This window comes from Bradyrhizobium sp. CCBAU 051011, from assembly GCF_009930815.1.
GTDB lineage: Bacteria > Pseudomonadota > Alphaproteobacteria > Rhizobiales > Xanthobacteraceae > Bradyrhizobium.
Genome location: NZ_CP022222.1, coordinates 905,355 through 963,025 on the forward strand (window position 1 = coordinate 905,355; position 57,671 = coordinate 963,025).

Annotated in this window: 51 protein-coding genes, 1 tRNA gene and 3 pseudogenes (2 of these 55 cut by a window edge); 35 read left to right on the forward strand and 20 right to left on the reverse strand. The window is 62.6% G+C overall.

Translation table 11 applies throughout. The features are described from left to right. A protein-coding gene (locus ACH79_RS04385) for a 2Fe-2S iron-sulfur cluster-binding protein (protein ID WP_161849931.1) crosses the window boundary here: on the forward strand, nt 1–920 show its 3' portion. Its footprint begins 169 nt before the window's first position; the window shows 920 of its 1,089 coding nt (coding positions 170–1,089); its start codon lies off the left edge, out of view; it ends in the stop codon at nt 918–920. A 15-nt stretch (nt 921–935) separates the two neighbouring features. On the opposite strand, the gene ACH79_RS04390 is transcribed toward ACH79_RS04385, so the two are convergent. Both ACH79_RS04390 and ACH79_RS04395 read right to left on the reverse strand, forming a co-directional pair. Further along, nucleotides 936–1,970 carry a glutathione S-transferase family protein gene (locus ACH79_RS04390; protein WP_161849932.1) on the reverse strand — a complete coding sequence of 345 codons (1,035 nt, stop codon included), beginning with the start codon at nt 1,968–1,970 and terminating at the stop codon, nt 936–938. 89 nt (nt 1,971–2,059) lie between these two features. After that, nucleotides 2,060–2,866, reverse strand: coding sequence for an MBL fold metallo-hydrolase (locus tag ACH79_RS04395; protein WP_161849933.1), 807 nt, complete (start codon nt 2,864–2,866; stop codon nt 2,060–2,062). 266 nt (nt 2,867–3,132) lie between these two features. Between ACH79_RS04395 and ACH79_RS04400 the strand changes: the two are divergent. Then, a pseudogene (locus ACH79_RS04400) lies at nt 3,133–3,634 on the forward strand (adenylate/guanylate cyclase domain-containing protein); the annotation flags it as partial. Between the two features lie 516 nt (nt 3,635–4,150). Here ACH79_RS04400 and ggt read toward each other — a convergent pair. Both ggt and ACH79_RS04410 read right to left on the reverse strand, forming a co-directional pair. Beyond that, nucleotides 4,151–5,773, reverse strand: a complete 1,623-nt coding sequence (ggt, locus tag ACH79_RS04405; RefSeq protein WP_161849934.1) for a gamma-glutamyltransferase — start codon at nt 5,771–5,773, stop codon at nt 4,151–4,153. 43 nt (nt 5,774–5,816) lie between these two features. Beyond that, a pseudogene (locus ACH79_RS04410) lies at nt 5,817–7,791 on the reverse strand (primary-amine oxidase). Between the two features lie 101 nt (nt 7,792–7,892). Here ACH79_RS04410 and ACH79_RS04415 point away from each other — a divergent pair. Then, nucleotides 7,893–8,873 carry a helix-turn-helix domain-containing protein gene (locus tag ACH79_RS04415; protein WP_161849935.1) on the forward strand — a complete coding sequence of 327 codons (981 nt, stop codon included), beginning with the start codon at nt 7,893–7,895 and terminating at the stop codon, nt 8,871–8,873. On the opposite strand, the gene ACH79_RS04420 is transcribed toward ACH79_RS04415, so the two are convergent. The 5 genes from ACH79_RS04420 to ACH79_RS04440 all read right to left on the reverse strand — a co-directional run bounded on the left by ACH79_RS04420 (nt 8,870) and on the right by ACH79_RS04440 (nt 14,440). Beyond that, nucleotides 8,870–9,886, reverse strand: a complete 1,017-nt coding sequence (locus tag ACH79_RS04420; protein ID WP_161856204.1) for an NAD-dependent epimerase — start codon at nt 9,884–9,886, stop codon at nt 8,870–8,872. The two genes, ACH79_RS04415 and ACH79_RS04420, sit on opposite strands and share 4 nt — an antisense overlap. Nucleotides 9,887–9,937: 51 nt before the next feature. Continuing rightward, nucleotides 9,938–11,257 (reverse strand): UDP-glucose/GDP-mannose dehydrogenase family protein, encoded by a 1,320-nt coding sequence (locus ACH79_RS04425; RefSeq protein WP_161849936.1) that lies wholly within the window; start codon nt 11,255–11,257, stop codon nt 9,938–9,940. 67 nt (nt 11,258–11,324) lie between these two features. Further along, a complete protein-coding gene (locus ACH79_RS04430) occupies nt 11,325–12,113 on the reverse strand; it encodes an FkbM family methyltransferase (protein ID WP_161849937.1) in 789 nt (262 codons plus the stop codon). 87 nt (nt 12,114–12,200) lie between these two features. Next, the gene (locus tag ACH79_RS04435) at nt 12,201–13,634 is read right to left on the reverse strand and encodes a mannose-1-phosphate guanylyltransferase/mannose-6-phosphate isomerase (protein ID WP_161856205.1); all 1,434 of its coding nucleotides are present in this window, start codon (nt 13,632–13,634) and stop codon (nt 12,201–12,203) included. 41 nt (nt 13,635–13,675) lie between these two features. Continuing rightward, on the reverse strand, nt 13,676–14,440 hold the full coding sequence (locus tag ACH79_RS04440) for a sugar transferase (RefSeq protein ID WP_161849938.1): 765 nt from the start codon (nt 14,438–14,440) through the stop codon (nt 13,676–13,678). A 536-nt stretch (nt 14,441–14,976) separates the two neighbouring features. Here ACH79_RS04440 and ACH79_RS04445 point away from each other — a divergent pair. The 10 genes from ACH79_RS04445 to ACH79_RS04490 all read left to right on the forward strand — a co-directional run bounded on the left by ACH79_RS04445 (nt 14,977) and on the right by ACH79_RS04490 (nt 26,700). Then, nucleotides 14,977–15,120 (forward strand): hypothetical protein, encoded by a 144-nt coding sequence (locus ACH79_RS04445; protein ID WP_161849939.1) that lies wholly within the window; start codon nt 14,977–14,979, stop codon nt 15,118–15,120. 165 nt (nt 15,121–15,285) lie between these two features. Further along, nucleotides 15,286–15,918, forward strand: a complete 633-nt coding sequence (locus tag ACH79_RS04450) for a metallophosphoesterase (RefSeq protein ID WP_246738417.1) — start codon at nt 15,286–15,288, stop codon at nt 15,916–15,918. A 129-nt stretch (nt 15,919–16,047) separates the two neighbouring features. Then, nucleotides 16,048–16,623, forward strand: coding sequence for a polysaccharide biosynthesis/export family protein (locus ACH79_RS04455; protein ID WP_161849941.1), 576 nt, complete (start codon nt 16,048–16,050; stop codon nt 16,621–16,623). A 396-nt stretch (nt 16,624–17,019) separates the two neighbouring features. After that, nucleotides 17,020–18,342, forward strand: coding sequence for an outer membrane beta-barrel protein (locus tag ACH79_RS04460; protein ID WP_161849942.1), 1,323 nt, complete (start codon nt 17,020–17,022; stop codon nt 18,340–18,342). Continuing rightward, nucleotides 18,323–20,635: an AAA family ATPase gene (locus ACH79_RS04465; RefSeq protein ID WP_161849943.1), complete on the forward strand. Its 2,313-nt coding sequence runs from the start codon at nt 18,323–18,325 to the stop codon at nt 20,633–20,635. Before ACH79_RS04460 ends, ACH79_RS04465 begins: the two co-directional genes overlap by 20 nt. A gap of 41 nt (nt 20,636–20,676) precedes the next feature. Continuing rightward, complete coding sequence (locus ACH79_RS04470) at nt 20,677–22,029, forward strand: VpsF family polysaccharide biosynthesis protein (RefSeq protein ID WP_202639172.1); 1,353 nt, start codon at nt 20,677–20,679, stop codon at nt 22,027–22,029. Nucleotides 22,030–22,047: 18 nt separating this feature from the next. Further along, on the forward strand, nt 22,048–23,121 hold the full coding sequence (locus tag ACH79_RS04475; protein WP_161849944.1) for a glycosyltransferase: 1,074 nt from the start codon (nt 22,048–22,050) through the stop codon (nt 23,119–23,121). Continuing rightward, nucleotides 23,114–24,211 (forward strand): acyltransferase, encoded by a 1,098-nt coding sequence (locus tag ACH79_RS04480; RefSeq protein ID WP_161849945.1) that lies wholly within the window; start codon nt 23,114–23,116, stop codon nt 24,209–24,211. The genes ACH79_RS04475 and ACH79_RS04480 overlap by 8 nt, the downstream gene beginning before the upstream one ends. Further along, nucleotides 24,208–25,257, forward strand: coding sequence for an acyltransferase (locus tag ACH79_RS04485; protein ID WP_246738418.1), 1,050 nt, complete (start codon nt 24,208–24,210; stop codon nt 25,255–25,257). The genes ACH79_RS04480 and ACH79_RS04485 overlap by 4 nt, the downstream gene beginning before the upstream one ends. 3 nt (nt 25,258–25,260) lie before the next feature. Then, complete coding sequence (locus ACH79_RS04490; protein WP_161849946.1) at nt 25,261–26,700, forward strand: lipopolysaccharide biosynthesis protein; 1,440 nt, start codon at nt 25,261–25,263, stop codon at nt 26,698–26,700. Between the two features lie 22 nt (nt 26,701–26,722). Here the strand turns inward: ACH79_RS04490 and ACH79_RS04495 are convergent, their stop codons facing one another. After that, nucleotides 26,723–27,823, reverse strand: coding sequence for an endo-1,4-beta-xylanase (locus ACH79_RS04495; RefSeq protein WP_161849947.1), 1,101 nt, complete (start codon nt 27,821–27,823; stop codon nt 26,723–26,725). A 205-nt stretch (nt 27,824–28,028) separates the two neighbouring features. Between ACH79_RS04495 and ACH79_RS04500 the strand changes: the two genes are divergently transcribed. The 4 genes from ACH79_RS04500 to ACH79_RS04515 are packed head-to-tail and all read left to right on the forward strand — an operon-like array spanning nt 28,029 to nt 31,693. Beyond that, on the forward strand, nt 28,029–28,823 hold the full coding sequence (locus ACH79_RS04500) for a WecB/TagA/CpsF family glycosyltransferase (protein WP_161849948.1): 795 nt from the start codon (nt 28,029–28,031) through the stop codon (nt 28,821–28,823). After that, nucleotides 28,820–30,097: a glycosyltransferase gene (locus tag ACH79_RS04505; protein WP_161849949.1), complete on the forward strand. Its 1,278-nt coding sequence runs from the start codon at nt 28,820–28,822 to the stop codon at nt 30,095–30,097. Before ACH79_RS04500 ends, ACH79_RS04505 begins: the two co-directional genes overlap by 4 nt. A gap of 10 nt (nt 30,098–30,107) precedes the next feature. Then, entirely contained in the window at nt 30,108–31,283 is a 1,176-nt protein-coding gene (locus tag ACH79_RS04510) for a glycosyltransferase family 4 protein (protein WP_161849950.1), read from the forward strand. Then, nucleotides 31,280–31,693, forward strand: coding sequence for a hypothetical protein (locus tag ACH79_RS04515; RefSeq protein WP_246738419.1), 414 nt, complete (start codon nt 31,280–31,282; stop codon nt 31,691–31,693). Before ACH79_RS04510 ends, ACH79_RS04515 begins: the two co-directional genes overlap by 4 nt. 23 nt (nt 31,694–31,716) lie before the next feature. Here ACH79_RS04515 and ACH79_RS04520 read toward each other — a convergent pair whose 3' ends face one another. Further along, complete coding sequence (locus ACH79_RS04520; RefSeq protein WP_246738420.1) at nt 31,717–32,538, reverse strand: class I SAM-dependent methyltransferase; 822 nt, start codon at nt 32,536–32,538, stop codon at nt 31,717–31,719. Nucleotides 32,539–33,089: 551 nt separating this feature from the next. On the opposite strand from ACH79_RS04520, the gene ACH79_RS04525 reads away from it, so the two are divergent. After that, nucleotides 33,090–33,440: a hypothetical protein gene (locus ACH79_RS04525; protein ID WP_161849951.1), complete on the forward strand. Its 351-nt coding sequence runs from the start codon at nt 33,090–33,092 to the stop codon at nt 33,438–33,440. 18 nt (nt 33,441–33,458) lie between these two features. On the opposite strand, the gene ACH79_RS04530 is transcribed toward ACH79_RS04525, so the two are convergent. After that, nucleotides 33,459–35,756, reverse strand: coding sequence for a calcium-binding protein (locus tag ACH79_RS04530; protein WP_161849952.1), 2,298 nt, complete (start codon nt 35,754–35,756; stop codon nt 33,459–33,461). Between the two features lie 288 nt (nt 35,757–36,044). On the opposite strand from ACH79_RS04530, the pseudogene ACH79_RS04535 reads away from it, so the two are divergent. Together ACH79_RS04535 and ACH79_RS04540 are read left to right on the forward strand one after the other, a co-directional pair. Continuing rightward, nucleotides 36,045–36,269, forward strand: a pseudogene (locus tag ACH79_RS04535) (DsbA family protein); the annotation flags it as partial. A gap of 202 nt (nt 36,270–36,471) precedes the next feature. Continuing rightward, nucleotides 36,472–37,377 (forward strand): amino acid ABC transporter substrate-binding protein, encoded by a 906-nt coding sequence (locus ACH79_RS04540; protein WP_161849954.1) that lies wholly within the window; start codon nt 36,472–36,474, stop codon nt 37,375–37,377. Between the two features lie 39 nt (nt 37,378–37,416). Here the strand turns inward: ACH79_RS04540 and ACH79_RS04545 are convergent, their stop codons facing one another. Together ACH79_RS04545 and ACH79_RS04550 are read right to left on the reverse strand one after the other, a co-directional pair. Further along, on the reverse strand, nt 37,417–38,481 hold the full coding sequence (locus tag ACH79_RS04545; protein WP_161849955.1) for a Gfo/Idh/MocA family protein: 1,065 nt from the start codon (nt 38,479–38,481) through the stop codon (nt 37,417–37,419). Next, a complete protein-coding gene (locus ACH79_RS04550) occupies nt 38,478–39,350 on the reverse strand; it encodes a sugar phosphate isomerase/epimerase (protein ID WP_246738421.1) in 873 nt (290 codons plus the stop codon). Before ACH79_RS04550 ends, ACH79_RS04545 begins: the two co-directional genes overlap by 4 nt. Before the next feature lie 121 nt (nt 39,351–39,471). Here ACH79_RS04550 and ACH79_RS04555 point away from each other — a divergent pair, with 121 nt between their 5' ends. Beyond that, nucleotides 39,472–40,134, forward strand: a complete 663-nt coding sequence (locus ACH79_RS04555) for a TetR/AcrR family transcriptional regulator (RefSeq protein WP_246738422.1) — start codon at nt 39,472–39,474, stop codon at nt 40,132–40,134. A gap of 70 nt (nt 40,135–40,204) precedes the next feature. Here ACH79_RS04555 and ACH79_RS04560 read toward each other — a convergent pair. After that, nucleotides 40,205–40,281 (reverse strand) — tRNA-Met (locus tag ACH79_RS04560). Nucleotides 40,282–40,608: 327 nt separating this feature from the next. On the opposite strand from ACH79_RS04560, the gene ACH79_RS04565 reads away from it, so the two are divergent. From ACH79_RS04565 to ACH79_RS04580, 4 genes are all read left to right on the forward strand, one after another. Further along, nucleotides 40,609–42,216 (forward strand): GMC family oxidoreductase, encoded by a 1,608-nt coding sequence (locus ACH79_RS04565; protein WP_161849957.1) that lies wholly within the window; start codon nt 40,609–40,611, stop codon nt 42,214–42,216. 217 nt (nt 42,217–42,433) lie between these two features. Further along, nucleotides 42,434–42,949 (forward strand): CvpA family protein, encoded by a 516-nt coding sequence (locus ACH79_RS04570; protein ID WP_161849958.1) that lies wholly within the window; start codon nt 42,434–42,436, stop codon nt 42,947–42,949. A 137-nt stretch (nt 42,950–43,086) separates the two neighbouring features. Further along, nucleotides 43,087–43,869, forward strand: a complete 783-nt coding sequence (locus ACH79_RS04575; RefSeq protein WP_161849959.1) for an SDR family oxidoreductase — start codon at nt 43,087–43,089, stop codon at nt 43,867–43,869. Between the two features lie 10 nt (nt 43,870–43,879). Beyond that, nucleotides 43,880–44,869, forward strand: a complete 990-nt coding sequence (locus ACH79_RS04580) for an NADPH:quinone reductase (protein WP_161849960.1) — start codon at nt 43,880–43,882, stop codon at nt 44,867–44,869. Nucleotide 44,870: 1 nt separating this feature from the next. Here ACH79_RS04580 and ACH79_RS04585 read toward each other — a convergent pair whose 3' ends face one another. Next, entirely contained in the window at nt 44,871–45,284 is a 414-nt protein-coding gene (locus ACH79_RS04585) for a DUF3775 domain-containing protein (protein WP_161849961.1), read from the reverse strand. Nucleotides 45,285–45,401: 117 nt separating this feature from the next. On the opposite strand from ACH79_RS04585, the gene ACH79_RS04590 reads away from it, so the two are divergent. The 6 genes from ACH79_RS04590 to ACH79_RS04615 all read left to right on the forward strand — a co-directional run bounded on the left by ACH79_RS04590 (nt 45,402) and on the right by ACH79_RS04615 (nt 50,893). Continuing rightward, complete coding sequence (locus ACH79_RS04590) at nt 45,402–46,250, forward strand: MBL fold metallo-hydrolase (protein ID WP_161849962.1); 849 nt, start codon at nt 45,402–45,404, stop codon at nt 46,248–46,250. Nucleotides 46,251–46,387: 137 nt separating this feature from the next. After that, a complete protein-coding gene (locus tag ACH79_RS04595; RefSeq protein WP_161849963.1) occupies nt 46,388–47,230 on the forward strand; it encodes a fumarylacetoacetate hydrolase family protein in 843 nt (280 codons plus the stop codon). Between the two features lie 147 nt (nt 47,231–47,377). Continuing rightward, the gene (locus ACH79_RS04600) at nt 47,378–47,992 is read left to right on the forward strand and encodes a glutathione S-transferase family protein (protein WP_161849964.1); all 615 of its coding nucleotides are present in this window, start codon (nt 47,378–47,380) and stop codon (nt 47,990–47,992) included. A 263-nt stretch (nt 47,993–48,255) separates the two neighbouring features. Further along, nucleotides 48,256–49,206: a serine hydrolase gene (locus tag ACH79_RS04605; RefSeq protein WP_246738423.1), complete on the forward strand. Its 951-nt coding sequence runs from the start codon at nt 48,256–48,258 to the stop codon at nt 49,204–49,206. A 17-nt stretch (nt 49,207–49,223) separates the two neighbouring features. Then, on the forward strand, nt 49,224–50,093 hold the full coding sequence (locus tag ACH79_RS04610) for an MBL fold metallo-hydrolase (protein ID WP_161849965.1): 870 nt from the start codon (nt 49,224–49,226) through the stop codon (nt 50,091–50,093). Further along, nucleotides 50,090–50,893: an enoyl-CoA hydratase-related protein gene (locus ACH79_RS04615; protein ID WP_161849966.1), complete on the forward strand. Its 804-nt coding sequence runs from the start codon at nt 50,090–50,092 to the stop codon at nt 50,891–50,893. Before ACH79_RS04610 ends, ACH79_RS04615 begins: the two co-directional genes overlap by 4 nt. A 103-nt stretch (nt 50,894–50,996) precedes the next feature. Here the strand turns inward: ACH79_RS04615 and ACH79_RS04620 are convergent, their stop codons facing one another. After that, on the reverse strand, nt 50,997–51,539 hold the full coding sequence (locus ACH79_RS04620; protein WP_161849967.1) for a methylated-DNA--[protein]-cysteine S-methyltransferase: 543 nt from the start codon (nt 51,537–51,539) through the stop codon (nt 50,997–50,999). Nucleotides 51,540–51,722: 183 nt separating this feature from the next. On the opposite strand from ACH79_RS04620, the gene ACH79_RS04625 reads away from it, so the two are divergent. Together ACH79_RS04625 and ACH79_RS04630 are read left to right on the forward strand one after the other, a co-directional pair. Next, nucleotides 51,723–52,547: an alpha/beta fold hydrolase gene (locus ACH79_RS04625; protein WP_161849968.1), complete on the forward strand. Its 825-nt coding sequence runs from the start codon at nt 51,723–51,725 to the stop codon at nt 52,545–52,547. A 5-nt stretch (nt 52,548–52,552) separates the two neighbouring features. Next, entirely contained in the window at nt 52,553–53,377 is an 825-nt protein-coding gene (locus ACH79_RS04630) for an alpha/beta fold hydrolase (RefSeq protein ID WP_161849969.1), read from the forward strand. Nucleotides 53,378–53,390: 13 nt separating this feature from the next. On the opposite strand, the gene ACH79_RS04635 is transcribed toward ACH79_RS04630, so the two are convergent. Both ACH79_RS04635 and ACH79_RS04640 read right to left on the reverse strand, forming a co-directional pair. Further along, nucleotides 53,391–55,124 (reverse strand): adenylate/guanylate cyclase domain-containing protein, encoded by a 1,734-nt coding sequence (locus ACH79_RS04635; protein ID WP_161849970.1) that lies wholly within the window; start codon nt 55,122–55,124, stop codon nt 53,391–53,393. Nucleotides 55,125–55,277: 153 nt separating this feature from the next. After that, a complete protein-coding gene (locus ACH79_RS04640) occupies nt 55,278–55,733 on the reverse strand; it encodes a carboxymuconolactone decarboxylase family protein (RefSeq protein ID WP_161856210.1) in 456 nt (151 codons plus the stop codon). Between the two features lie 116 nt (nt 55,734–55,849). Here ACH79_RS04640 and ACH79_RS04645 point away from each other — a divergent pair, with 116 nt between their 5' ends. Further along, nucleotides 55,850–56,707, forward strand: coding sequence for a sigma-70 family RNA polymerase sigma factor (locus ACH79_RS04645; protein ID WP_161849971.1), 858 nt, complete (start codon nt 55,850–55,852; stop codon nt 56,705–56,707). Between the two features lie 7 nt (nt 56,708–56,714). Here the strand turns inward: ACH79_RS04645 and ACH79_RS04650 are convergent, their stop codons facing one another. Beyond that, nucleotides 56,715–57,527, reverse strand: a complete 813-nt coding sequence (locus ACH79_RS04650; protein ID WP_161849972.1) for a class I SAM-dependent methyltransferase — start codon at nt 57,525–57,527, stop codon at nt 56,715–56,717. A gap of 140 nt (nt 57,528–57,667) precedes the next feature. Here ACH79_RS04650 and ACH79_RS04655 point away from each other — a divergent pair, with 140 nt between their 5' ends. After that, a protein-coding gene (locus tag ACH79_RS04655) for a GntR family transcriptional regulator (RefSeq protein WP_161849973.1) crosses the window boundary here: on the forward strand, nt 57,668–57,671 show its 5' portion. The gene runs 671 nt beyond the window's last position; 4 of the gene's 675 nt are visible here — the first part of the coding sequence; the start codon lies at nt 57,668–57,670; its stop codon lies off the right edge, out of view.

The following is a 57,671-nucleotide window of genomic DNA, read 5'->3' on the forward strand; positions in this document are numbered from 1 at the left end:
GCCATAGCCCGGGCGACGACATGATTCATGCCTGCCAGGCCCGGATCGTTTCCGATCTCGAGATTGCGATCGAGGCCGCGCCCGAACCGGTGGCGCTGTCGGCGGAAGTGGCGCAGACCGTTCAGCTCGCCCCCGACGTGGTGGGCGTCGACATCGAGCTGCCGAAGCCGCTCGACTATCTTCCCGGTCAGTATTGCAAGCTGCAGTTTCAGGGATTCCCGGTAAGGTCCTATAGCCCGACCTTTCCGTTGGAAGGCGCTCCCCACAATCACCTGCTGCACTTTCACATCCGGAAGGTCACGGACGGGCTGGTGTCTTCGGCACTCGGGCACGACATACGCCCCGGGCACCGCGTCAAGCTGACCGGACCGTACGGCCGCGCCTTCTTCAGGAAAGACCACACTGGGCGCATCGTTCTCGTCGCCAGCGGCACCGGCTTTGCTCCGATGTGGTCGGTCGCGGTCGCCGCGATCATGGAGCAGCCGCAGCGTGAAATGGTCTTCATTGTACAGGCCCGCAGCATCCGCTCGCTCTACATGCACGCGGCGCTGTGCCGGCTGGCGCTGTTTCCCAATGTCACGCTGATTCCGATGGTGTCGGAGCCGCAGAAAATCTCGCACGCCATTCAAAGCGGCCGGCCGACCGATCATTTGCCGAAGCTCACGCCTGATGACGTGGTCTATACCGCGGGCGCGCCGGCGATGACCGATGCCGTGGCGCGGATCGCAAAGGCCGCGGGCGCCCGATGCTACACCGACCCGTTCGTGCAGGAGGCGCGGACTGTGGAACAGGCAGGCCTGATGTCGCGCCTCACCGGCTGGCTCAGCGAGCCCAAGAGCGGATCTGCCCCGCTGCAACCGGCGCAGCGGGCAGCGCCGATGCCGCGAGGCGTGGCCGCGGTCGGAGCCGGCAACCGCTAGCCAGCCGCGCCAAAATCACGCCGCGGGAGACAGCAACCGCTCGCATCCCGTTCCCGCGATGATCGACGACACCGCCTGCCGCGCGGCGCCGTCGAGCTTGGCGTATTCCTCGCCGATCCACTTGATACATTTGGCCTGATACGGGAACGGCTCCTGTACCCATGGCAGGCCGTCCACTTCGGTCTCGACCGTTTTCGCGCCCTGCATCACCGCCTTGGCATTTGCCAGCATCACCGGGACATAGACCCGGCCCATTTCGACAAACAGGTCCTTCAGCGTCGCTGGAATGGCGTCGCGCGATATCCAGTCGGCCTCAGTGGGTTCGACGCCGGAGAGATCTTCCAGCACTTCGGTCCAGGCAAACAGGCGCGGCGCTTCGTTGAGCGTGATCGCGGTCGGCGTCGGATCGAAACGCGCCAGTTGGGTCAACTGGCCATAGGCCGCGAAGTCCGACGTGCCCGGCCGCGCGCCCATGAGGAACGGCTGATATTCCAAATGGCGTTTCATGGCGCCGAGATAGCGGCGAAAGCTCGCCTCGATGACGGGCGCGGTGATGTCGTTCGAGCCGACCACGTAGAGACGCGAGATCTGCCGGTCCTTGATGAAGGCCTTCATCGGCGCAAGCACAGCTTCGGTCATCGGCTTCACTGACCAGCGCGGCAATATTTCCCCGGCCTGATCCGCATCTTGAGGAAAATGCCAGCGATAGTGAAACATCGCCTTGGTGAGCCATTCGTCGGCAAAATCCTCGAGCAGATAGTCGAGGAAGGCGATCGCCGGGTCTGACGGGACGAGCTTGCGATCCGGATAGTCGCGCTCGAAGCGGCGCAGCAGCGGCGTCGAATCGACGACGGCTTCGACCGAACCATCGGCCTTGGTGAAATAGAACGTCGGAAGCAGTTGCGGTTTTGGCTTGGGCAGATCGGTCGGCGTGCGGTGCGAACCGACCAGAAGACGATAGGGAATACGGCGATAGCGCAGCGCCGCCAACATCTTGCGCGTATAGGGCGAACCGGGCGCTCCCAGCAGAAGCAAAGGCTGCGATGACATCGTGCTTCCCCCCGTTTCTTGTTTGGCATCGATACTGCCAACAACAGGACCGGAGGAGAAGCCATAAGGATGGGATTGACCGGCCGTTTTCAGCCGGAGATCGCTGCGACATACCGCTGGACGGACATTTCGAACACAGCCTTGGCGTTGCCTTCGATGTTGCGGCCCCACCACGCACCATAGATGCGATCGAACGCCAGCGGCTCGACCGCTCGCGCGATCCGGCGTACCGCTGTGGCGTTGAGCGGAATGTAGTTCGGATAGCTGTACATGAAGCTGAGAGAGCGGCGGTCCATCGCCACCATCGCGACATCGCCGGTTAGCAGCGCGCCCTTCCCTTGCGCGCCCGCGCGCCAGTGCAGGATCGTGCCGCCTGCAAAATGTCCACCGGTCCGCACCAGCAGGATGTCGTCCGAAATCCGATGGCTGTCGCCGGTCCATGGCACGATGGCGGAATGCGGCCGCGTGACGAAGGCGCGATCGTCGCCATGCAGATAAATCGGCACGCCGCCGAACGCCTCGCTCCAGTCGGCGACCGCGCCATAGTAATGCGGATGCGAAACGGCAATCGCCTTCAGGCCACCGAGCGAACGGACGTATTCGATGGCTTCCCCTGTAGCCAGCGGCACGCAATCCCACATCAGGCAGCCATCGGCCTCACGCACCAGCAGCGCGCGCTGCCCGATCGCGAAACCCGGCTGCATGCTGATGCCGGGAATGCCGAGATCGTCACGCCAGACGAGCTTGTAACGTTTCGCCAATTTCTCGCGGGTGATCCACGTCTGGCCCTTCCAGTTTACATACTGCCGATCGTCCTCACAGACTGGGCACGCGGCCGGCGGCTCAGCGGTTTCGGGAAACTGGGCGCCACATTGTTCGCAGGTCCATAGCGGCATCGGCGTCACTCCTGTCCGGAGGAGTGGTAGCGCAGAATGGGAGGGCCGGCCAACGACCAGCCATGGATGGCTGCTAATACTGATCGCCGCCCCATCGCTGCCAGGCCCGAACCGCCGGGCGGATCTTAACGTTGTGGGAAGTTTGGGTATTGCGGCTTGGATAGACGGCGGATAGGCTTCCCTTGACGCCGACCGGATTGTGATCGTCCCGGTTGTCCTAGCCTGGGAGCAATCGGTTGCGACCGTTTTGAGCGGGATACCACCTCATGAGGCGCAAGATCGCCGCAATTCTGGTAGCCCACATCGCCGACTACGGCAGGTTGGTCGCCGATGACGAAGAAGAGACGCTGCGGCGAATGGCGTCCTATCGATCCACCACCGACGATCTCATTGCGATAGCTGGCGGCCGCATCTTCAATGCCGCGGGCGATGCATTTCTTGCCGAATTCCCCAGTGCCGTCGAAGCGGTACGCTGCGCCATCGATATCCAGGAAAGCTTGCGCACGCGGAACCTCGCTTATCCGGACAGCCGGCAGATGAGCTACCGCGTCGGCATTGGCATCGGAGACGTGGTTGAGCGCGAGGGCGATCTGCTCGGCGATGGCGTCAATATCGCCGCACGCCTGGAAGGACTGGCCGAAGCTGGCGGCATCTGTATTTCACGCGCGGTGTACGAACAGGTGACCAACAAGCTGTCCGCGCGATTTGTCGACATCGGCGCACGGAAAGTGAAGAATATTCCGGAGCCGGTTCACGCCTACCTTGTGGTGACGTGGGACGATGGCCATACTTTTGGGAAGCCGCAGGTGACCGCCACGCCGGCAAGCGCAAGATCGGCCAAGAAATGGCTTTCGGTCGCACTCATCGGCGCCATCGCGCTATGCACTGCGGCTCTTGCCGTCTTTCATGCAACCCAGAGGCCCGACGGCAAGGCTTCATCGAATTCAACTGCTGCCGTAACACCGCCGCCGGCGCCGACGACCCCACCACCGGCGGCGACTCCGCCTCCGGCATCGTCAACGCCCATCCCAACCATCCGTCGCGCCAGTTCAGCTACAAACGAGTCGGATGCCACGAAGCGTTCCCTTCAATCCTGCCAGAGTCTTGCGGCTCAACGCGGTTGGGGAAACAATGAAACGCCCGGAAAGACAGCCTTTATCACCGCATGCATGAAGGGCGATCTTAATTGAGATCGAAGCCTGCATTCGCGTTCCGTCCAATGGCTGTGCCCGATCTCGCTAGGTAGCCGGGCGCTTTCTGACGGAGCGGGCGTTCATCTCTGATCTAATACCCGATCGCCGCGCCATCGCTGCGCGGATCAGAGCCGCCGCTCAGCATGCCGTTTCGCTGATCGATCGTGATGCCGTGCGCATGACCGGCCATTTCGTTCCAGGCATGCCATCGATTGATCGCGTGGCCGCGTCGCGCGAGCGCGTCGATTGTCCCTTCGGGAAAGCGGCCCTCGATATGCAGGGTGTCGCGCGCCTCGCCGAGCGCGAAGCGGCCGGAAAGGAACCGCGGCGCCTCGATCGCTTCCTGGATGTCGAGACCGAAATCGATCATGGCCGCATAGAGCTGCAGCTGGATTTGCGGCTGGCCGTCCGCGCCCATGCAGCCGAGCACGCTCCAGAGCTTGCCGTCGCGCTTGGCCATCGAGGCAATCAGCGTGTGCAGCGGGATCTTGCCGGGTTCGAGGCGATTGGGGTGGTTGCGATCCAGCGAGAAATACGCGCCGCGATTTTGCAGGATGACGCCGGACTTTCCCGCAACCACGCAGGCGCCGAATGCGCCATACAGGCTTTGAATCAGCGACGCCGCATTGCCGTGGCGATCGACGGCGGCGATATAGACGGTATCGCCGGACAGGCTGCCGAAGGACGGCACCATGTCCCATCTCAATGCCGACCTCCCGTCGATTAGCCGGCCACGCAGGTGCGCGTATTCCTTCGATATCAGCCGCTCGACAGGCACCTCGGCAAAGGAGGGATCGGCAAGCACCTGATCGCGGTCGTGATAGGCGATCTGCTTGGCCTGCACCAGGAGATGCACGTGATCGGGCCCGAGGAAATCCTTTCGGTGCAGTTCGTACGGCTCGACGAGGTTGAGCATTTCGAGCACGGTAAAACCCTGCGTCGGCGGCGGCGTGTTGAAGATGGTGACGTCGCGGTAGCGGCCAACCAGCGGCGCACCCCAAACGGCCTTTTGCCGGCCGAAATCGGCGAGCCGGAACAAACCACCCTTCTCCTCCGAAAAGCGCGACATCTCGGCGGCAACCGGCCCCTCGTAAAAGCCCTGCCAGCCATCTTCCGCGATCGATTGAAGCGTGCGGGCAAGGTTTGCATTGGTGAGCTTCGTCCCCGGCGGCGCGGCCGCGTCTTGCGGAAAGAACAGCGCGGCGGCTTCGCAATCACCCAGCAGATCATCGCGCATCATCTCGATGAAGCTGGCGAGGCGGCCGGTGACCGGAAAACCATCGCCAGCATAGCCGATGGCGCTCTCGAGCACGCGCCGGAGCGGCAATCGCCCATAGCCCTCATGCGCCTCGGTCCAGCTCGCCACCGCGCCCGGCACCGTCAGCGTCGCGGGTACGATTCCCCGCAGCGGGATTTCCTGCAATCCCCGTCGCTCGATTGACGAAAGCGCAGCCTCCGCTGCCGCCTTGCCACCCCCGTTGAGATAACGAATCTCGCCGCTGGCGCCATCGTGGATGAGCCAGAACGCGTCGCCACCAAGACCGGTCATGTGCGGATAGACCACCGCGAGCACCGCGCTGGCCGCAATCGCGGCATCGATCGCAGAACCACCGGCGCGAAGCACGTCAAGGCCGGCCGCAGAGGCGAGCGAATGCGGCGACGTCACCATGCCGTTTGACGCCAGTGTGACGGGCCGGCCGGTCCGAATATCCAAATTCAAGCTCCTGCTTGGTGAAATGAAGCGAACTCGCGGACTGTCAGCCGCAGCACGAATCCTTGTCTCTGTTGTCGCGGCTGGCGCTATTGCGATCCGGCGGCAGGTCCATCGCCGGATTCTCGGCAAAGAAGCCGTTCGGCTTCAAGGTGAAGCCGACATATTCGACCGGCATCACCGGGAAATCCTCCGGCCTGCAGACATGCGTCGCGCCAAAGGAGTGCCAGACCACGATGTCCTCGTTTTCGATGGCGCGGTTCTGGGCAATATATTTCGGCAGACCGTCGCCGCCGGCATGCTGGTTCGGGAATTCACCGCTCGCGTAGCGCTCGTCGGGCGCGTAACGGGTCACCCAGACATGCTTGGTGGCAAAACCGCCGCGCGAGGTCATGTAGCAGCCCTCCTGCGCCAGCATCGCGGGCGCGCTGTGCGCTACGAGCTTATACGCGGTCGGGCCACCGACGCTGTTCGTTTTGTTGGGATTGGCGATCTTCCAGTAGCGGCCGGTCCGGCCGTCGGCCTCGCGGGCCGCGTCGCGCTCGCGCGAGAGCGTCCGGGCGGTGACGTCAAACACGTTGCCGTAGGGATTATCCGTGCCCCATGGCCGCGGGCGAAATTCGTGTTCGGTGACGGTGTTGCCGTCACCGTCGAGCATCATGTGCAGGCGGGCATTGAAGAAGTGCTGGTGGGTCGGGCCGCCGAGATTCTCGGCGACCATGCCGCCCCACGGGTAGTCCTTGCCCGAGGCGATCGCCGCGGTCTGGATGATGCCCGTCAGCTTGACTTCGAGCTGGATGGTGCCGTCCTGATAAAAATACCAGAAGAAGCCGTAGTCGTAATTTCCCACGGTCGTGAAGAAGGAGATGACGAGGCGGCGATCGGCGGACCTCAAACGTCTCGTTGCGGAATTCGTAATGCTTCCAGAGGATCCCATAATCCTCTTCGTGCAGGCAGATCGCATTCTTCATAACGCTGGGCTTGCCGTAGTCGTCGGCAACCGGCACATCGAAATAGTGGATGTGGCCGAGGCAATCGCAGCCGAGTTCGAGCGCATTGGCGAGCTTGCCCAGCCCATACTCGCCGGCATCGAAGGCGCATTTCCAGAAATGGTTCGCGGTCGGATCGGCATAAGGCACGATCATGTCGGTAACGCTCGCGCGATAGATGATCGGCCGCTCCCGCCCGCCATCGCGGAAGGCGATCTGATGCAGTACGAGGCCTTCGCGCGCGGTCCACCCGACGCGGAACGACCAGTTCTGCCAACTGACCTTCCAGCCATCGATCGTAAAGCTCGGGCCCTCCTTCTGCACGACGTCCAGCGGCTTGAGGTCCTTTCGCGTTTGCGGGATCGACGCCCGGTCGTAGTTGCGCGACTTCTTCGGGATCGGAATGATGTCGGGTTCGTCGACCAGATGGACGATCCTGTTCTCGATCAGGTCGACCAGTGCCACCACGCCTTCGATCGGATGGGCGTAGCCATTGTCCTTGAGATCCCTGCGCCAATAAGAGACGGCGCTGACGAGACGTCGGCCTTTCTCCACCTCGCGGTCAAAATAGCCAGCCGAGAACGGATCGACCTGAACCAGCTCGATGTCCTCATCCTTCAGGCCGCGCCGCTTCATCGCCCGGCGCCAGTCCGCGTCGGCCTTGACTATGTCGCCGACCTTGAACACTTCCTCGATGGTGATCGGCGGCTGGCCATAAGGATGGGCCCTGGTCGAATATTCGCGCCACGCCGTTACGGACTTTGATTCAAGGTCCACCGTGGCGACATGCGTCGCGCCGGTCTTGCAGTCGAACAGGGTGGCGGCGGCCCGCCGTGGCAGCCCGGCCGCCGGTTTCCATCCGAGAACGTCTGATTTGGCCGGCTCCTCGAGTTGCACATGGGTAAATCGCGCATCCGGGCCGAGCTTCTTGACCCGTTGCAATATGTCTGACGCCAGCGCGACCTCGGCCTCGCTGAGGGGATCGAGCGGATGAACGGCGTCTGCCAGGGCGGAAGGTTTTGTACGTGCCATATCGGACCGAATGTATGGGGGTTCGGATGCAGGCTAGGCCACTCCGGGCCGGGCGTCTTGAATGAGCCTGCCACCTCTGGCCCTTGCCAGACCCACCGCTCATGGGCGACGCTGCGGCGCCACACAGGGAAACCACCCGCGCGATGCCGATCAGCGTCTCCACCGACCCGATCCGTCCGACCGAACGGACGGCTTATTGGACCGAAGCGATCTGCCGGTCGTTCGCCCATGTCGAGACCAGGCCGCTCGGCTCCGCCGTGGTCAGCGGCCATTTCGAATTCGTCGAGATCGGCGGAGCGAAGCTCGTCCGTTTCGACAGCAGCCCGCAATGCTACACCCGCGATGCCAGGCTGGTGAGCCGGGCCGGCTCGGACGAATTCATGTTCGACTTTCAGCGGCGCGGCCGAAGCTCGATGGTGCAGGCCGGAAACGAAGGCACCATCGATCCCGGATACGGCGTGCTCTACGATGCGCGGCGCCCGTTCGAGGATCGGCTGTTCGGCTCCGAACAGCGCGTGGAGCTGCTGATCGCGACCGTCCCCGCCGCCTCGCTGTTGCGGTCTGTCCCCAGGGCGGAGCGGTTCTGCGCCAGGCCGGTGCCGCTATCCGGGACGGTGGCACGTTCGATTGCCGCGCTGTTTCGCGACGCGATCTCCTTATCCGATGCGCCGGCGCGACAGAGCGAGCCCGATATCGTTGCCTATCTGTCGGCCCTGCTCCGTCTCGCCGCCGGCGCCAGCCATGAACTGTCCCGGCCCGACCTGTTCGGCCTGATCGATATCTATCTGAGAGCCAATATCGCCGCCATCCGGCCAGTGCCGGCGCTCGCTGCCGAATTCGGCATTTCCGAGCGGACGTTTCATCGGATCTTCGCCGACCGCGAGACCACGTTCGAACGGCACGTGCTTCATCTGCGCGCCGAACTGTTTCGGGACCTGCTGCGGCAGCCTTCGCTGGCCAGCGTTTCTATCGCGCGGCTTGCGCATCAGTGCGGCTTCGCCGACGCCGCCCATGCCACCCGCACGTTCAAGGACAGATTTGCCACCACGCCACGGGACTTCCGCACAAGCGAGACCGGCTAAGCCGCACAATAGCCGCGATACCAAGCTGCGAACTTCTGTATGCCATCCTCGATCGGGGTCGAGGGGCGAAAGCCGACGTCACGCACGAGATCATCGACATCGGCATAGGTCGTCGGCACGTCGCCCGGTTGCATCGGCAGCAATTCCTTTTTGGCCTTGCGCCCAAGCTCCTGCTCGAGGACATCGAGCACATGCAGCAACTGCTGCGGCTTGTTGTTGCCGACATTGTAGATGCGCCAGGGAGCGGCGCTCGATCCCGGGTCCAGGGCGCCGCCGAGGCTTAGCTGCCCGCCTTGCGGCGCGCGATCGATCAGGCGAACGAGCGCTTCCGTCACGTCATCGATGTAGGTGAAGTCGCGAAGCATCCGACCGCCATTGAACAACTTGACGGGGTCGCCGCGGACGATCGCGTCCGCGAACACGAACAGCGCCATGTCGGGCCGATACCACGGGCCGTATACCGTGAAGAATCGCAAGCCGGTGCACGGGATGCGGTAGAGATGGCTGTATGAATGGGCCATCAACTCGTTGGCCTTCTTGCTCGCGGCATAGAGGCTGATCGGGTGATCCACGTTGTCATGCACCGAGAACGGCAGCTTCCTGTTGGCGCCGTAGACGGATGACGAGGACGCGAACAGCAGATGACGGCAGCCATTGTGCCGGCATCCCTCCAGAACGTTCGCGAAGCCGACCAGATTGGCGTCGACATAGGCGTGCGGATCTCTCAGCGAGTATCGCACGCCTGCCTGCGCAGCCAGATGGATGACGACGGGAAACCGATGGCGCGCGAACAGCGCCGGTATCGCGACGCGATCCGCCACATCAAGCTCTTCGAACTGAAAGCGCGGATCGTTGCGGAGGATAGCGAGCCGGGCCGCCTTCAGTTGCGGATCGTAATATGAATTGAGGTTGTCGATCCCGACCACGCGGTGGCCGGACTGCAATAGCCGTTGCGCCACGTGGAATCCGATGAATCCCGCGCTCCCCGTTACCAGAATTGCCTGATCCGCAATCATCATATGCGTGTATCCTTAGTCAGCCGATGTCATGACGGCTCGTGTCCTTCAGTAGGCCACCGATTTCGGCCGCCCCACGCCGCAATACAGAAAGCCGTTCCGCTCCACTTCCTCCGGAGAGTAGATGTTGCGCAGATCGACGATGACGGGACAGGCCATGATGGCAGCCAACTCCCTGAAGTCCAGCGCCCGGAACTGCTCCCATTCCGTGACAATGACGAGCGCGTGACACCCCTTTGCGCAGCGATAGGCGCTATCGCAGAAAGTGACGTTCTCGAACACCTTCTTCGCCTGCTCCATGCCGACCGGATCGAACACCCGCACCTCGGCGCCCATGTCCTGCAGCGCGGTAATCAGCGGAATCGACGGCGCGTCGCGCATGTCGTCGGTCTCGGGCTTGAAGGTGACGCCGAGCACCGCAATGGATTTGCCGCGGATGTTGCCGCCGAACGCGTTCGCGACCTTGCGGGCCATCGCCCGCTTGCGCTGGTCGTTGACAGCGACCACCGTTTCCACGATCCGCAGCGGCGATTCGTTGTCCTGGCCGGTCTTGATCAGCGCCATCGCGTCCTTTGGAAAGCAGGAGCCGCCGAAGCCTGGCCCGGCGTGCAGGAATTTCTGGCCGATCCGGTTGTCGAGACCGATCCCGCGAGCGACTTCCTGCACATTGGCGCCGACCTTCTCGGCAAGGTCCGCGATCTCGTTGATGAAGGCGATCTTGGTGGCGAGGAAGGAGTTGGCGGCGTATTTAGTCAGCTCCGCGGTGCGGCGATCGGTATAGAGAATCGGGGAAGCGTTAAGGTGGAGCGGCCGGTACACCTCGGTCATCACGCTGCGGGCGCGCGCATCGTCCGTTCCGATGACAATCCGGTCGGGGTGCTTGAAGTCGCGGATCGCCGCCCCCTCACGCAGGAATTCGGGATTGGAAACGACGGCAACGGAGGCGGCCGGATTCTCTTCGCGGATGATACGCTCGACCTCGTCGCCCGTTCCAACCGGAACCGTCGATTTGGTGACCACCACCGCCCGATCGGGAAGCGCGCCCGCAATCTCGCGCGCTGCCGTGTAGACATAGGACAAATCGGCATGGCCGTCGCCGCGGCGCGACGGCGTGCCGACCGCGATGAACACCACTTCCGCTTGGTTGACCGCAGACTTCAGATCGCTCGCAAACGACAGGCGGCCCTGGGCGACATTTCGCGCCACCAGTTCGGCAAGTCCCGGCTCGTGAATTGGCATCTCTCCGTTGTTGAGGCTTGCTACTTTTTCCGCGTTGCTATCGATGCAGACGACTTGATGCCCAAAATCGGAAAAACAGGCGCCTGACACCAGCCCGACATAGCCGGCGCCAATCATTGCTATATGCATTATGGATCCTGTGTTACGCCGCGCGCGGCCCAACCGCGCGGACGGGAATGAGCGATGAAACGACGAGCTAGCTGCTCAATATCGATTCACCGTCGAGATGGCGGGGAAAGAAAAAGAAGTTGTTGACGTAGAACTGACCGTCCTTGCGACCGCCATCCGGTCGTAAGGCATCGGCATCCTGGAGCGTTCCCGGATCGAACGCCTCGACGTCAATCACCTCGTTGTCCTTCAGGAAGAACCCCCGATAGGATTTGCTGCGGAAGAATTCGAACACCGAGCGCGTCGCCGCGGCACGGTGGCGGTCTTCCGCCTCTACCAAAAATACCGGCTGGCAACGCTCCAGAAGTTCGACAGCGCCATTGAGGACGTTCAACTCATGGCCTTCGACGTCGATTTTCACGAACGCCACATCCCGACTAATCACCGCGTCGAGCCGCGCGATCGGCACGTGCGCGGAGACCATTCTGGCCGATGGCTCGGCCCGCGCTTCCAGAGAGGCAAGGCCATAGACCAGGCCGTCCTCGCCTTGCGGGATGAACAATTCAGCGTCGCCGTCATGATCAGACAGTGCGATCTCGTGGACGCTGACGTTCCGCGCCGAGGTCCGGCGCAGCAACCTCGCCATCTGCTGCGAAGGCTCGAAGGCATGGACCTGCCGGGAAAGGCGCGCCAGCCGCCGCGTGTAGAGGCCGCAGTTCGCGCCCACGTCGACCGTCACCGCGCCATCGGGAATGACCTTGTCGAGATAGGACAGTTCGCGCTCCGCCGATTTGGGACGCTTCATGAAATGCCACTGCAGCCATATCGACGGAAACGCGTCCTTCACCAGCTCTTTCACTTGCTGTTTTGCACTCATGGCCGCCTCCTTTGGTGTCGCGCGCATAGCCCTTGCTGCGGCGTGCGCCGTCCCCGATGCGGATGCTGCCACTCATCCGGCCGCGCCTCAGACGCGATCATAGATATCCTGCACGCGAACGATGTCGTCCTCGCCGAGATAGGTGCCCGACTGGACCTCGATCAGGTTGAGCGGAACCTTTCCGGGATTTTCCAGGCGATGCATGCACCCCAGGGGAACGAAGATCGACTCGTTCTCGCGCAGCAAGATTTCTTCGTCGTCGCGCGTGACGATCGCGGTACCGTTCACCACGACCCAGTGTTCGGCGCGGTGATAATGTTTTTGCAGCGACAGCTTGGCGCCAGGATTGACGGTGATGCGCTTGACCTGAAACCGCTCGCCGGCGTGGATCGACTGATAGTAGCCCCAAGGACGATGGACGCTGTGGGTCTGGGTTGCCGAACGATGACCGTTTGCCTTCAGGCGCTCGACCAATTTTCCGACATCCTGATCGCGCTTGCGGCTGGTCACCAGCACCACATCCGGTGAGGTGGCAATGACAAGGTCTTCGACCCCGAGCGCTGCGACCAGTTGTCCGTCGCCCCGGACGTAGCAACCCGACGCATCCTCCACGACCGCGTCACCGATGACGACGTTGCCTGATTGATCCTTGTCGGCCATCGACCACAGAGCTGACCAGCTCCCGACATCGCTCCAGTCGAACGTGGCGGGAACGACCACCGCGTTGTCGGTCTTTTCCATGATCGCATAGTCGATCGAGATCGCGGGGCAGGCCTCGAAGGCACGCTCGTCGAGGCGGAGAAAATCGAGGTCGCGGGTGGCGCCTGTCAAGGCCTTGCGGCAGGCGGCGAGGACTTCCGGCGCGCGATGCGCCAGTTCGTCGATGAACTGGCGCGCCGGCAGCAGAAATATCCCGCTGTTCCAGACATGCTCGTCGCACGCCAATAGGCGCTCGACCGTCACCAGATCCGGCTTCTCGACGAAGCCGGCGACGCTACGAATGGGAGACGCGGCATCCAGCTCATCGCCCATCCGGATATAGCCGAACCCGGTCGCCGCCGATGAAGGCCGAACGCCGAACAGGACGAAGCGGCCATAGCGCGCGGCGGTAATACCCGTCGAGATGGCAGCGCGGAACGCGGCGTGGTCGCGCACCCAGTGGTCGACCGGCATCGCCAGTATCACGGCGTCGGGGTCGGATTCGCTGGCAAGCAATGCCGCAATCGCCACGGCGGGCGCGGTGTTTCTGCCGAACGGTTCGAGCACGATGGATGGACGATCGACCCCGACCGCGCGCAACTGCTCGCCGATCGCAAAGCGGTGCTCGGCGTTTGCGATCACCATCGGATCGGCAAACAGCGAGCGATCCTCGATCCGCAACGCCGTTTGCTGCAGCAGGGTGTTTTCGCCGAGCAGCGAGAGCAATTGCTTGGGGTAGGTTTCGCGGGAGAGCGGCCATAGCCGCGAGCCGGCGCCACCTGACAGGAGAACGGGTACGATACGGCCGCGCGGCTCGATCATCGCCATTGCATGGTCCTTCGATGTTCTTGAGTGACGGGTGGTCAGAATCCGCTTCCCGACAGGAATTCCTTGCGGATCGTACGGATGATGATCATGACGTCCATGCGCAGCGACCACCTCTCGATGTAATCGAGATCGTAATCGATCCGCGAAACCGCGGGACCGAACTCGGCCGTGCTTCCCCTGCAGCCGCTGACCTGCGCGAGCCCGGTAATGCCCGGCCGCGCGGTGTGCCGCTGAAAATAATAGGGCACGAGGTCTTCATAAGGCAGATCCGCCGCCAGCATTCCCGGCACGTGCGGCCGCGGCCCGACCAGCGACATGTCGCCCTTGAGAACGTTGATCAATTGCGGAATTTCGTCGAGGCTGGTCTTTCGCAGAACTCTTCCCACTGCCGTCACGCGCGCGTCGCCCTGCACCGTCTGCTTTACGCCGCGGGCGTCGCCGGCATCGTTGCGCATCGTGCGGAACTTGTAGATCTTGAAGCGGCGGTTGCGATAGCCGTAGCGGTACTGAAAGAACAGCACCGGGCCACGCGACGTCGCCTTGATCGCCACCGCGATCGCGATCAGGAGCGGCGCGAAAAACAGCAATGCGACGCTTGCGGCGGTAACATCGAAGATGCGCTTTGCGATCGAGGATGACGGTTCGATCCGCGCGCGCTTGCGCGAACGCCGGCGCGCTCGATAGGCGCCAGACGTACCGCCGCCGGCAAATTCGACAGGACGGACCGATATCTGAGTTCGCTCTCTTCGAATCGGCGTGACGTTGTTCCGATCGAAGCTGGCTGTCACAATGGAGGCCATGAGTCTCCCTTCTGCTGGAACCGGACTGTGATCGAGCACCTCGGGGTGCTCGACAACGAGCGTGACGATTTCGCAGCAGCGAATGTCCGCACTTTGCAGTCGCTAACACTTTCCAGAATCTTGAACGAAATTTGGCGAGAACGCGAAAGCGATCCGCAGACGCACGGAACTGAATCGTTAATGAAGTTTGTGCGACGCGATATTCCGATTTGTTCGGAGACGCTTAGTGTCGAATTGCCTGGTTAATGACCTGCGCGTCGTTTGACGCTGCCATGCATAATCAAAAATCTCGGAACAAATTCCATTCTCCGATTCTCGACATTCAATCGAACAAACTCGCGATACTGCGCGGGCAACAAATCGCGGTCACGTCGTTGTTTTGCACGAGATTGTTCATCGAAAGCTGAAGCGATCGGCCACAGCCTGTCGAAAGACAGTGATTGAGGCGCAGGATGGTCGCCAGGCTTCGGGAGGAAACAGAGACGGCAGCGATTCGCGAGCCGTCCACTTCACGGAACCGTTCCGGGGAGGCGCCCATGATGGCCGAACGTCTGCATAGCCGCACGCTGGTGCAACACGACAGACTGTTGCCTGACCGCAAGCTCAGAAACCGTATCATTATCGGGAACACAATTGCGTGGGTGACGATCGCCATTCTTATTCGTCTGATCTTCTTCTAGACGCATCGACACACCGAGTCGTGGATTGACCGTCGCCCGGTTCCATGATCGACATCTTGCATCATGCACCGACCATTCGCGGCACCTTCGCGCTCTGTAACCGCTTCAGCGCCAGCCGGCACGCGCATCTATGCGGTCGGCGACGTCCACGGCCGAGCCGATCTATTGAGCGAGATCACGTCACGAATCGACGACGACATTAGGCGCAGGCCGATCGCACATACGATTGAGGTCTATCTCGGCGACTACATCGATCGCGGACCGGACTCCAGCACGGTGCTCGATTTGCTTGCGGTGCGCCTCGTTGCCAATCGTGCGGTGTGTCTGCGAGGCAACCACGAAGCTGTGATGGAAGGATTCCTTCAGGACCCGGCGATCCTGCCGTACTGGCTGCAATTGGGCGGCATGCAAACGCTTGCATCTTACGGCATCGAGTTGCGCGACGAGAACGAGACAGCCTTCAACTTACATCGCCACTTTGTTGACGCGTTTCCTCGTGAACACGAATTGGTGATGCGATGTTTACGCAATCAGTTCAGTTGCGGCGATTTCTTGTTCGTGCACGCCGGCATTCGCCCTGATGTCCCGATCGAGCATCAGGATCCCAATGACCTAATTTGGATTCGTGACGAGTTCCTCGACTCGACGCAGCGTCACGAAAGATTTGTCGTGCATGGTCATACACCGGTGCCGCATCCGGATATCAGGCCCAACCGAATCAACATCGACACTGCTGCATGGCGCACGGGAACTCTGACCTGTATTGCAATCGAAGGATCGACGATCCTGTTCTTGTGATCGCCGAACACTCTAATGATGTGAAGCACGCGTTCACCAAATCGAGCGGAACTCTCGCCTTCACATTCTTTCGCCGTTTTTGCTTCCATATGATCCGCAGCTGTTACGTGCATTCATGGAGATGCAGCCATGCAGCAACGGTCGTTCAGCGCCGGCCTGACGCTTCCCTTTCTCTTCGTCCTTGCGATCGCCGGCTTCAGTGCCGGTCAAGCTTCAGCACAAACGTCGTCATCGTCATCGTCTGCGGACGGTTACGTTCTCGGTCCGAACGACCGAATCAGACTCAAGGTGTACGGGGAACCCGACATCACCGGCGAGTATGAAATCAGCAACAGCGGTCAGGTTTCGATTCCGCTCGCCGGCCATATCAAGGCTGCGGGCGCGACGACGCGGCAGCTCGAAAAGTCGATCGCGTCCGCACTGGCAAAGGGAATCGTGCGTGATCCCCGCGTCAACGTCGAGATCGCGCAATACCGCCCGTATTACATTCTCGGCGAGGTGAAGAAGAGCGGCGAATACCCGTACCGCAACGGATTGACGGTCATGGATGCCGTCGCGAGCGCCGGCGGATTCACGTATCGCGCCAACGAAAACAAGGTCTTTCTACGCCGCGCAGGCGCTGGTGCAGAAGAGACTTATCCTCTTGACGCTCCCGTTCCGGTCTATCCGGGCGACAACATCCGAATTCCGGAGCGCTACTTCTAGCCATCCACGGAACTGCAGATGAGGTGAATGCCGCTCGCGAGCGGATGACAGCGTTCGTGTTGCGCTGTCATCACAAAATTTTTTGCGATTGCGAAAAATTTTGCAGCGCGGGGAAATTTTTCCGGCAAGGCGCGTTGCAGGCGTGCGCATCACTTCAATCTCACAATCCAAAATCCTTGCGCCCGCGTACCGAGTATGAGGCCTGCCGTTTCTATGCGCAGTCGACGATCATTATTTGAGCGATGGGCCTCGCCCAATATGTGTTCGCCGCCTTCGCGCTCCCGCAAGGGATGGGTGATGGGATTCGAATCTGCATCGTTGAATGCGTCTAAAGAAAGCGGAGAGCGAGTCTGTTCGATACGCGTTCTCGATCTAAGCCGCTTCAGCCTCTTGCCCATGCCGGCGGCTGCCATCCTGCTGGGTCTTGGCTCGTCGGCGAATGCACAGGCCATTCCGTGGACCAGCGGGGAATTCGCTTCCCCGTGGAACTCGCAGAAAATCTTTGAGCCGTCGTCGCTGCCGGACAGGACCGACCCGGAAACCCGCGAAGAGATACCGCCCGAGGACATGCCGGTGAAGAAGCGACAACAGCCTGGCTATGAACCCGTCGGCATTCGCTCCGGCTCGTGGATGTTCAACCCGTCGCTGACCGCCGGCACTTTTTACGACAGCAACGTCTTTGCGTCGAACACCGCGCCGCGTTCCGATATTGCGGCCGTGATCGAGCCGACGCTGCGCGCGCACTCTTTATGGGGACGGCATGGCGTCGATCTGAAGCTGGATGCGCAGTCGACGGTCTATAACCAGTTTTCGAGCCTGAACCAGACCAACGCCAGCCTGAAGGGCAATGGCTGGCTGGACATCGCGAAAGACACGATGCTGCTGGGCAGCTTTCAGGTGGCGCATCTGAACGAAGGCGTCGGCACGCTCACTTCGCCCGCCAACGCGATATCGCCGACGCCGTACAATCTGATGTCGGGCGACGTCACCCTGCGCAAGGAGTTCAACCGGCTGACGACATCGGTCGGCTTCCGCACCGATTCCTACGACTACGGATCGACACGCGCGCAGGACGGCACCGTCATCAACCAGGACGCCCGCGACGGGCAGATCTATTCCCTGCACAGCCGGATCGACTATGCCATCTCCTCCACGCTCGGCTGGTTCGGCGGCGTGGAAGGCAATCAGCGCGATATCAGGGGAACGCCCGGTCACACCCTGGACTCGCAGGGCTATCGCGCGCTGTCCGGCATCACCGTCGGCTTAAGCAATCTGGTCACCGGCGAGTTCGGCGCAGGTTACGTCCAGCAGCGCTTCGACGATCCGTCGATTGGAAACATCGAAGGTCCCTCCTACCGCGCGCGGTTGACGTGGCGGCCGACGCGCCTGCTCGATGTTCACTTCAATGCCGAACAACTCGTCACGCAGACCACCGACACCAGCGCCACCGGCGTGCTCGCGAATGCGGTTCAACTCGGCCTCGATTACGAACTGCGGCGTAACATCATTGTGTCGCTCGCCGGCGGCTACGAGAACGACAAGTTCTTCGGCCAGATCCGCAAGGACAACGTGATCACATCGGACACGCGCGTCAAATATCTCGTCAACCGCTTCGCCGCCGTTTCCGCCTACTACCGCTACACCAAGCGCGACAGCGACGTCCCCGTCTTCAGCTTCGACAAGCATCTGGTAGGTATGAATGTTACAGCGCAATTCTGACCTGCCCTATGTGATTCCCGACGAGCCTCCGGTCCGGCCGGCCGAAAGCTGGCAGTATCCGACCGTCGATTTGCGCGAGATGGGCCGGATCCTGCGCCGCCGCTACAAGATGGTGGCGCTGCCGGCCGCCGTCCTGCTCAGCCTGGCAGTGGTCTATCTGTTGTTCGCCCCCACTCTATATACGGCTACCTCAACCGTGCTGGTCGATCCGCGCCGCGCCAATGTCGTCGAGACCAACCAGTCCGTGCTGTCGAACTTCGGCACCGACGACGCAACGATCGAAAGCCAGACGCTGCTGATCCAGTCGGTCGCCATCCTGACGCGCGTCGTCGGCAAGCTGAAGCTGACGGAAGACGAGGAATTCACGCCAAAGCCCGGCCTGCTCGATCCTATCAAGAGCCTGTTCCGCAGCAGCGGGCCGAGCGACGGCGCCAGCCCGGAGGACGCCGCCAAGTCGCGGTCGGTCGATATCCTTCAGAAGCGGATGAAAGTGACGCGGCAAGGCACCACCTTCCTCGTCGACATCGCCGTCAGTTCGCAATCGCCGCAAAAGGCCGCCACCATCGCCAACGCGATTGCTGATGCTTACTTCGACGAGCAGGTTCGCGCCAAATACGACGCCACGCGCATTGCGGCGACTTGGCTCAATGGACAGATCGATGATCTGAAGTCCAGAGTTGTCGCGTCCGAAAAGGCAGTCGAGGATTTTCGTTCTGCCAACAATCTGATGGTGTCGCAGGGCGTAACGCTCAACGACCAGCAGATCACCGACCTTAACGGAAAGCTGATCGCCGCCCGGGCGCAAACGGCAGAGGCGCGGGCAAAGCACGAGCAGGTCCAGGATATCGCGAAATCGGGCGGCGATCCTGGCGGCATCAACGCGGCGATTTCCTCGGAAATGATCACGAAGCTGCGGACCCAGTACGCCGATATCGCCAAGAACGAAGCCGATCTCTCAAGCAAGTACGGCGCGCGTCATCCTTCCGTCGCCAACGTCCGGGCGCAGCGGCGCGATACGCAGCGGCTCATCAACGAGGAAATCAAGCGAATACTGGAGAGCACGAAGCACGACTATGACGTGGCGCGTTCGCGCGAAGCGTCGCTGCAGCAGAGTCTCGACCAGCTCCAGGGCGTCTCCACCTCTTCAGGTCAGGCCCAGGTGCGCTTGCGCGAACTGCAGCGCGAAGCCGAGGCCAATCGCACCCAGTATGAGTCCTATCTCGCACGCTCCAAGGAAACGACCGCGCAGGAGAGTCTGGAAATGCCGGATTCGCGGATCGTGACCAAGGCCAGCATTCCGATCAGGCCGTCATCGCCCAAGACGATGCTGATCCTCGGCCTCGCAATGATGCTCGGCCTTGGCGCCGGCAGCGTGCTGGCATTCCTCGCCGACTATCTCGACGACCGCGTGAAGACGCTCGAACGGGCCGAAGCCATTGCGGGCGTGCCGGCGCTTGCCGCCGTTCCGTTGATCGGCTCGCGCGAGCTCGCCGGTCTCGCCCGGCGCGGACGAAAAGAACTCGGTCGCTATGATCCGAAGACCACCAAGCTCCTGCCGGCGCCGCTGCAGCCGCCCTTGACGCGCTACGCGATCGACGAGCCCGGCACGTTCTTCGCGGAAGCGATCCGGGCCGTTCGCCTTGCGCTGCAGCGGACGATGCGATCGCAGCCGGTGAAGGTCGTGCAGGTCACTTCCGCGCTCGATAGCGAGGGCAAAACCACGCTGGCCATCAACCTGGCGCAGTCGCTGGCCACGCTCGGCATCCGGACGCTTCTCATCGATGGCGACCTGCGCAATCCGCAAGTGACGCACGCGCTCTGTCCGCGCGCCGACGCCGGGCTTCTGGAGGTCGCGATCGGTCGCGTCGCGCCGGAGCATGCCGTGCTCGTCGACCAGAGCACGGGCCTTTCGATTCTGCCGTCGACCAAGATCCAGCAGGTCGAATACATCACGGAGCTGATGTTCTCGGACCGGATCGTCGATGTCCTCGATTACTTCCGCCACCGCTACGAATTGATCGTGATCGACTCGCCGCCGCTGGTGCCCCTGGTCGATGGCCGCGCGCTCGCCGAACTGGCCGATCGCATCATTGTGGCGCTGGCCTGGGATCAGACCCCCGGCGAAGTGCTGTCCCACGCCATGGACCTGCTGTCCCCGGTCAGCGACCGGATCATGGGAACAGTGTTGACCCGCGTCGATCTCAGCCGCCTGCAGTTCTACGACTATTACCGCAGCTCGGCCTATCTTAAGCCGTACGGCACCGCGGGCCTCCATGCCGGAGCGGCGCGGTGAGAACGCGAGGACCGTTAAACGGATCTGCAGGCGTCGCACAAATGCGCCGCCGCCCCCTTGTATTGGACGCGGTGCGGCCGGCTCATACACCTGGGCGCATCGCGAGTGCCGATGCGTTCATCGAACGGATCGCGACCGGCTTGATGCTGCTCGCCGTCGTGGCAACCTTCACGCTCTCGTCCTCCGTGCTGACCAACTGGAAGATTCATTATCTCACGGCGGGCGGAAACTTTTACGAAAAGCTGCATCCGGCGACCTATTTCACGGTGCTCGCCTTCTCGCTGCTGTTGATGCGCAGCCGCGGCCCGATCGGCGAGATCAACCGGATGTTTTCCGAATCGAAGCTGCTGCTGGCGTACTTGCTGTGCTGGCTGCTTCTGCTGGTCCAGGTGATCGTGCTCGAACGCCCCTTCACGGTCATTATCGACACGTTCCTGCTGCCGATCCTGATCGCGATGGTGATGTGGCAATTGTCACCCGCGCAACGGCGCCCGCTGGTTTGGGCCATTCACTTCACGATCCTGCTGAACGTCGTGCTTGGATATTATGAGTATTTCTCCGGCCATCGGCTGATCCCACTGACGCTCGGCGATGTCGTGGTGATGGGAGAATGGCGCTCCGCGGCGCTACTCGGCCATCCGCTCACCGCTTCCGGCATCGTCGGCGCCTACGTTCTGGCGCTGGTGCTTCGCCCGGCGATTTGTCCGCCGATTCTGCTGCGGCTGCCCTTGATCGCATTCTGCCTGGCATCGCTGATGGCGTTTGGCGGCCGAACTTCGCTGGTTACGGTGCTCGCGGTCATCGGACTGATCGGCGGCTTCGAGGCGCTGCACCTGATACGGGGAAAGCGAATGCCGCTTCCCGCGGCCATTCTCGCCATCTGCGTGCTGTTTGCCGCCGGCGCCATTATCTTCGCGGCGCTCGACCTCGGCATTTTCGACAAGATGCTGCTGCGCTTCTCTTCCGACAAGGGCAGCACGCTGGCGCGCTACGCCACCTTCAGCCTGCTCTCGCATTTCGACTGGAATGAACTGATCCTCGGTCCCAACCCGGTCCGGGTGAACGCGCTGCAGTCGCAGCTCGGCCTCAACTATGGCATCGAGAATTTCTGGATTTCATCGGTCGTGCAGTTCGGCCTCATCCATACCACCCTGCTGACGATCGGACTGGTCTGTTTCTTCGTCGAAATGCTGCGCCGTTCGAGCGCCGCGGCATGGGCGATCATGCTGCTGATCGTCATCATCGCGGCGAGTTCAGTGAGCTTCTCGTCGAAGAACATTCAGCTCGCGCAGTTCGTGATCCTCGTTTCAGTCCTGCTGCCGCGCGAGCAGCGGCGCGTCGCCGCGCCCTCGCAAATTCGCCCGCACGTCACCTACCGGTCCGTTGCGGCATAACTTCGGGATTCTCTTCGCATGGCTATCTATATCGACAACACCCATCTCGGACGCCACGTCACCGGCCTCGAACGCATCACGCTGGAGCTGTTCTCAGCTAAAGCGCTTGCGCCGCTCGATGTCGTGCCGGTGACGGCGCAGGGGCTTCGCCAGATGCTGACAACGCAGACGCTGGGGTTGCCGATGCGGCTAGCTGCTTCGTCCTCCATCTTGCTCTGCCCCGGCTTTCCGCCCAGCCCGCTGCTGCGGCCGTTTGCCTCGCGGGTGCTGCCCTATATCCACGATGACTTCCTGATCACGCGGCGCGCTGAGCTGAATATGCGGGCGCGGCTTTACATGGCCGGCCCATTCAAGCTCGCCTTGCGCCACTACCCGCGCTTTCTGGCAAATTCCGGCGATACAAGGCGCAAGCTCGCCGCGCATTGCCGGTCCGACGCCGAGGTGACGCTCTATCGCCCCGCAGTGCGCAACGTATTTGGGCTCGACCCGGGGCAACGCGGCGAACGCAGCGCGCAAGCTCGACCGCTTCGGCTGATCGCGCTAGGTACGGTAGAGCCGCGCAAGAATTTTCCAGCGGCGGCGAGAATCCTCGAAGCCTTGCGGATGCAGGGATTTTCGGACGCCACGCTGGATATCGTCGGAAGGCCGGGATGGGGCAACGACGGGCAGGCGCTTGAGCAGCAGCCGGGCGTGACGCTGCACGGATATCAGTCTGCCGAGCGGGTCAATCAACTGCTTGACGCCGCCGATCTCTTCATCTGCACGTCGCATGACGAAGGCCTGGGATTGCCGCTGCTGGAAGCGCAATATGCCGGTCTGCCGATCATCGCCCCCGATGCCGCCATCTTCCGCGAAGTGCTCGGCGAGTCCGGCATCTATATCGATACCGCCGATCCCGCTTCCGCCGCCGCGCGAATCGCGTCTGCTTTATCGAACGAGGATTGGCGCGCCCGGTACATGGCACAGGCGGTACGGAATCTCGCCCGCTGGAACGATCTGGCCCGCGGCGACCGAGAGAACGTCATCAGCCTGATAGCCCGCCTTGCTCACCACCAGGGAAACGCTGCTCCGGAGTACCGCCGCCTTGCATGACAGCAGCGCCACAAGGCACCAGGACGGGTTACGGATCATTGCGGCCGGCGCCGTGGTGATCCTTCACTATTCCGACTACTTCAAGGACGTGCCCATCGGCCAGTTCATGGTCGCCCACACCTGGCATTTCAATCTGTTCGTCGATCTGTTCTTTGTGGTCTCCGGCTTCGTCATCGCGCGCCAGTATTTCGGGCGCGTCGACGATGCCGCATCGATCGGCCGCTTCCTCTGGCGCCGTCTCGCCCGCATCTATCCGCTGCATCTAGCCACGCTCGCCTTCTATGTGGCGCTTGCCGGCGCGCTTCATTTGGGCGCCGCGCGGACAGACAACCCCGCCCGCTACCCGCTTTCCGACCTGCCTGCACAATTCTTGCTGCTTCACGCCTTCATCGGCGAGCGTCTGACGTTCAACTTCCCGAGCTGGTCGCTCTCGGCGGAGATGTTCTGCTATCTGCTGTTCCCGGTCGTTGCACTGATCACCCAACGCCGCAACGAGGCGATCATTGCGCTCGTGGTCCTCACGGCCCTCGCCAACTCCCTTTGGGTGGCGGCCGCTGGGACGACGCCGTGGGCCGACTGGATCAACCAGGGCGGCGCCTTCCGGGCTCTGCCCGCCTTCAACCTCGGTGTGGCCTGCTATCTGTTTCGCGACCGGATCGGACGTTGGCCCATGATTCCTGGCGCGCTCGCTGCATCGCTGGCGGCGTTTATCGTGCTTGGCTCGTGGCTGCCGACGATGACCGCGCTGCTCGCCATCTATGCTATCGCGCTGCTCGCCGTTCAGGCGGACTGCGCCGGACGCGAGACGCAGCTGTCGCGGCTCGGCTTCGATCGCTGGTCGCCGCTGACCTATTCCTGCTACATGCTGCACATCCCGGTAGCGACCGTCGTCATCACCTTCGGATCGCGGCTGCTTTCCCTGTCGCCGCATGAACGACTCGTTCTGGCGCCGGTGGCGATCGTCGTTCTCGCCATCGCGAGTGTCGTGTCGCTGCGCACGTTCGAAGCGCCGCTGCGGCGATATCTGACCGAGGCATACGACCGCCGCGCCATCAGGCCCGCGGTGTCGCGGCAGGAGAGCGCACGATGACGGTCGTCGAGCGCCTGCCGGCAAACCCTGCATCCCTGAGCGTCCCGCATGCGCCGGCCAAAGCCCGCGACGGCGTCGTCGACACCATGCGCGGCATCGCCATTCTGATGGTGATCGGAATTCATTCGCTGCCGCAGCCGCTCGACGGGGCCTGGGCAAAATCCCTCGATGCGGCGCTGCGGCCCTGCGTGCCGGTGTTCCTGTTCGCGTCCGGTTATCTCACCGCGCTCTCCGGCCGCGTGCCGCTCGCGAAGCGGCTAAGGGCGGCCCTGATCCCCTACGCGATCGCGTTCGTCGCCGCGTATACCTACATGGCGCTGCACAACCCGGCGATGGACCATCGCATCAGCACGACGCTTGCCCGGTTCGGACTGGGATACGTATTCGTCTACTATTACGTCTTCGTCTATGTCTGCTGTACAATCGGCCTGTGGCTCGTCTTTGCGGCCGGCGGGGACGGACACGCTTCAAGGCAACGCATCGCGACGCTGCTGATACTCTCGATCAGCTGCGGATTGGTGGCCGGCAGCTATCTCGACCCGACCATGTCACGGCTCGGCGCCTCGGACGCATTGCTCGACGAGCTCCGCATGCGCGACATTCCGTTCTGGTTCTCGTTCGTCGCGCTCGGCGCGCTGACCGCGATGTTTGCAGACCTGACTGCTCAGGGCGTGCGCCGTACGTTGTTTGGCGCCATGCTGGCGGCCTACGTACTTTATGCCGCCGTGCGCATTCTCAACCTTGGCGACGCCGCCACTTACGATTCGATCGCCTTCTTCCTCTATGCGGCCCTGTTCTGCGTTGCGCTGTTTGCCATTCAGCCGAAATCTCCGCTGCTCGGGTGGATCGGCTCAGGCAGCTACTTCATCTATCTCTGGCATATCTTCGTCGTCATGGCGCTGCGCGATCACACAGCGCTGCGCCAGCTCGACGGCGTCGCCGGCTTTGCCGTTACCTGTGGCGTGACCGCACTCGTTTCGATCGCCGCGCTGCTCGCTGTCAGGCAACTGGCCTCACCCCGAATCTGCCGCTGGTTGGGGGCTTAAGAGATGCTCCTCAAGCACACCCTGCTCTATCTGCCCGCGCAATTCGTCGGACCGCTGTTCCAGCTCCTGGCAATGATCGTGTGGACGCATGTCGTTGACGAACACACGCTCGGCGTCATCACGCTGATCACGGCCACGCATGAACTGCTGCAGATCGGCTTCCTGGCCTGGTGGTCGCAATATGCGCTGCGTTTCCTCGGACGTTACCAAGACGCAGGCGACGCGCCCCGTTTCTATCGCACCGAGAACGCCGTGTTACTCGCGTCCGTCATGCTGCAAAGCGCGGCCGTGGTCGGAATTCTGCTTCTGGTGATCGCGCCCGGCGCAGGAACGGGCCTTCTGCTCGCCACCGTCGCCTATGTGATCACCCGATCGCTCAATCTCTACATCGGCGAACGCGCCCGCGCGCGACAGCAGATCCGGGTCTACACGATCCAGCAGGTATTCGGGCCATCCGTCGGGTTCTTAGTGGGCCTGGTGTTGATCAAGCTGATCGGCCAATCGCCGGAATGGCCGCTGGCCGGCTACGCACTTGCGCAACTGATCGCCGCGCTCATCGTCCTGCCCTGGATCGGCTGGAGCCATCGCCTGTGGCCGATCGACCGGGAGATCGTGGTCCACGCCCTGCGCTATGGCCTTCCCCTGATCGTCGGCGGCGCGCTCGGCTGGGTCGGCCTCAATGCGTCGCGCTTCATCATCAGCCAATTCTCAGGCGTGGCCGCAGCCGGGTTGTTCGCGGTCGGCTATGGCCTGGGCCAGCGGGCCGCGGCGGTCGCGGCCATGCTGGTGACGGCAGCGGCGTTCCCGCTGGCGGTAAAAAGCATCGAGCAGGGCGGCAGCCAGGCCGGCATGCGTCAGCTTGCCACCAACAGCGCGCTTCTTGTCGCCATCCTGGCGCCGAGCCTTGCCGGCATCATCATGCTGCGAACGGAGATCGTGCACCTCCTGATCGCGGCGCCGTTTCAAGCGGTGACGCTCGCAATCCTGCCGCTCTCGACGCTTGCCGGCGCGATCCGCAACCTGCGCGCTCATTTCGGCGACCAGGTCTTTCTGCTGCAAAACCGCACGCGCTGGATGATGGCGATTGCTGCGATCGACGCGTCGACAACCGTGGTGCTGAGCGCTCTGTTCCTGCCGCGCTGGGGATTGACGGGCGTCGCCGGCGCCACGGTGCTGGCGGCGCTGGCCGCCGCCATCGTCAGCTTTTCGATCGGCTTTACCAGGTTTGGCTTGCGCCTTCCGATCAGCCATCTCGTGCGCATCGCATTGGCTACGATTGCGATGGCCGCCCTGCTGCGGATCTTCCCGGAAGCTCGCACCCTTGCCGTGTTGGCGGCGCATGTCACGGCAGGCGCCGCCGTCTATTTCGGCGCGCTTGCCGTGCTCTACGCGCCGTCACTGTTGCGGATGCTCCGTCCACGCCCCCAGCATTCGGGCGTATGAGCGGATCCGACACGGTCGGCGGCTACGACTTCCGGACATTTTCGAACGCGCGCGCCATCGCATACCACAGCGGCTTCTTCTGCATCGACGAATCGAACGGCAGCGGCCGCGGCAGCCGCTGCGCGAGAGGATCTTTCTTCTTCGCCGCATCGGTATAGAACGAGTAGTTATCGGCGAGTTCCCACGCGATCACCATCTTGACCGCTGGAACGCGCAACGCGTTGTTCAGATACTTCTCGGCGGTCTCCGCAATCATGGCGTCGCGCGCTGCGATGTCGTCCGGAAACGTATCATCGCGCACGTCGAATTCGGTCAGGTAGATCTCGACGCCACGGTCGGCGAGCGCGTGCAGGAATTCGGCGAAACGTCCGGGGTCGTGCGGATAGCGCGGCTGCAGGTGACTTTGCAATCCGACGGCATGCAGCGGCACGCCGGCGTGCTTCAGTTCGTCAACCAGTTGCAGCAGGCCTTTGCGAACCGTGAGACCGACATCATCATCGCGCTCGCTCTGCGCTTCGTTGAGAACCAGTTTTGTCTTGCGGTCGACCATCGCCACGCGCTCGAAGGCGCGCCGCACATAGCCGGTTCCGAACGTGTCGTACCATGGACCGAGCCGGTAGCCGCCGGGAGCCTTGTGCCCCGGCCAGAACGGTTCGTTGACGACGTCCCATGAATGCAGCTTGCCGACATAACGGGCAGCCACGTCCTCGATGTAGGAATCGAAGAACTTCTCGCGCTCGGTGCTGCTCATGCTCTTGATCCACTGTGGAACCCATTCGTTCCAGATCAGGCAATGGCCGCGCATCGGAATGTTGTTGCCTGCACAGAATTGCAGCAGACGATCGGCGCTCTCGAATCGCTTCGGTCCCGGTTGCGGCGCGATGGTTCCCATCTTCATCGCGATGTCCGTCGTCACGATGCGCGTCTGCGTCTGATACAGCTCGCGATAGGCAATATCCTTGTCGATCACCGGGCCTGCAGCCGCGCCGAACACAATGCCGTTACGAGCCGCGATGGCGCCGAGACTCTGCGCTGGCTGCGCGGCGAGTGCCTCCTTTCCGTAAGAAGCAACGCTTGCTCCTGCGATGAGAGCGAGCGCATTTCGCCTCGACCACTGCTGCATAGCTGATCTCCATCATGTGAATGCTTCGCCGCCATGTCTAATCGTTCGCAACGCGGCATCGCCATCGTTGCGTCGCATTAGTTCGATTTCGTGACGATGTCAGTCGAGAAATTCTTCGACACATAGTTCCCGTCGCGACGCGACGGGCATGTCGATAGTCCAGCGTGAACGCGTCTCTCAATCAAATCATCGTCAGGAGGTCGACATGGCGGAACCGCCAATATCGTTGCAGCCCAGCCTCAGTGTCGACGGCATCACCATCAATGTTCCCTCGCTTCCGGAAGCTGTTTCATCCATCGTGTCGGCCGCGCAACGTGGCGACAATTTCAGCGTCTGCACACTGAACCTCGATCACGTTGTCCAGTTGCAGCAACACGCGAACTTTCGCGCCGCCTATCGACGTGCCCGATTTGTCACAGCCGATGGATTCCCCATCGTCGTACTGAGCCGTCTCATGGGCACGCGAATCGAGCGCACGACCGGCGCCGATCTCGTCGAGCCGGTTTGCGCGGAAGCCCGCAAGAAAGGACTTCCGGTCTTTCTGTTGGGTGCGAACGATGTCACACTGAAAACAACGGCGCGCCGCTTGGCGGAACGATTCCAGGGATTGCAGATCGCGGGATGCTTTGCGCCGGGACCGGGGTTCGATCCCTATTCCAGCGAAGCCGATGCCGCGATCGAAAGCATTCGTGCCTCAGGCGCGAAGCTCTGCTTCGTCGCGCTGGGCGCGCCGCGTCAGGAACTGTTCGCGGCGCGATGCCTCGACGAGTTGAATGGAACCGGCGTGCTGTGCATCGGAGCCGCGCTCGATTTCATCGCGGGCACGCAGAACCGCGCGCCGTCCATCGCGCGCAAAACCGGGCTCGAATGGGCGTGGCGCATGCTGCGTGAGCCGCGCCGGCTCGGTCCCCGCTATGTCAAATGCATGACGGTGGTTCCGCGTCTCGTGGCGCGAACCATTCCGCAAATCGTCCAGGCACGCATGAGGAAAGCGGCATGACTTCAACATTGACCCTGGCGCTACGTGCGCGAAATGCTACTCGGATCAAGCCACGTTACCAGATCTGTCTGATTCATCCGTTCGATCCGCGCGGCCAAAAGGTCGGCGGCCTCGAAACATATATCCGCGACTTCATCACGTTTCATCCCGTCGACACCGACATCCTCTTCATCGGCGTCGACTCGACAGGCGAGCTGGAGCTCGGGCAGCTTCACCGGCTGACGTTCCGCGGCCGCGGCTTCGACTTCCTGCCGATCCTGCACTACTCGGATCAGCAGGCCCGCGAAGCGGCCCGCAGCATCCGAACCTCGCTGACCGGGCAATTCTTCATGGCGCTGCTCCGTCATTTCCGGCCGATTGCGAAACTGATCCGTGCGAGACGATGCTCGATCGACCTGCGGCGGGTAGAATTTTCCTGGCTGCCGGCGATCCTGCGGCTTCCCTTCGTGCAGATGCTTCACGGCGAAGGCGCGCCGAAGCTGCAGATGGATTCGCTGCTGCGGAAATATTCCTTCGTCCACAACACCGGCGAGCGGTTCGCCGTCGCCATGAGCGAGAAGTTTCTTTGCGTCAATCCGTTCATCACGGAGCGGCTGCAGCAGACCTATCCGCGCCGCAAGGACAAGATCGATACGCTCTGGACGTGGGTCAACACCGATATCTTCAAGCCGCAGGTCTGGCCGCTGAACTCTTCGCCGTTCCAGATCGTGTTCGCAGGCAGGCTCGACGAATTCAAGGATCCGCCGTTGATGTTTCGCACCATCGACCGCCTGCGGCAGCGATTGAACGGCGATGTCAGATTTCACTATATCGGCACCAGTGACCCCCACCGCTTCGAGGAGTTCGCCGCGATCGAAGACATCACCGTCCGCCACGGCTTCAAGGATGCCGCCGGCATGGCGGAGACGCTGGCAAGCGCCCATGCCGGAATCCTGACGTCCGAGTTCGAGGGCATGCCGCGCTGCGTGCTCGAAACGCTCGCGGTCGGCCGACCCGTCGTCGCCATGCACCTGCCGCAGCTCGAATCCGTGATCCGGCCCGGCTTCAGCGGCTATCTCGTGCCGCGGAGCGGCAGCCGCGACGAGATGATCGATGCGCTGGTGCAACGGTTTGTCGATGTCCGGGATGCCATCGAGATGGGTGCGATGAACCCGGTGCAGGTCGCCGACACCATCATGGCATTCACGCCAAGCACTCAGCTCGCGCGGGTCTTCCGCTATCATCATGAAATTCAGGATGCGCGCGGACTTGCCGCCGCGGCGCCGACCTATTGAGGGCGCCGGCTTGAACATCCTTCTGTTGACCAGCGAGTTCGCTCCCGCGATGGGGGGAATTGGGACCTACGCCCGCGAAATTGCCGCGGCCGCCAGCCGGCTCGGCGCCATGGTCACCGTGGTGGCGCCGGACTACGCGCAACAAACCGACGACCGCTCCCTGCCCTTCGAGGTCATTCGGTTTCGCGGCGGACTTCATTCCATGCGCGACCTGCCGCGCAAGATCATGCTGGCGCGGCGCGGTGTGCGCGGCGACCGATATGACGTGGTCCATGCCGCCGATTGGCCGTTCTTCATCCCGCTCGCGCTTTCGCGATGGCGAACGCCGGCGCGGGTGTTGATGACGGTGCATGGCACCGAGATCAACGAAACGCAGACGCCGCTAAAGCGCATGGCGATACGCAGCGCCGGCGTGTTCGGGCCACGGACGGAGGTCGTCGCCAACAGCCGCTTTACCGAGACGCTGTTCCGCGAACGGTTTGCCGTCGACCCGCGGCGGATCAGCGCGATCAATCTCGGCGTATCGGAATTCTGGTTCGGCGGACGACGAACGCGCCGGGAGATTCGCCTGGCCCATCGCCTGCCGGAAGACCGCCTCGTGATGATCACGGTCGCGCGCATCACGCGCCGCAAGGGGCATCATCTGACCCTCGCTGCACTGTCGCAGCTTCCCGACGAACTGCGCAGTCGCATCACCTGGCTCGTGATCGGACCCGACGGCGAAGCCGATTATGTCGGCGATCTGCGTCGGGCTGCCGGCGAGGCAGAATGCGACATTCGTTTCCTTGGGCCCCAATCGAACGAGGAAATTCGCGATCTCTACGCGGCCTCGGATTTCTTTTGCCTGACGGGGATGCCCGATACGACCGGCCGGGTCGAGGGATTTGGATTGGTCTATCTCGAAGCCGGAGCCGCCGGCCTGCCGAGCGTCGCGACCGACGTCGGCGGGGTGGCTGACGCCGTGCTCGCCGACGAGACAGGAATTCTCGTGCCGCCATCGGTCGAGAACATATCGCAGGCGATCGAAGAGCTGGCCACGGATCGGGGACTGCGCGCCATTTTCGCGGCAGGCGCATCCGCCCATGCCCGCGCCCTTTCGTGGGAACGCTGCGCGGCGACAACCTATGGCCTGGCCTATGCCGGCAAGCGGGCATCTGCGAACCACGCCATGGGAAAATCGGCATGAGGCTATGGGTTGCGACCGCGATGCTGCTGGCGATCGCGACCGGTGCGGCGCGGGCGGACAACGAGAACTGCCGCAAGAGCCGCGAGTATCTATTGGCAACGCCCGGCGGCGACCAGGCCCTGACGCCACAGGCCTATAACGACCTGTTCAAGATCTGCATCGCAACGTCGGCCATGCCCAACGTGAAGGATGCGTACATCCTGAAGGACGGCGGCATCGCCGTGATCCCCAAGCAGGACAGCGTTTCGGCAACAGCCTCCACGCTGGCGCAGTTTTGCGACGCCCATCCTCACGGCGTGCTGCGCTTCATCACCCGCAAGGAAAAACTTGTTATCCGCTCCGTAACCGACGTCGCACGGATATCGTCGACCTCGTCGACGCCATGCAAGAAGATCAAGGGCATTTCGTAGAGTAGCGCGCCAACCGTCAAAGCTCATTTTTGCCGGTTGTAATAATCCGGCATGGCATGCGGATCCATCGCCTGTTCGGCCCTGCGCCCGAGAAAGAAGAATCCGCTGGCGGCATCTGCTGCGGCCCGGCCACGGCCGAATGCATCGAGATACCTGATCCAGAAGAACGGCAGCACGATCAGCCGCGACAGCTTGTTGCCCGCGCCGAGCGCGCGCGCGAAATAGCGGATCGACCATTCAAGCGCCACGCCGGCGCCGCCGACCGGTCCGGCGCTGACTTCCGAGAATCGCCTGAACAGCCAGCGGTGACCGCTCTGCGTGAAACGCGAGAAGTCATAGGCCTGCTCATGCACCTGCTGCATGAACGGCGTCTCCGCATAGACCAGGCCTTCCAGGCGCAGCACCCGGTGCAACTCGGCAACGACCGTTGCAGGTTCCAGCACGTGTTCCAGCACCGCCTGCACCCAGACGCCGTCGAACACGCCGTCTTCGAACGGCAGACTGTGGGCGTCGGCCACCAGCGCGGTATGCGGCGAGGCATAGACGTCGGTGCCGACGATTTCGATGGAATCGTCGCGGTAGAGTTCGTCTGCGCCCAAACCGATCGTCCCGCCTCCGATCACGAGCACGACCGGCCGCCTCGACTCCCGCTTTAACAGCTCGATGAATTTTGCACTGTTGGAAACCGCAACCGGATTACCGCCGAAGGTAAGACGATGCAGGCGTGATCCGATGGAACGGCGGCTGACGTCCCGCCGCAGCGCCGAGCCGCTCTCGGCCTCATACATCCTGCGCTCAAAAATGCTGGCTTCAAAATCGATCAGCACCGGCTGTGCGCCGACCACCGGAAACCCGGCCCTGCTATAATCGCAGGCGCGGTTCGAACAGGACGGCTGTGACCAAACGTTCCGCAACGCCGCCGAACAATGAGGGCAGCGTAGACGTTGCTTCCAGTGCGCGGGTTCCGTATTCGCTACCGAATGATCGACGGCAGAAAGCTGCAAAGAAGGACCTCGTATTCATTTCTTCTGCCCTGCCGCCCACTCCTGACTTGCGATCGATGCTAGTTCGAACGCAATGGCAGCGCAACAAAGGCGGGGCCGGGAACAATTTGGATTGCAATTCGGATGTCGCGGCCAGCTTCAGCCAGACGCCACCATGAGGCTGGCAGGAATGCAACGCACAAACCCGCCTGCTGTTTCGAGCAAATTCTTGGATTTCTCCAACCGCGTTCCAATGGACCCGGTTCACGCAGCCGGCCCGCTCGCGACTCGGGCCTCCGCCGTCGTAACCCGACGTTGATGACGTCGCGGTCGGAGATTGACAATTCCCATTCCTGAGGAAACCTTGGTCTGTCGGCCCCGGCTTGCCAGCTGATTGGTCGAGGAGTTGTCTGGTGTCAGCCCGTGAACCATCGCAGCGACCGGACGGATCCGGCCCGCTTCAGGTTTTTGTTCTCGACATCGATCGAAGGCCGACGCTGGCGTTCGAAGCAACCGGCCTTGCCGAGGCGCAGGAAATCTGTCGCGACGCCGACCTGCAGGCCGATCTGACTGCGCTCACATCGGACGGCGTCCCGGTATGCCGGTCAAACTCGACACTCAGCCCGAGGGCAGCAGCGCAAGAGGAGATCGCTGCATTCCGGCATGCAGCCGAACGGGCGCCGGCATCCGGCCAGCCGACCATGGTGTTCCTGATCAAGATCGACGGCGTCATCGTCGTAACCGTCGGCCCTGACCACGCCTGACCCGGCGCGTCGATGCGGTCAGGTGAAGAGCAGATGATGCGCCGTCAGGGACGCGATGCCGGTGAGTTCGTCCGATGCATCATGTCCGGGATCCATGCCAGCGTCATGACCGGAAAGATGCCCGACGTCGGCTGTAACGGTGGATTCGGATCGGCTCACATCGTGCCCGATGAAGTCTGCTGCCTTGAAGACACCTGCCGCGTCGAACCTGACTGCCTCGCTGAAAACAAACGTATCGTTGCCCGCGGTAGCGACCCTTTGTGCGATCCCTCCGAAGTCCATCTGCCGAGGCGCCGCATCGAGGATGAACTGATCGCTGAAGCCGCCGGCAAAGTGCTGCAGAAAGTCAGGAAGATGACCTGCCGCATCAGGGCCGGCGCGTTCGAAGGCGTTGCTGTCGACCGGCTGCTGAGGCGCAGCGCTGGCGGCGATCGCGAACGAATAGAGGTCGGAGCCGTCGGCATGGCGAAGGAGCTGGCCGATGATCTTGCCGGCGCCGTCGGTCGCCAGCACTTGCAGCGTGCTGCCAGAGCTATTCGCCAGAGTGGCGAACAGCTCGCGGGCGTCGATGACGCCATCGGCGAACCGCAGGAATTCAAGGTGGGAGAGATGATCACTGCCGTCGCGACCCGCGATCCGGTCATTCACGATCAATTGGCCGTCGGCAATCGCGATATCATAATCGCGGATGTTGCCGGTGAATCTGGCCGTATCGATCTCGGCCCCGCCGTCGATGATATCGTCGCCTATCCCGCCGGTGATGACGTCATTGCCCGCGCCGCCATCGATCACGTCGTTGTCCGTCGCGGCGCCGGAAAACCAGTCCTGGTGGCTGGCCGTGTCGACATGGATATTGTGGACGTAGAGATCGAACGTGCCGGGCGAGCTCGCATTGGCGGCGTCGGCCGGCGCCAGCGCGACGCCGTTGATCAGGAAATCCTTGATATGCAGCGCCCGCCCCGGCGTAGCGTTCGCCAGGTTGATGTCGATGCTGGAGATCAGGCTCGGATTGACGAAGCTGATCGTGAAGGTCTGGTACTCAGACGGATCGGCCGCCGGCTTGAATTCCATCAGCCCGGAGACCGGTTGGCCGTTGACCTTGATCTGAGCCTGCGCGCCGACACCACCGACCACCGAGCCGTAACCAACGAGGGTAACGGTCGTTACCGACAATTTGCCAGTGGTCGCGGGCCCGCCGACAATGATGTCCGCACCGGCGCCGCCATGAATAACGTCATCGCCCAGCCCGGCATCGATCGTGTCATCGCCGCGGCCGAGATCGATGAGGTCGGCGACGGCCGATCCCGTTATTGCAAGGTCGGGCACGGCCCCGCCGCCATGGAAATACTGCGAGACGACGGCTTCGGCCGGCTTTCCCATGACGGAATAGCCCGTGCTCGAATACTGGTTGTTGAGATCCCATTGCCAGAGCTCGACGCCCTTGAACCAGCCGCCGCCGTGGGCGGTCCAGACCTGGAGGAAGGCGTTGTAGGCATCCGCCTGCTCCTGCACGTCGGCTGTACCATTGCTCGTCCACGATCCCGGCGAGATGGCGGTGCCATCGACGCTGCGATAGCCGACCTCGGTCATCAGCAGCGGCTTGTCGTATTTCGTAGCGAGCGAATGCAGAAAATCGACCGGCGATTTGTAGTCGAACGCCGCCGCGTAATACGGGTTGACCGGAACTTCGGTCCATGCGTCGATCAGATCCTGCACCGTCGGGGCATTGCTGGCCGTCAACGGCGGATAGGTGTTGACGCCGATCGTGTCGAGCTGATCCCAGAAGCTGACATGGGAAGCTTCGTCGGTCGCCGCCGCATAGGTCAGTTCGCCGTGATAGACGTCGCGGACGGCACCGATGATATCGATCCAGTAGCCGCGATATGGCGCGCCGGAGAGGCTGCTCATCTCGTTGCCGATTGCGAACGTCTCGACACCTGCGGCCTGCGCGATGGTGGCGAGATGCACGATCTCAGCCTTGTAGGAAGCGAAGAAGTCAGCGACATCGGCCGGCGCCAGGCTGGACACCCGGGTTCCGTTCAAGGTCGAGAGCGCGGCCTTGAACAGCACCGACAAGCCGGCATCGTGCGCGGCCTGAAAACCCGCCAGCAGGCTGGCGTCGCTTTCGGTCTTGGCCGGATCGGCGAAGACGGAGTTGGATGTTCCGGTCTGTGTCCAGATCCGGGCGGTCAGCTCGATCGAATTCGATCCGAGCGACGCTATCTTTTGGAATGCCTGCTTGGCCGAGGCGCTCGAGAACTGTCCGTTCCATTCGGACAATGCGCCAAAGCCTTGAACATCGAAAGTACTTGTCACCTGCGCACCCCGCCATTGTGCGACGGATAACGCGAGGGATTAACGTTCAGCTTAAAATCACTTCGTGTTTCTACGCGGTGACCAACGATATTTCTTCAACGTGCACCCCGCGCATCAAGGCACCAAAGAGTTCCAGCGCGGGAACTCCACCCCTACTCTTCAATCAGCGCTCAACACGTCGCCGAACTGCTCCCACGAAATTCCATTCCAGAATACCCGATGACCACCACCGCCCTGCCAGCTACCGGACCGAGGGCACGATCTATGCGCGATGCATTGCGCGAACCGCTTGTCGCGAGATCGCAGGATCCCGCCGTCAAGAACCGGTTGATGGAGCTGACGCAGAGCGCCGTCGATCGCGGCGCTTTCGGCTCACCGACGTTCTTCGTCAATGACGAGATGTTTTTCGGCAAGGACCAGCTCCCGTCCATGCGAAACAGGTGCACACCCACCTGGGGCCCGGGGCGCGGGAGGCTACTGACGCGTCGGGCACAGGGGGTAGTTACATTCTGAAAATGACCCACATCCGGACGTTCGGCGGCCGCGTTGGGCCCCCACCGGACCCGCGGCTTGCCGATCAAATTGTTCGATAGCTGGTAGAAGCAGGCTTTGATACCGCGCGAGAACAATGTCGGCTAAGACGGTGATCGTGTTGCTGCGGGCGATTTGCTCAGGCCCCTTCACAAGAACTGCCGATGCTTATGGAGAAAAAGCGATGCGCCTGTCTGCGGCGATGATCGCGGCTGCCCTGTTGGCCGCGCCTGCAAATGCGACCGAACTGAGCGGAACGCTCCTGAAGATCAAGGAGACGAACAGGATCATCCTCGGCATTCAGGAAGCTTCGATACCCTTCAGCTACCTGGACGGCGATCAAAAGGCGATTGGATATGCCGTCGACATCTGCCTGAGGATCGTCGACGCGGTGAAGCGCGAACTCAATGTCGCGAATGTTGCCGTCGAGACGCTTGCAGTCACGTCGTCCAATCGCATTCCGCTCATGATGAATGGGACAGTCGACCTCGTCTGTTCTTCCACCACCAACAATGCGGATCGGCAGCGCCAGGTGACGTTCACAAACTCGCATTTCCTGTCGGCAACCCGCTTTGCGACGAGGAAGTCCGACAACATCACGACGATCGACCATCTGAAAGGCAAGCCTGTCGTTGCCATATCGGGCTCGACCAACATGGTGCAGCTCAATCAGGTCAATACCGCAAAAAATCTCGGCATCGCAGTGCTGGCCGCCAAGGATCAGGCCGAGGCGTTTCTCATGCTGGAGACCGGCCGCGCGGCCGCGTACGTGCTCGATGACGTGCAACTCGCCGTCGCGATCGCGCGATCAAAGGATCCGTCCGCCTACGCGATCAGTGAGGAAGCCCTGTCCAGGGCCGAACCTTACGGGATCATGCTGCGCAAGGACGATGCACCGTTCAAGGCCGTGGCAGATCGGGCGACCGCGGATCTGTACAAAAGCCCGGAGATCGAAGCGATCTACAGGAAGTGGTTCGAATCGCCGGTGCCGCCCAACGGTCTCAATTTCAAGACTCCGATGCCGGCGGTCCTGCGCAAGGCGTTCGCCAATCCGTCGGACAGCCCGGACCCGGCAAGCTACGAACGCTGACGGCATATCGTCCGCGTTACGGCACTGTTGGCATGTTCTTCATGCTGCCGCGAGCGCCGCGTAGCGGTCGCACAGGTTGATGCGCCGGCCGGCTGTGGCGGCCTCGGCAATGGCAAGCGTTGCGATCAGGGAGCGGGCGCCGTCCTCGACCGGCTGCACCGATGGCGCTCCGCCACGGATCACGTCACGGAAATGGTCGAGCTGGGCGACATAGGGATCGATCCCGCCGGCATGGATGTGCTGGGCCTGGATCGGCTGGTTCCAGTTCTGCGCACCTTCCGCTTGCGCCCATTGCACGAGATTCGGAAACTCGAGTGAACCGCGGCTGCCCATCAGGCGATAACTGCCTTGTCCGCTGAACGGGAATTCGACGGCCTCGCCGAGCCCCTGCTCCATCGTCCAGGGCGAGACCGCGCTGTCGCTGATGAAGAAGGTCCCGAGCGCGCCGTTGTCGAATTCAATCAGCGCGGCGGCGGTATCCTCGACCGCAAAGCCGCGCTGGCGGTTCGAGGCAATCGCCTCGACGGCCAGAATTTCACCGACGGTGAAGCGCAGGAAATCGATCTCGTGAATCAGATTGATCAGCACCGGACCGCCGCCGGCCTGGCTGCGCCACGGCGCGACTTCAAAATAGTTTTGCGGTTTGTGCGTGGCCCAGATCGCCGACACCCCGACGATGTCGCCGATCCGGCCCTCGCCGAGCAGCGCCTTCAGGGTCCTGACCTGCAGATGATGGCGGCGATGGTGACCGACCAACGATTTGATACCATTCTTGCGCACTCCGGCCAGCAAAGCCGCCGCGCTCTCCAGCGTATCGGTGACCGGCTTCTCGATCAGGATATGAATGCCTCGCCGGGCGCATTCGATGCCGGCCTCGGCGTGAAGCTGGTTTGGCGAGGCAATGATCACGGCTTCCGGCCGTGCCTCATCGAGCAACTGACGGTAATCCGCGAGCACGCGGGTGTTCGGATGCTCGGCTGCGACCTGATCGACATTCACGTCGGCAATGCCGACGAGGTCATAGTCGCTCCGCTCAGCGAGTTTTCGAAGATGCTTGCGCCCGATCAGCCCCGCGCCGATTACGCCGATGGTGATGTTCCTCATGTCTGGCGTCCTGTCGGTGAGTTTTCGCGGCGCCGGCCCGGTCGCATCGTGCCGCACGAGTGGCGATCAAGCAGGCGGCGGGTCGCATCGAAGGCCGCGGCGATCCGCGCCCGTGTCTCAAGCGTCGGCATGGGCATCTCGACGCTGAGGCTGGTATCGGCGGGGAGCGCCTCCAGAAGATCGCCGAGCGGCAGCGCGCCCTCTCCCGGCGGCAGCCGCCCCTCGCGCGCCTCGGCGATGATGGCGGCCTCGGTCGAAGGCGTGCCCGCACCGGCGTCGCAGATTTGCGCAGCGTGCAGCCATTCGTCTGGAATGGAGATCAGGTCGCGCGCCTCCCCACCGGAGCGGGTCAGGTGCAGGGCGTCAACAAGAATGGCGCCGTTCGATTTGCCGGCCTGGCGCACGATCGCCAGGGCCTGTGGCAGCGCGCCGATCGCGCGCCAGCGCATGAATTCGAGATCGATGCGCAGGCTGAACGCAAGTGCGAGGTCGCACAACTCGGCGAAATGCGCCGTCAGCCGCGCGAGGTCGTGATCGTCGCCGGAGACGGTGACCGAAATGGCGCCGAGATCGGCGGCCGCCTCGAACACGGCCGCGAACGCCTGCACGTCGATGTCAGGCGTGAGCTGGATGAATTCGATGTCGCTGACCCGGACACCTTCTCCGGCGAGGATCTGCTTGAGCGCGCGATGAGCTTCCGTGCCGATACGCGTCGGATAGGCCGGACCACCTGGTGTCGCCGGGACAAATCGCAGGCCGACCGACGCGAAGCCTGCGCGCGCCGCTTCCGCGACCAGTGCAGGCGGCGAAAGCTCGAGGGCCGTCAGGTGGGCAAGGCCAAGCACCGGGCGCGTCATCTTCTCGGCCACTAATTAATCCATGGGATAATTACAATTATCCTACCGGGTAATTACTGTCAAGAGCGATCGATTCAGTCCATATTGGATGGTGAGGCGCACATTCCCCGCGCGGAGAATCTGGAACTGCAAGATGGAGCCTGCGAAAAAACCCGCGAATGCGAAAGGGCCGCCGATCCGGCGGCGCGATCGGGAGCGGACCAGGCGTGAGATCCTGGAGATTGCGTTTGCGGAGTTCGCCGAGAATGGCCTAACCGGCGGCAACACCGACGCGATCGCGGCGCGCGCCAACGTCACTAAACGGCTGATCTTCTATTACTTCAACTCGAAGGAAGAGCTGTTCATCGCCGTCCTCGAGATGGCGTACGCCAAGATGCGTCTTGCCGAAGAAGGCCTGCACCTCGAGGCGTTGGAGCCGGAGGCGGCGATCCGAAGGCTTGCGGAATTCACTTTTGATTTCGATCAGGCCAACCCGGAATATATCCGCCTGGTCACGATCGAGAACATCCACCGCGGCCGGCACATCAGCGCCAGCCGGAAGCTCAAGGAAATGACGCGCCCCATCATCAACCAGATCGCCGCGGTGCTGGAAAAGGGCGTGCGCAGCGGCACGATCAGGCCGGGCATCGATCCGAACGAGCTGCACATGACGCTGAACGCGCTCTGCTTCTTCTCGGTCGCGAACCGCCACACCTTCGAGGCGCAATTCGGCTGGGACATGTCATCGCCCAAGGCGAAGGCGCAACGCCGCCGCGAAATCGCCGACCTGCTGTGGCGCCACGTGCGGAGGGACTGATCCAGCGGTCAATCCAGATCAAAAAAGAAGCCCGGCAATCCATCGCGGATTGCCGGGCGCTTTCATGTCTTGGTTGCGGGGGCAAGATTTGAACTTGCGACCTTCAGGTTATGAGCCTGACGAGCTACCGGGCTGCTCCACCCCGCGTTAAACCGTTGCAATGCCTTCGAAAAAACCGGACCCGAAACGAACCCGGCCAACGCGTGTTTGCGCCGATCGATCCCGTCCAGAGGCTTCCTGAGAAGGCAACCCGGGCAAAGCCATCGGGCGCGAGGGGTATGTATCAACGTCGCCCTGCTTTGGAAAGGGGCAAGATCCCGCTTTTGCAGATTTTATGACAGCAAAAACGAGCACTTGGAGCGCCAAAACCGCCTCCTGGAACCGCTCTTGCCATAAACGCCGCAAAAGCGGAGTTTTGCGCCCCAAGGCGCGGCCCGTGAGGTCGCCAGAACAAAAAATCCGGGGGGAACGAGCGTGGCGGAAGCTTACGATTTCGTGGTGGTGGGCGGCGGCTCCGGCGGCTGCACGGTGGCGGGGCGGCTTTCGGAAGATCCGAAGACATCGGTGGCGCTGCTCGATGCCGGCGGCAAGAATGACAATTGGGTGGTCACGACACCGTTTGCACTCGTGCTGATGGTCGCCGGCAACGTCAACAACTGGGCCTTCAGCACCGTGCCGCAGAAAGGCCTCAACGGTCGCATCGGCTATCAGCCGCGCGGCAAGGGGCTCGGCGGCTCTTCCGCCATCAATGCGATGGTCTATATCCGCGGCCACCGCAGCGATTACGATCAATGGGCCTCGCTCGGCAACACCGGCTGGTCGTTTAACGACGTGCTGCCCTACTTCAAACGCGCCGAGGACAATGCCGATTTCGAGGACGAGTATCACGGCAAGGGCGGACCGCTTACCGTCAACAAGTCGCGCACCGGCAATCCGGTGCAGCAGATTTTTTTGCAGGCAGCACAGGAAGCGCAGTTTCGCCTGCGCGAGGATTTCAATGCCGATGAGCATGAAGGCCTCGGCATCTATCAACTGACGCAGCGGAACGGCGAGCGCTGCAGCGCCGCGCGCGCCTACATCCACCCGCATATGGCAAGCCGCGCCAATCTGCGCGTCGAGACCCACGCCCACGCCACCCGCATCCTGTTCGATGGCAAGCGCGCGGCCGGCGTCGAGTACCGGCAAGGCAAGGAGATCAAACAAATTCGCGCTAGGGGCGAGGTGATCCTCTCCGCCGGCGCCTTCCAGACCCCGCATCTCCTGATGCTGTCGGGCATTGGCGACAGCGCCGAACTCGGCAAGCACGGCATCGCCACCATGCATCATCTACCCGGCGTCGGACAGAATCTGCAGGATCACCCGGATTTCGTGTTCGGCTACATGTCCGACAATCCGAACTTCAACGGCATCTCGCTGAAAGCGCTGCCGCGGCTCTTGCGGGCCATCCGCCAGTATCGTCGTGAGCGCACCGGGCCGATGACGTCGAATTTTGCCGAATGCGGCGGCTTCCTGAAAACCCGGCCCGACCTCGACATTCCCGATATCCAGCTTCATTTCGGCATGGCGCTGGCCGACGATCACGGCCGCAAGCGCCATCGCGGCACCGGCTTTACCTGCCATGTCTGCCTGCTGCGGCCGAAAAGCCGCGGCAGCGTTTCGCTTGGCAGCGCCGATCCGTTTGCGCCGCCGCGCATCGATCCGAATTTCTTTGGCGACCCGGACGATCTGGAAACCATGGTCGCGGGCTTCAAGACCACACGGCGGCTGATGGAGACGCCGGCGCTGCGCGCGTTGCAGAAGAAGGAAATGTTCACGCAAGGCGCGCATAGCGACGACGACATCCGCAACCTCCTGCGCCAGCGCGTCGACACCGTTTATCACCCGGTCGGCTCCGCCAAGATGGGCGTCAACGATCCCATGGCCGTGGTCGATCCGAAGCTGAAGGTGTACGGCATCGAGGGATTGCGCGTGGTCGACGCCTCGATCATGCCGACGCTGATCGGCGGCAATACCAACGCGCCGACCATCATGATCGGCGAGAAGGCCGCCGACATGATCAAAGCGGAGATGCGGACGGGTTGATCGGAAAAGCATGCTCCGCCGTCATTGCGAGGCGCGAAGCGACGAAGCAATCCATCCATCCGTTATGCCGCGCGATGGATTGCTTCGCTTGCGCTCGCAATGACGGGGAGAGAGCCGATCTCCAACCGCCCCGATTCATCGATACGAACGATTTTAGCGATCGCCAATCCGATTCATTGACGAAGCATCGGTATCGAAACCGGGTGGAACTTTTCTCATGAACAGTTTCGACGCCGTCGTCTATCTCGGCCTGGCCATTGCCGTGGTCACCGGCTTCAATACCGGGCTATTGCGCAGCGCGATTACTATTCTGGCCTATCTCGCCGCGATGCCGATCGCGATGGGGCTGGTGCCACTATTGTCCCCGCAGATCGGTGACAAGCTCGCCCCGCCGTTTGCGCAGAATTCGCTGCTGTTCTTCGGAGCCTTTCTGGTCACCGGCATGGTGCTCGGGAAGTTGGCGCGCATAGCCCTCGACGACGCCATCGGCTCCCGGGCCGGCATGGCAGACCGCCTTGGCGGCGCCGCCCTTGGCGCGGTGCGCGTCGGCCTGATCGCGACTACCCTCGTATTGATCTTCGACCGGCTTCTGCCAACAAACCAGCAGCCAACATTCATGACCGGTTCGCGGTTGCGGCCGCTGCTATCGGCCGCCGGGCAATTGGGCATCAAGTCCCTTCCGCCGGATGTCGTGGCTGCGATCGACCGCCTGAGGAAAGACCGGCACATATAATCGGCGTGGTCTTCTAATCGGCGTGGTCTTCCTGATATGCGTTTCGGCGGTAGCCGCTCTCTTATCAGGGACGCTCGACTTGGCTACAGTAGCCGCATCACCCTTCAAACATCACCTGAAATAGTGGGAGCGAAACAGTGGATCTTGGGATCAAAGGCCGTCGCGCCATCGTCTGCGCATCGAGCAAGGGCCTGGGCCGCGCCTGCGCCATCGCGCTGGCCAATGAAGGCGTGCATGTTACGCTGACTGCGCGCGGCGCGGAGGCACTGAAAAAGACCGCCGATGAAATCCGCAAAGCCAATCCCGGCATCACCGTGACCGAGATCGTTGGCGACATCACCACGCCCGCCGGCCGCGAGGCCGTGCTGAAAGCCTGTCCGGAGCCGGATATCCTCGTCAACAATGCCGGCGGCCCGCCGCCCGGCGATTTCCGCAACTGGACCCGCGACGACTGGATCAAGGCGATCGACGCCAACATGCTGACGCCGATCGAGCTGATCAAGGCGACGGTGGACGGCATGATGACGCGCAAATTCGGCCGCATCGTCAACATCACCTCGGCCGCGGTGAAGGCGCCGATCGACATATTGGGACTTTCCAACGGCGCGCGCGCCGGCCTCACCGGCTTCATTGCGGGATTGTCGCGCAAGACCGTCATCAACAACGTCACCATCAACGGCCTGTTGCCGGGCCCGTTCGTCACCGACCGGCTGACCGGAACGGCCAAGCCGGAAGCGGAGAAGCGCGGCATCACGGTGGACCAGGTGCTCGCCGAGCGCGCCAAGCTCAATCCATCGGGACGTTTTGGCGACCCCGAGGAATTTGGCCAGGCCTGCGCCTTCCTGTGCGGCGCCAAAGCCGGCTTCATCACCGGCCAGAACATCCTGCTCGACGGCGGCGCATTCCCGGGCACGCTCTAAGGAACGCGGGATGAAGGCAGTCTGGTACGAGCGAACCGGGCCGGCGCAGGAAGTGCTGGCCTATGGCGAGATGCCGACGCCGGTGGCCGGCCCGGGCGAAGTCCGGGTGCGGCTGGAGGCGTCCGGCATCAATCCGGCCGATGTCGGCCGCCGCGGCGGTGGCTATCGGCCGATGGAATATCCGCGCGTCATTCCCAACAGCGACGGCGCCGGGATCATCGACCAGGTCGGCGACGGCGTCACCCGCCTCAAGATCGGTCAACGCGTCTGGCTGTTCAACGGCCAGCGCAACGGCCGTGCGTTCGGCACGGCGGCCGAATATATTGCGCTCGCCGAGCATCTGGTAACGCCGCTGCCGGATAATCTGTCGTTCGCGGAAGGCGCCACGCTGGGCATTCCCGGCATGACGGCGTGGACGTGTCTCTATTGCGACGGCCCGATCGTGGGACAGACGGTGCTGGTCACCGGCGGCGCGGGCGCCGTCGGGCATTACGCGGTCCAACTCGCCAAATGGGGCGGCGCCAAGGTGATCGCGACCGTCAGTTCGTCGGCCAAGGCCGAGCAGGCACGGCTTGCGGGCGCCGACCTCGTCATCAATTACAAGACCGAAGATGTCGTCGCCAAGGCGATGGCCTTTACCGGGCAGCGCGGCGTCGACCGCGTCGTCGATGTCGATTTCGGCGGCAACATCGAGACCACGCTGAAGCTGATGGGCACCAATTCGACGATCGCGGTCTATGCCACCAACGGCAACCGTACACCTGTGGTGCCGATGCGCGAGCTGATGGAGAAATGCATCGCGCTACGCGCCCTCGTCCTGTTTGCGCTGCCGCCGCCGCTATTGGCGGCTGCGCAAGCAGACATCACGAAATGGCTGGCGGCAGGCCCGCGCATCCATAACGTCGCCGCGCAGTTCGCGCTCTCCGACACCGCGCAGGCGCATCTGGCGGTGGAGAAAGGCGACAAGCTCGGCACCGTGATCGTGGACTGCGCCCGATAGTTCAGTGAATCGGCGTGGTCCGCACGTCGGTCCAGGAGAGGCCGAATTCATCGAGACCCTCGGCGAGAAGATCGCCGAGCATCGGTTCGCCCAGCAGATAGCGCGCGGTGGGACCGCTGCGCCCTTCCGCGGCCTGCCGCCGCAAGTCCTTCCATTCCTCGATGGTTCCGTCTCCACGGCCGAGCCGCATCAGCGCGACGAGGTCGATCTGCTCGTCCTCGCTTAGAGCATTAATGAAACCGGCAATCTCGCGCGCGACGGGGTCGCGGCCATCGTCCTCGAGCACATCGATCATGTCGTCATCGGTGGCGTTCGATCCCGAGTCAGGATCGGACGCCGCTTCCTTGACGTCGAACTGCCGGGCTTTCTCGATCAGAAAGCCGACTTTCTCGGGCGAAATCATCAGTTCTGGCATCGCATGCTCCTCATACGGGCGATGCGATAACGCCGAACGCCGCGAGATGATCCGTTGCGCCGGAAACAGGAAACCCGCATCCTCGCCCGAACAACCAGAAACGGGAGGAACCGCCGGATGCAGTGGAACGTGGGCAGGGTCAGGATCACGAGAATCGTCGAAACCGAAACCGTAGGCAGCACCCGGTTCATCCTGCCGCTTGCAACCAATGAGGAGATTCAGAAACTGCCCTGGCTGATCCCGCATTTCGCGACCGAGGAAGGCCGGCTCAAAATGTCGATCCACTCGTTCGCGGTGGAGACGCCGTCGCGGCGGATCATCATCGATACCGGTCTAGGCAACGACAAGCAGGGCCGCAAGGTGCCGACTTGGAACAATCGCAAGGATCCGTTCCTCGACACGCTGACGGCGGCGGGCTTCCCGCCCGAAAGCATCGACACCGTGCTGTGCACGCATCTGCATGTTGACCACGTCGGCTGGAACACGAAACTGGTCGACGGCACATGGGTGCCGACCTTCGCCAATGCCCGATACCTGTTCGGCAAGACCGAATACGATTACTGGCGCCATTACCGCGACGAGCCGGACAAGGTGGCCCTATTCAGCGACTCCGTGAAGCCGATCGCGGACGCCGGCAAAGCCGATCTCGTCGCCAGCGATGCCAGGCTGACGGATGAAATCACCCTGATCCCGACCCCCGGTCACAGCCCCGGCCATATGAGCATCCACATCCAGTCGGAGAGGAAAGAAGGCCTGCTGACGGGGGACGTCGCCCACCATCCGTGCCAGATGGCCCATCTCGGCTGGTCCTCGACCGGCGATTCCGATCCGCGGCAGTCGGCTGAAACCCGGCGTGCGCTGTTTTCACGCTTTGCCGACACTCCCACGCTGGTGATCGGCGGCCACTTTGGCGCCGGTCACATCAGGCGCGATGGAGATGCGTTCAGGTTCGTATCCTTGGGGTGATTCCTTGGGGTGATGTTGGGCGCCTTTGCCCACCCTACCCTGCGCTTTCGGCAGTTGAATTTCCTGCGCCGCTGTTCCAAGAAGCGTGCCGAGGTATGCCACCAATAAGTCTGATAAACCCCGCAGGGAGCGATAAAATGAAGCTTGTTCGTTACGGCGCCAAGGGTGCGGAAAAGCCCGGCCTGATCGATAAATCCGGCCAGTTGCGCGATCTTTCCGCCCAGATCAGGGATCTCGACGGGGAGGCCTATGCGCCGGCCTCGCTGGCCAAGCTGGCGGCGCTGGATACCTCCAAGCTTCCCGCCGTCGACGGCAAGCAGCGCTTCGGCGCGCCGGTCACGGGCATCTCCAAATTCGTCGCCATCGGCCTGAATTACAGCGACCACGCCAAGGAGACGGGATCGCCGATCCCGTCCGAGCCGATCTTCTTCATCAAGGCCAACACCTCGCTGTCGGGCCCGAACGACGCGGTCGAAAAGCCGCGCGGCTCCACCAAGCTTGACTGGGAGGTCGAGATCGCCGCCATCATCGGCACCCGCGCCAAGTATGTCTCGGAAGCCGACGCGCTCAACCACGTCGCCGGCTATTGTGTCTGCAACGACGTCTCCGAGCGCAATTTCCAGCAGGAGCGCGGCGGCCAATGGACCAAGGGCAAATCGCACGACACGTTCGGGCCGGTCGGGCCCTGGCTCGTCACCAAGGACGAAATCCCCGATGTACAGAAGCTCGGCATGTGGCTCGACGTCAACGGCCAGCGCCGCCAGACCGGCAACACCTCGACCATGATCTTCTCGATGGCGAAGTGCATTTCCTATGTCTCGCAGTTCATGACGCTGTTGCCCGGCGACATCGTCACCACAGGCACCCCGCCCGGCGTCGGCCTCGGCATGAAGCCGCCGACCTTCCTCAACGTCGGCGACGTCGTCACGCTCGGCATCGAAGGCCTCGGCGAGCAGCGTCAGGAAATCATCGCGGCCTGAGGGCTCGCGAAATATTCCCGCCACCTCGTCATGGCCGGGCTCGTCCCGGCCATCCACGTCTTGCTTGCGGTTAGACTTTCAAGAACGTGGATGCCCGGGACAAGCCCGGGCATGACGATGGAGAAAACATCCAAGGGAATAAGAAAAATGAAACTCACCTTCTCTCCCGCCTCCCCGTTCGCCCGAAAAGTCCGCATTGCCGCGATCGAGACCGGTCTGATCGACAAGATCGAGCTCACCCCGGCCACCGTCGCGCCGGGTCAGCCGAATGAGGAATATTCGAAGATCACGCCGTTGAAAAAACTGCCGGTGCTGATCCTCGACAATGGCGACGTCATTCTCGATTCCTACGTCATAACAGAATATCTCGACGAGCTCGCCGGCGGCGGCAAGCTGATCCCTGCGTCCGGCCCGGACCGCTGGAAGGTCAAGAGCGACCATTCGCTGTTGCAGGGCATGCTCGATTCCATGCTGCTGTGCCGCTACGAAAAGATGGTGCGGCCGGAAGCGCTGCGCTGGGACGCCTGGCACGACGACCACTGGAAGCGGGCCTGGGCCGGCATGGCCCGGTTCGAGAACAGGCCCGACGTGCTGTCCGGTCCATTCAACATTGCGCAGATCGGCCTTGTTTGTGTGCTCGGCTATGCTGATTTCCGCTTTGCCGATTGCGGCTGGCGCAAGGCTTATCCGAAGCTCGACGCCTTCCATCAGAAGATGCTGGAGCGGCCTTCGGTAAAGATCTCGGTACCGCCCCCGGCGTAACACTTGGAAGGAGACAGCGGCATGCGCGAGGGTGGCAAAGGTTTGCGGCGCCTCGGCCTTGCCGCCGTCGTCGTCCTTGCGGCCTCTGCCGCTGCGGCGCAGACCCATCAATTCTCGACCGATCAGCGCAATCTCGCCTGCGGAAGCCCACATCACTCAACGACGGCTGGCCGACCGCCACACCGGAGAGCGTCGGCCTCGATGGCCCGCGCCTGTGCGGCATCGCGGCGCGGCTCGCGGCCACCAATGCCAACGTTCATGCCGTGGTCGTGGTTCGCCGCGGCAAGCTGGTGTTCGAGCAGTATTTTCCGGGCCGTGACGAGCCCTGGGGAATGGGCGACGGGCAGCATGATTTCGATGCGACCTCCAAGCACGACATGCGGTCGGTTTCGAAAAGCGTGATCTCGTTGCTGATCGGTATCGCGATCGATCGCGCGTTGATCAAGAATGCCGACGAACCCGTCGTCAAGTTCTTCCCGGATTATGCTGCGGTGAAATCACCCGGCTGGGACAACATCACACTGCGCCATCTCTTGACCATGTCGTCGGGCATGCAATGGGACGAGAACCGCGCCTGGAAGGATCCGCAGAACGACGAGCCACATCTCGTCAACGAGGCGGACCCATACCGCTACGTCCTGTCGAAGCCGATCGCGGCGCCGCCGGACACGGTATGGAACTACAATGGCGGCGGAACGGATCTGCTCGGCAACATCATCGAGCGCGTGTCAGGCCAATCGCTGGAGGCGTTTGCGCGCGAAGCGCTGTTTGCCCCGCTCGGCATCTCGGACTGGGAATGGATGAAGTACCGGAATGAGCGGATTGCCTCGGCTGCGGGCCTTCGGCTTCGCCCGCGCGATGCCGCAAAGATCGGCCAGCTCGTACTCAACAAGGGCGCCTGGAATGGCAGGCAGATCGTCTCGGCGAAATGGATCGAGCAATCAGTCACGCCGCGCTTTCAGGCGATCGGCTATTTCGGCGGCCTGTTCTATTTCGGCCAGCAATGGTGGATGGGGCGCACCCTATCCGGCGACAGGGACGTGAAGTGGATCGCCGCAATGGGCCTCGGTGGCCAGCGCATCTTCGTCGTTCCTGAACTCGACCTTGTCGTCATGATCACGTCAGGCCTCTATTCCAGCGGCCGGCAAGGTCACGCAGCGCTCGACATCCTCGCCAACTTCCTCATTCCCTACATCAGGGAAAACGCGCGATAATTCAGCCAGAGACAAGCATGAGCCTCAAATTCGCAGTCGGCGATCTCACCATTCACCGTATCATCGAGCAGGAGACCACTTTTCTGCCGGCACTGGAGTTGCTGCCAAGCCTGACACCGGAAGTCCTGGCGGAGCACCGTCCGTGGATGCGAAACGTCGGCGCGCTCGACGACAAGGACGTGCTGATCCTGTGCTTCCAGTCCTATGTGGTGAAGACGCCGCACCACACCATCTTGATCGATAGCTGCATCGGCAATGACAAGCCACGGCCGCAGCGGCCGAAATGGAACATGAAGACCGATGACACCTATATGCGCAGTCTCGCCGCCGCCGGTTTTTCCGTCGACGACATCGACTATGTCATGTGCACGCATCTGCATGTCGATCATGTCGGCTGGAACACGCGGCTCGACAACGGCCGCTGGGTGCCGACCTTTCCGAAGGCGCGTTACGTGTTCGACAAGACCGAATTCGACTACTGGACCGAGACGCACGCCAAGACGCCGGTGCCGCCGTTTGCCGACAGCGTGCTGCCGGTCGTAGAATCCAGGCAGGCCGAGATCGTCCGCAGCGATTTCGCAATCGGCGATCATACCCGCATCCTGCCGACGCCGGGCCACACGCCCGGCCACACCGCCTTCACCTTCGGCCGTGCTAAGGATGACGCGGTATTCTCGGGTGACCTGATGCATTCGCCGCTGCAGATGCATTATCCGGAACTATCCATGAAATTCGACGTCGATCAGGCGCAGGCGGCGAAGACGCGGCGCAGCTTTCTGGAACGCTATTGCGACACCGAGACGCTATGCTGCACGGCGCATTTCCCTTCACCCTCTGTTGGGAAGATCCGGCGTGCAGGCAGCGGATTTTCCTGCGAGGCGATATGAATCACAACCCATCCGCTTTCGAAACGCTCTTGGTCGAACCGGTCGACGAGCATGTAGCGGTCGTCCGGCTGAATCGTCCGGATGCCTCCAACGCCCTCAATACCCAGATGGGGCGCGACTTTGTTCGGTATTTCGAGGACGTCGCGCTTGATCCAAAGAACCTCCGCTGCCTCATCCTGACTGGCGCCGGCGACAAGGCGTTCTGCGCCGGCGGCGACCTGAAGGAGCGTCGCGGCATGACGGATGAGGCGTGGACGCGCCAGCATGTCATTTTCGAGCGGATGGTGCGGGCGCTGATCGACTGCCCGGTGCCGATCATCGGCGCCGTCAACGGCGCGGCCTATGGCGGCGGCTGCGAGATCGCCGGATGCTGCGATTTTCTCTATGCCGCGGAGACGGCGCGCTTCGCGCTGACCGAGGTGACACTCGGCATCATGCCGGGCGGCGGCGGCACGCAGACCCTGCCGCGCGCCATCGGCGAGCGTCGCGCCAAGGAGCTGGTCCTCACCGGCAAGCCGTTTACCTCAGCGGAAGCGCGTGAATGGGGTTTTGTGAACGAAGTTTTGCCGCTGCCGCAGTTGTTGCCGTCGGCGCTGGCGACCGCGGCGCGGATCGCCCGCAACGCGCCGATTTCCGTCCGCCAGGCAAAGCTGTCGATCCATCGCGGCCTGCAATTGTCGCTGCGCGACGGCCTCGCGCTGGAGATCGAGGCCTATAACCGCATGGTCCCGACCGAGGATCGTCGGGAGGGCGTGCTGGCCTTCAACGAGAAGCGCACGCCCAATTTCAAGGGGCGGTGAAACCAGTAGCGTTTTCAAGCGAAGTGGATACCGGTTCGCGTGAAGAAAACGCGTCAAAACAAGAATCTGGAGCTTCGGTTCTGATTTAATCAGAACCGAAGCTTCAATCGAACAGGCTCGGCGTGTGGTTCACGGCCGCGCCTTCGATCGCCAGCATCTTCAGCTTCGTCACCACCCCGCCATTGGCGGAGAAGCCGCCGGGCTTGTTGCCGGCCGCCAGCACGCGGTGGCACGGCACCACGATCGGACAGGGGTTACGGCCCAGCGCCTGGCCAACGTCGCGCGACAGCTTCACACCGCCGAGCTTCTTGGCGATATCGCCATAGGTCATGGTCTGGCCCGGCGGAATGGTGCGTGCGATGTCGTAGACGCCGCGGTTGAATTCGGGAACGCCGTCGAGATCGAGCACGACGTCGGCAAGATCGTTCGGCTTGCCGTCGAGCAACTCGACCATGCCGTCGATCGCGGCCTGCACGTTTGCCGGCGGTGGCGCTTCGATCAGGTCGCCATGGCGCTGCTGCAGGCGGGTGCGGGTCTTCTTCTCGTCGCCCATCGGCAATTGCACCGAGGTAATGCCACGCTCGCCCCACACGATGCCGCAGCGGCCGATCGCGGTGTCGAATATCGTAAAATGGTGCCCGGTCATGGCTGGCTCCATAGTCTCCTGTTCAGTGCCACCCCACTTCGCATCTGTCCCAAATCTAGGCTTGGAGATTATTGCTATCCACCCGAATTCCGGGGGAACTTGACGGCATGAACAACTTCCGCTGATCTGGGGACGTAGCGACGCCATTCAATGGCCTTTGGCCTTCCCCAGCTCACGAGCCCCATGCAAACCATAAACGTCAACGGCTATGACATGGCCTATCTCGATCTCGGCCAAGGCACTGGCAATGGCCCGCCGCTGGTGTGCGTGCATGGCTCGCTCTGCGATTTCCGGATCTGGTCGTCAGTGCTGGGTCCGCTGACCCGCAAGCACCGCGTGATTGCGCCGTCGCTGCGACATTTCTTTCCCGAGCATTGGGATGGTGTGGGTGACACCTACTCGATCGCCCAGCATGTCGACGACGTTATCGGCTTCATCGAGAAGCTCGATGCAAAACCGGTCGACCTGATGGGCCATTCCCGCGGCGGGCATATCTGCTTTCGCGTCGCGCAGCGCCGGCCGGACCTGTTGCGCAAGCTGATTCTGGCCGAGCCCGGCGGCGAGCTCGACGCCACGCTCGATCCCGCCTACAAGCCCGGCCCCTCGCCGATCGCCGGCATGATCGCGGCTTCAGCCGAGGTGATCGCCAGGGGCGATATCGACGGCGGCTTGCAGATTTTCCTGGATGCGCTGGAAGGCCCCGGCGCCTGGAGGCGACTGCCGGCGTCGCCGAAACAATTGCTGCGTGACAACGCCACGACGGTGATCGGGCAGATGCGCGACCAGCGGCCACCCTTCTCCAAGGCGGACGCAGAAGCGATCAGGACACCGACGCTGTTCATCGGCGGCGCCAACACCAAGGGCACGCTGCCAAAGGTGCTGAAGGCCCTGGCGTCCAATGTAAAGGGATCGCGCACCGAGATGATTCCCGGCACCACGCATCCGATGTTCGAACAGGCGCCGCAGAAATATTGCGAGATCGTACTGTCCTATCTCGCGGAGGACTGATCGCGATGCAGACCTTGAGCGTCAACGGCTATGACATGGCCTATCTCGATGTCGGCAGAGGCATTGCTAACAATCCGCCGCTGGTTCTCGTGCACGGCACGCTCGGCGACTTCCGCACCTGGAACGCGGTGCTCGGGCCGTTGTCGAAACGGCACCGCGTGATCTCGCTGAGCCTTCGGCGCTTCTTTCCCGAACACTGGGACGGCGTCGGCAACGACTATCTGATGGCGCAGCACACAACCGACGTCATCGGCTTCATCGAAAAGTTCAGTGCCGGCCCGGTCGATCTGATCGGCCATTCCCGCGGCGGCCACATCGGATTCCGCGTGGCGCAGGCCCGGCCCGATCTGTTGCGCAAGGCGGTTCTTGCTGAACCCGGCGGCGATCTCGAACCCGCGCTGCAGCCGAGCACCCCGCCGCCCGGACCGGTGCCACTCGGCCCGCGCGTTCCGATCGCGGCCGAGCTGGTGCGAAACGGCGACATTGACGGCGCGCTGGCGCTGTTCGTCGACGGCATCGACGGCGAAGGCGCATGGGCGCGGTGGCCTGCGACGGCCCGGCAGCAATTACGCGACAATGTCTATACGTTGCTCGGCCAGGTCGGCGAAAACCGCAAGCCGTTTCTGAAGAGCGAAGCGGAATCGATTCAGACGCCGACGCTGCTGATTGGCGGCGGCGACACCAAGGGCGCGCTGGCTGTGAACTGGCGTGTGCTGGCCGAGCATATGCCAGGCGCGCGGACGGCCGTGATCCCGGGCACCCGCCACTGGATGTTCGAACAGGCGCCACGGGAATTCTGCGACATCGTGCTGGAATTTCTGAAGGCGTGACCTCGCCGCCGCGTTACTTCTGATCGAGGCGCCACGCGCCATCCCAATCGACGGGCGGCGGGTTTTCCTGAAAATTTTTGACACGATGGGCCATCGCCATCGACGGGCCATCGCCGGGGACTGCGTCGAGCGCCGCCTGGAAAGCCCGGCGTGCATCATCCCAGCGGCGTGCCCGATAGGCAGCCAGCCCCTCGGCGTACCGCGCCAGCAGTTCAAGTTGCTTCTCGGTCAACTCGCCCGCGCGCCCGATGATCTCGAACACCGCTTCGGGGCGGGTCTGGCCTGCGACGACCAGTCGGTCAATCTCGCGCGATTCCACCGCATCGCCGGCCGCCATGATCGTTGCCTCCGAAACCAGCGAGTGGCTACCGTAGATCTTGTTGACGTTCTCCAGGCGTGAGGCCAGGTTCACCGCGTCGCCCATTACCGTGTAGCTCATCATGAATTCCGAGCCGATGCTGCCGACCAGCACCTCGCCGGTTGCGATGCCGATGCGGACCTCGCAATCGCTCGGCACGGTGCGCACGCCGAGCAATTCGGGCAGCTCGGTTCGCAACGCCTGGCCGCGATCCGCCATCTCGACCGCGGCAAGGCAGGCCAACCGCGCCTGCTCGCTATGCTCGGTAAAGGGAGGCCCCCAATAGGCCATGATCGCGTCGCCGATATATTTGTCGATGATGCCGCGATGGCTGCGGATCGGCCCCGACATCGTCGAAAGATAGTGATTCATCACCTTGACAAGGCCCTGCGGCGTCATGCCCTCGCTGAGGCTCGTAAAACCCTTCATGTCGCAGAACAGCACCGTCATCACCCGCCGCTCGCCATTGCTCGCGGTCAGCGCTTGCGGGTCCATCAGTCCTTCCACGACGCGCGGGTCGACATAGCGGCCGAAAGTTTCGCGTAGGCGTTCCTTGTGGCGCAGCTGCTCGACCATGTTGTTGAAGGCCGTCGTCAGCTGACCGATTTCGTCGCGCGTGGTGACGTCGATCGATCCGTCGAGCCGGCCGGCTTCCACCGCACGGGTACCTTCCAGCAAACGCCGGACCGGCCGGGTAATGCCGATGCTAATGAAAAGCGAAAACATCAGTCCGAGGATGCCCGCAAGCAAGGTCAGGACAACGGAGATGACAATGGCCGTCTTCTGGTCGCGCATCGTCGTCACGGCATCGCTGCGGACCTGCGTCAGCATGTCCGTGCGGATGCCTTCGATCCTTTGGTTGAGTTCTTCGCGCAGCGTGTCGGTCCGCGCCAGGCTGGCCCTGGCCTCCGCGAGATTCCCGGCATCGAGCAGGGACAACAGCCGCTTGTATTCCTCACCGAGATAGCGGCGGAGATCGCTGGCTACGCGCTCGATTCGATCGTCGATCCGGGCCAGCCGGGCGTTATCGGATTCGGTGGAGACGTCGTCGATGATCGCGTTGATCAGGGCGCGCGCGGCTTGCGCCTCCTGTTCGATTTCCTGTCCCTTCGCTTCATAGATTTTTCGCTGATCTGCAGAGAATGCCATGTCGGGCGGCGACTGCATCCTGCCGATCACGATCCGGCGCAGCGCCAGAGCCTGCTCCAGCGAACGGATATTCATCCGCGCCAGATGCCCATACGCTTCGACATATTTGCCGCTGAACTCGTCGAGCTGATGGGCAATCTTGCGTGTCATCACCGTCGACAGCGCCGACGTGATCGCCATCAGGAAGATCAAGCCGAGGGCGATGCCGAGAATTCGCTTTCGAATGGTCGGCCGCAGCATGGCTGTTTTTTCTAAAAGGACGGGCATGATCGTGAAACGGGACGAAGCAACAAAAGCGAAAGCCCGGCCGAGCCGGCCGGGCTTGTTATTTAGCGCGCGCCAGTGAATTAAGCACGTTCCGGCGCGATAAAATTGACCGCAATTGGGTCGCAGCTAGACCTTCCAGGCGCCGACCGGCTGGCGCACGGCGACGTTAAGCCGGTTCCAGACATTGATATTGGCGATCGCCAGGATCAGCGCCGCAAGCTCGGCCTCGTCGAAATGCTTGTCGGCCTCGCTCCATACCTCGTCCGGCACCGGATCGGCGCGGTCGCTGATCCGGGTCAGCGCTTCCGTCAACGCCAGCGCCGCCCGTTCGCCTTCGGTGAAATAGGGCGTGTCGCGCCAGGCGGCTACCGCGAACAGCCGCTCGTCGGTTTCGCCGGCCTTTCTGGCGAGTTTTGGGTGCATGTCGACGCAGACGCTGCAGCCGTTGATCTGGCTGGCACGCAGATGCACCAGTTCGAGCAGCTTTTCCGACAGGCTATTCTTGGTCAATTCGCCCAGCGCGTGCAACGCTTTCATGGCATCGGGAACAACCATGACCGGGTGGTTCATTCGGGCTTGCATCATTTTACGCTCCATATGGTTGGTTCTGTTTTGACGCGGCCGCACCGATTTGCTGTCACATCGGCGCGCTTTCGCTCGTCATAGCCATGACGAAACACGACATGGGAATGTGACCGATGGACGAGAAAAAGTTTCTGGCTGAGAGATTCGAGGCCAACCGGGCCCGCCTGCGGGCGGTGGCCTACCGGATGCTGGGCTCGACCGCAGAGGTCGACGACGCCGTGCAGGAGACATGGCTGCGACTGAGCCGCTCCGACACCAGGGCGGTCGAAAACCTCGGCGGCTGGCTGACCACCGTCGTCGCCCGCGTCTGCCTCGACATGCTGCGCTCGCGCAAGTCACGGCGCGAAGAGCCGATGGGACCGCATGTGCCGGAACCTGTCGCTGATGATGCACAGGGGCGTGACGCCGAGATGGCCGATTCCGTCGGCGCAGCATTGCTGGTGGTGCTGGAGACGCTGGCTCCGGCCGAACGGCTCGCCTTCGTGCTGCACGACATGTTTGCCGTTCCCTTTGAAGAGATCGCACCGATCGTCGGCCGCACGCCTGCCGCAGCAAGGCAATTGGCCAGCCGCGCCCGCCGCCGGGTGCAGGGTACGCCGCCGCCGGACGCCGATTTCGGCCGGCAGAAAAACATCGTCGACGCCTTCCTCAAGGCCTCCCGCGACGGCGATTTCGAAGGGCTGCTCGCGGTGCTGGATCCGGATGTGGTGGTGCGCGCCGATCAAGCGGCGCAGCGGCTCGGTTCGCAGGCCGAAATCCGGGGCGCCGCCGCGGTTGCAGAGTTCTTCAAGGGCCGCGCGCAGGCCGCCAAGCCGGCGATGGTCGACGGATCTCTGGCGCTCGCCGTCATGCTCGGCGGGCAATTGCGCGTCGTGGTGCGCCTGACCATCAGCGGCGAACGGATATCGGCGATCGAGGCGATAGCAGACGCCGAACGGATCGGCGAATTCGACGTGACCCTGCTCACGTGAACAGGGACTAACTCTTCGTCGCTGAAAACACGATCGCTTGAATAGGCATCCGGCCGGGCTTGTCGCCGAACTCACGGCGATATTCCCGCGCTAGCGCCTCGACAATGCGCTCCGGATCGACTCCGCCGCGCGCCCGAATCTGATCGATCAGCGGGTTACCAAACACTGCTGAACGGGCGAACTGTGCAACGTCAGGGAGCTCACGCTCCTGCCTGATCACGGCAATGCCGATGTCGCCGAAGCCTGCGGCCATCAGGAACTCCTTGATCGGATCGATCTGGTGGCAGGAGAACGGCACGCTGTAAAACTGTGGCGGATCGGCCGGAAAGAAACGCCCCGCAACCTCATGCGCGATGCGGCCAAACGAATTGTAGCTATGCGAATCCCAGACGTTGAGCAGATAACGGCCGCCGGGAGCCAGAACCCGATGGGCTTCGGAAAAGGATTTTGCCTTGTCGGGAAAGAACATCAGGCCGAACTGGCAGACCACCGCCTCGAAGCTCTGATCGGCAAAGGGAAGCGCGACCGCGTCCGCCGGCTGGAAGGCGACTTGCTCGCCGGGCCCGAACTTGGCGCGGGCAATCTCCAGCATCGGCGGGTTGAGATCGGTCGCCGTCAACTGCGTGCCTTCGGGTAGCGCGTCACGCAATTTCCGGGTCACGATACCCGTGCCGGCGGCGGTCTCCAGCACCCGCGCCGGACCGCTATCGGCCGCCCGCCTGGCGAGATCGGCGGCGTATTCGGCGAAGATGATCGGGCCGAGGCCTTGATCGTAGTATTGCGGGATATTGCCAGTGAAGCCGGCCGCATCGCTGCTCATGGCGGACCTCCGATCGCCCCCAGGGCCTGAGCTTATTCGCTGTGCACCGGGGCCGCACCCCAATTCCAGACTTGACGATGGCAGCGCTCGGGACTAGTGTCTGAATTCGGAATTCCGTATTCCAAATCCGGACAACCGACATGA

Bases quoted from the DNA above. Each gene is read 5' to 3' on its own strand.
- ACH79_RS04390 (WP_161849932.1), bottom strand. From the start codon at position 1,970: ATGTCATCGCAGCCTTTGCTTCTGCTGGGAGCGCCCGGTTCGCCCTAT.
- ACH79_RS04395 (WP_161849933.1), bottom strand. From the start codon at position 2,866: ATGCCGCTATGGACCTGCGAACAATGTGGCGCCCAGTTTCCCGAAACC.
- ACH79_RS04415 (WP_161849935.1), top strand. From the start codon at position 7,893: ATGGGCGACGCTGCGGCGCCACACAGGGAAACCACCCGCGCGATGCCG.
- ACH79_RS04425 (WP_161849936.1), bottom strand. From the start codon at position 11,257: ATGCATATAGCAATGATTGGCGCCGGCTATGTCGGGCTGGTGTCAGGC.
- ACH79_RS04430 (WP_161849937.1), bottom strand. From the start codon at position 12,113: ATGAGTGCAAAACAGCAAGTGAAAGAGCTGGTGAAGGACGCGTTTCCG.
- ACH79_RS04435 (WP_161856205.1), bottom strand. From the start codon at position 13,634: ATGATCGAGCCGCGCGGCCGTATCGTACCCGTTCTCCTGTCAGGTGGC.
- ACH79_RS04440 (WP_161849938.1), bottom strand. From the start codon at position 14,440: ATGGCCTCCATTGTGACAGCCAGCTTCGATCGGAACAACGTCACGCCG.
- ACH79_RS04445 (WP_161849939.1), top strand. From the start codon at position 14,977: ATGATGGCCGAACGTCTGCATAGCCGCACGCTGGTGCAACACGACAGA.
- ACH79_RS04455 (WP_161849941.1), top strand. From the start codon at position 16,048: ATGCAGCAACGGTCGTTCAGCGCCGGCCTGACGCTTCCCTTTCTCTTC.
- ACH79_RS04460 (WP_161849942.1), top strand. From the start codon at position 17,020: ATGCCGGCGGCTGCCATCCTGCTGGGTCTTGGCTCGTCGGCGAATGCA.
- ACH79_RS04465 (WP_161849943.1), top strand. From the start codon at position 18,323: ATGTTACAGCGCAATTCTGACCTGCCCTATGTGATTCCCGACGAGCCT.
- ACH79_RS04470 (WP_202639172.1), top strand. From the start codon at position 20,677: ATGCGCCGCCGCCCCCTTGTATTGGACGCGGTGCGGCCGGCTCATACA.
- ACH79_RS04475 (WP_161849944.1), top strand. From the start codon at position 22,048: ATGGCTATCTATATCGACAACACCCATCTCGGACGCCACGTCACCGGC.
- ACH79_RS04485 (WP_246738418.1), top strand. From the start codon at position 24,208: ATGACGGTCGTCGAGCGCCTGCCGGCAAACCCTGCATCCCTGAGCGTC.
- ACH79_RS04490 (WP_161849946.1), top strand. From the start codon at position 25,261: ATGCTCCTCAAGCACACCCTGCTCTATCTGCCCGCGCAATTCGTCGGA.
- ACH79_RS04495 (WP_161849947.1), bottom strand. From the start codon at position 27,823: ATGCAGCAGTGGTCGAGGCGAAATGCGCTCGCTCTCATCGCAGGAGCA.
- ACH79_RS04500 (WP_161849948.1), top strand. From the start codon at position 28,029: ATGGCGGAACCGCCAATATCGTTGCAGCCCAGCCTCAGTGTCGACGGC.
- ACH79_RS04505 (WP_161849949.1), top strand. From the start codon at position 28,820: ATGACTTCAACATTGACCCTGGCGCTACGTGCGCGAAATGCTACTCGG.
- ACH79_RS04515 (WP_246738419.1), top strand. From the start codon at position 31,280: ATGAGGCTATGGGTTGCGACCGCGATGCTGCTGGCGATCGCGACCGGT.
- ACH79_RS04540 (WP_161849954.1), top strand. From the start codon at position 36,472: ATGCGCCTGTCTGCGGCGATGATCGCGGCTGCCCTGTTGGCCGCGCCT.
- ACH79_RS04545 (WP_161849955.1), bottom strand. From the start codon at position 38,481: ATGAGGAACATCACCATCGGCGTAATCGGCGCGGGGCTGATCGGGCGC.
- ACH79_RS04555 (WP_246738422.1), top strand. From the start codon at position 39,472: ATGGAGCCTGCGAAAAAACCCGCGAATGCGAAAGGGCCGCCGATCCGG.
- ACH79_RS04570 (WP_161849958.1), top strand. From the start codon at position 42,434: ATGAACAGTTTCGACGCCGTCGTCTATCTCGGCCTGGCCATTGCCGTG.
- ACH79_RS04580 (WP_161849960.1), top strand. From the start codon at position 43,880: ATGAAGGCAGTCTGGTACGAGCGAACCGGGCCGGCGCAGGAAGTGCTG.
- ACH79_RS04585 (WP_161849961.1), bottom strand. From the start codon at position 45,284: ATGCCAGAACTGATGATTTCGCCCGAGAAAGTCGGCTTTCTGATCGAG.
- ACH79_RS04590 (WP_161849962.1), top strand. From the start codon at position 45,402: ATGCAGTGGAACGTGGGCAGGGTCAGGATCACGAGAATCGTCGAAACC.
- ACH79_RS04595 (WP_161849963.1), top strand. From the start codon at position 46,388: ATGAAGCTTGTTCGTTACGGCGCCAAGGGTGCGGAAAAGCCCGGCCTG.
- ACH79_RS04600 (WP_161849964.1), top strand. From the start codon at position 47,378: ATGAAACTCACCTTCTCTCCCGCCTCCCCGTTCGCCCGAAAAGTCCGC.
- ACH79_RS04610 (WP_161849965.1), top strand. From the start codon at position 49,224: ATGAGCCTCAAATTCGCAGTCGGCGATCTCACCATTCACCGTATCATC.
- ACH79_RS04615 (WP_161849966.1), top strand. From the start codon at position 50,090: ATGAATCACAACCCATCCGCTTTCGAAACGCTCTTGGTCGAACCGGTC.
- ACH79_RS04620 (WP_161849967.1), bottom strand. From the start codon at position 51,539: ATGACCGGGCACCATTTTACGATATTCGACACCGCGATCGGCCGCTGC.
- ACH79_RS04625 (WP_161849968.1), top strand. From the start codon at position 51,723: ATGCAAACCATAAACGTCAACGGCTATGACATGGCCTATCTCGATCTC.
- ACH79_RS04630 (WP_161849969.1), top strand. From the start codon at position 52,553: ATGCAGACCTTGAGCGTCAACGGCTATGACATGGCCTATCTCGATGTC.
- ACH79_RS04635 (WP_161849970.1), bottom strand. From the start codon at position 55,124: ATGCTGCGGCCGACCATTCGAAAGCGAATTCTCGGCATCGCCCTCGGC.
- ACH79_RS04640 (WP_161856210.1), bottom strand. From the start codon at position 55,733: ATGCAAGCCCGAATGAACCACCCGGTCATGGTTGTTCCCGATGCCATG.
- ACH79_RS04645 (WP_161849971.1), top strand. From the start codon at position 55,850: ATGGACGAGAAAAAGTTTCTGGCTGAGAGATTCGAGGCCAACCGGGCC.
- ACH79_RS04650 (WP_161849972.1), bottom strand. From the start codon at position 57,527: ATGAGCAGCGATGCGGCCGGCTTCACTGGCAATATCCCGCAATACTAC.